The sequence below is a fragment of the Methyloceanibacter sp. genome (genome assembly GCF_050726195.1).
Classification (GTDB): Bacteria; Pseudomonadota; Alphaproteobacteria; order Rhizobiales; family Methyloligellaceae; genus Methyloceanibacter.
Genome location: NZ_JBOHJC010000007.1, coordinates 111669 through 152360, shown reverse-complemented (window position 1 = coordinate 152360; position 40692 = coordinate 111669). Strand labels below are relative to the sequence as shown.

Below are 40692 nucleotides of genomic sequence, written 5' to 3'. Positions count from 1 at the left end.
CTTTTTAAGGGACCTCTTTGACAGGTGTGGGTGAAACCGAGGCGGGCACTTGCGCGTTGACTCGGCGTCTCAGCGGAAGGAGACCTGCTATGCTCGGTTGGGCTTTGACGTTCCTCGTGATCGCGCTCATCGCTGGCCTTCTTGGCTTCGGCGGCGTCGCCGGCGCTTCGGCGGGAATTGCGCAGATCCTGTTCTTCATTTTCCTCGTGCTGCTCGCGATCTCGCTCGTCATGCACTTTATGAGGGGCGCAGCGCGTTAGTACCGCGCCTCGCATAAGAGAAACGGCCGGCGCGGATGTCTCCGGGCCGGCCGTTTCGTTGGAAGCGCGGGAGGAACTGCGCTTCAGCTACTGAGATCAGGCGAGATCGAAGCGATCGGCGTTCATCACCTTGGTCCACGCGGCCACGAAGTCCTTGACAAACTTTTCCTTCGAGTCCGAACACCCATAGACTTCCGCGAACGCGCGGAGCTGCGAGTGCGAACCGAAGATCAGGTCGACGGCAGTGCCGGTCCACTTGAGTTCGTTGGTCTTGCGGTCGCGACCCTCATACAGGTCGTCGCCAACCGCGTGCCATACCGTGTGCATGTCGAGCAGGTTGAGGAAGAAGTCGTTCGTCAATCTGTCCGGTGTCTTCGTGAAGACGCCGTGCTTCGAACTCTCGGCATTGGCGCCGAGAACGCGCAAGCCGCCGAGTAGGACCGTCATCTCCGGCCCCGTCAACCGCAACAGCGCGGCCCTGTCCACCAGCGCCTCTACAGGCGACATGAACTGAAGCTTGTTGCTGTTGATATAGTTGCGGAAGCCGTCGGCGCGCGGCTCAAGCGGCGCGAACGACTGAACATCGGTCTGCTCCTGCCATGCGTCCATGCGGCCCGGCGTGAAGGGGACCTTGACGTCGACGCCAGCATCCTTTGCGGCCTTTTCAACTGCTGCACTGCCGGCAAGGACGATGAGGTCGGCGAGCGATACGCTCTTGCCGAACTCCTTCCGGATCGCCTCGAGCTTAGCGAGGACTCTCGAAAGCCGGGCGGGCTCATTGACTTCCCAATCCTTCTGCGGCGCGAGGCGAATGCGCGCGCCGTTAGCCCCGCCGCGCTTGTCGGAGCCGCGGAATGTTGAGGCGGACGCCCAGGCGGTCGAAACCAGGTCGGACACCGAAACGCCAGAGGCGAGGATCTTCGCCTTGAGCTCGGCGATGTCCGTGTCGCTCACGAGATCGTGGTCCGCAGCCGGAATCGGGTCCTGCCAGATCAATATCTCCTTCGGCACGAGTGGGCCGAGGTAACGAACCCGCGGGCCCATGTCGCGATGTGTGAGCTTGAACCATGCGCGGGCAAACGCGTCCGCAAATTGGTCCGGATTCTCATAAAAGCGCCGCGAGATCTTCTCGTATGCCGGATCGAAGCGCAGCGAAAGATCCGTCGTCAGCATGGTCGACACATGCTTCTTCGACTTGTCGAAGGCGTCCGGAATGCTTGCTTCCGCATTTTTCGCCTTCCATTGCTTGGCGCCTGCCGGGCTCTCCGTCAGCTCCCACTCGTTCTCGAACAGGTTCTTGAAGAAGAGGTTGCTCCACTTGGTCGGCGTTTGCGTCCACGTGACTTCCGGACCGCCGGTTATTGCGTCGGCGCCGATCCCCGTGCCGTGCTTGCTCTTCCACCCGAGGCCCTGATCCTCGATGGCGCCGCTCTCCGGCTCCGGTCCGACCAGCGAGGGATCGCCGGCACCGTGCGTCTTGCCGAAGCTGTGGCCGCCGGCGATCAGCGCGACAGTCTCTTCGTCGTTCATCGCCATTCGGAAGAACGTCTCGCGGATGTCCCTGGCCGCAGCGATCGGATCCGGGTTACCGTTCGGCCCTTCCGGATTGACGTAGATGAGGCCCATCTGCACCGCCCCAAGCGGCTCCGCGAGCTGGCGTTCGCCGCTGTAGCGTTCGTCGCCTAGCCAGGTTCCCTCAGGACCCCAGAAGAGTTCTTCCGGCTCCCACACGTCGACACGACCGCCGGCGAAACCGAACGTCTTGAAGCCCATGGACTCGAGGGCGACATTGCCGGCGAGGATCATCAGGTCGGCCCAGGAAATCTTGCGGCCGTACTTCTGCTTGATAGGCCACAGCAGCCGCCGCGCCTTGTCGAGGTTCGCATTGTCCGGCCACGAGTTGAGCGGAGCGAAGCGCTGCTGACCAGCGCCGGCGCCGCCGCGGCCGTCGGTGATGCGGTAGGTTCCGGCGCTGTGCCAGGCTAGGCGGATCATCAGGCCACCGTAGTGCCCGAAGTCGGCCGGCCACCACTCCTGCGAGTCCGTCATCAAGTCATTGAGGTCCTTGATCACGGCGTCGAGATCGAGCGTCTTGAACTCCTTGGCATAGTCGAAGTCCTTGTCCATCGGATCGGACAAGTCGGAGTTGCGATGCAGCATTTCGAGGCTCAGAGCATCCGGCCACCAATCGCGGTTGGTCCGGCCTCTGAAGCTTGAGTGTTTGACCGGGCACTTCCCAGCGTCATCGACTTTTGCGTCCATTGTTCTTCTCCGATCGTGGACCTTCAGTAGCGTGAGGGGTGGCAAGCATGCGTGCGCCGCACAATAAGCGCAAATCGAATTTGCCTATCCTAGTGATAAGTAACGCTTATGGCTGCGAGCCGCGGAGCAGGCCGATCAACCGCCGAGGAAGCCTTGGAGCAGGCCTAAAGTCGCTTCGGGCTGCTCCTCTTGCGGCATGTGTCCGCAGCCCTCGACAATCTTCAATGTGGACTTGGGCAAGGTGCGGCGGAGCTTGATGCCCACGTCGAGCGGTACGATGCGGTCGTGGTCGCACCACATGATGAGTGTGGGTACCGCGATCGACCTATAGCGCCTGGAGATCTCCTCCAGATCCTCGGGCACGATCTGGCGCGCGCTATGGATGATGGCGTGCTTGCCGGCGGCGGTCCGAAGCGGCGCGGCGTAGACTTCGACCTCCTCGTCGCCGATCTTGCTGTTGTCGAAATAGGCGATCTGCAACGCAATTCGCGTCTGCACCGCCGGCGGCACCATGCGCACGCCGAGATGGGAAAACAACGGCATGTCGAGCATGCGGAAGAACACGGGGATGTTCTGCGGATAGGCGATCGAGTCGATCAGCACGAGCCTGGTGATGCGGTCCTTGAGGCGGTCGTCGAGCGCAAGCACCAGCGCCACGCCGCCGCCGAACGAGTGGCCGACGATCGTTAAATCGCGCAGGTCATGATCCTCGATGAACTGCGTGAGCAGCTCGGCCTGATCGAATACAGAGTAGCGGGTGTCGAATGGCTTGTCGGACTGGCCGAAGCCCTTGAGGTCGACGGCGATAACCCTATGGCCCGTGGCAAGCTCGGGCGCGATGCGCCGCCATGTGTAGGTGCTGGCGCCGAAGCCGTGGATGAGGAGCACCGGTGCGCCGGTGCCTTGCTCTTCGTAGAAGAGATTGACGGGCGCGTCTGGCGGTCCGAGCCGCGCGAACCACGGGTCCTGATCGATAGCGCCGGCCTCGGTCCCTAGGAGGACGAATGTGGCGACGGCGAGCGTGGCGGACGCCGCTTTTAGTCTGCTTAGCACCATTGACGCAAAGCCCGTCGTCCCTCGTTCCGGCGGCAAGTGGGCGCCTGAAATAAGCAAACTCTGAGGCCGCCACGTTGACGAATCAGTTGGCAACGCGGCGTTAACCCTAAAGTCTTTGTAGCCTGGTTCCCGCGCAGCCAGCAATCGGCCGGCAACCCGAGCCCTCGCGATGGCGTTTGCGTTCAGAGAATTAGCCATTCCCAAAGGTCTCATGCGGCAGCCCGGCGCTTTCCATTGACGCCCATAAATTCCCATGATATCCCATTCAAGCCCGTTCGGTGAGTGGGGTGGAGGAAGCAGGCAGCGCTTCCTTTGAGGCCACGGGGGGATCCAGCGCCACTTCCTCCACCCATTTTCCCAGGCGGGTGCCTGCGCCGAAGCGCCGTTCGTCCAGTCAATTCCGTCGGCTTCGATGCGCGAGAGGGGGAGATGGACCAGTTTGTGTCGACATTCACCAATAAGATCGACACCAAAGGCCGCGTCTCGGTCCCCGCATCCTTTCGGACAGTCCTCGCCAAAGACGGCCTCGACGGCATCTACTGTTATCCTTCGCTTGACGCGCCAGCGCTCGACGCCGGCGGTCAGCGCCTCATCGACAAGATCAATCGTCTGGTCGAGGACCTCGCGCCCTACTCCGATGAGCGCGATGAGCTTGCTACCGCCCTGTTCGGCACCAGCGAAATCCTCTCCATCGATCAAGACGGCCGTACGATTCTCCCGGAGCGTCTGCGCGAGCACGCAGGCATCACGAGTCACATCACTTTTGTCGGGCTCGGCGAAAAATTTCAGCTTTGGGAGCCGAAGCGCTTCGAAACTCATCTCGCGGAGTCGCGCAACAAAGTACGTGACCTTCGCAAGCTACTCGGCGCGGGGCGCCGCGATCGCGGCGGGCCAGAGGGAGCACGGGAATGATGGCGGGTCGCGGCAGCACGGCTGCCGCCGGCGGACCGGCCCGCCACATTCCCGTGATGCTCTCGGAGGTCCTGGCGGCGCTTCAGCCTAAGGACGGCGAGATCATCGTCGACGGCACGTTCGGCGCCGGCGGCTATGCGAAAGCGATCCTTGGAGCCGCCGACTGCAAACTCATCGCCATCGATCGCGACGCGGAGGCGTTCGCCTTGGGCGGCGCATTGGTGCAGCGCTATCCAGGCCGGGTCATGGCTGTGCTCGGCTGCTACAGCGACATGGAAGCGATCGCCGCGAGTGAAGGCTTCGCATCCGTCGACGGCGTGACGCTCGATCTCGGCGTCTCGTCGATGCAGCTCGACCGGGCCGAGCGCGGATTCTCCTTCGCCAAGGACGGCCCGCTCGATATGCGCATGGGTGCCGAGGGGCCTACGGCGAGCGACCTCATCAACGCGCTCGCCGAGGAGGAACTCGCTGAAATCATTTTCGTTCTTGGCGAGGAGCGGCGGGCACGCGCCATCGCCCGTGCCATCGTCAAGCGGCGCGGCGAAGCCCCGATCACCAGCACCGGCGAGCTCGCCGACATCGTCGTCGGCGTGATCGGCCGCAAGCGCGACGAGACCAAGCATCCCGCGACCCGGACCTTCCAGGCGCTCCGCCTTTATCTCAACGCGGAGCTCGATGAACTGGCGCGGGGCCTCTCCGCCGCCGAGCGCCTGTTGAAGGCTGGCGGCCGCCTCGTGGTGGTGACGTTTCATTCGCTGGAGGACCGCATCGCCAAGCGCTTCTTCGCCAGCCGCAGCGAGCCTGGACCCAAGGGCTCGCGGCATCTTCCCGAAGCGGCCGAGCAAACTCTTCCGCCAAGCTTCCAGCTTCTTAACCGGCGTCCGTTAGAACCGAGCAAGGAAGAGATTCGGCGGAACCCGCGGGCCCGCTCGGCCCGGCTCAGGGCGGGCGAGCGCACGGGGGCGGCCGCCCATCCGCTCGATCTTGGGACGCTCGGGGTGCCGCGGGTCGCGCAGCTCATGTAAAGGGGGGACGCGGGGTCTAGTTCGCGTTTGTATCATGTTGCGTTTCGTCAATATCTGCCTGGTCCTGGGCCTCGTCGCGCTCGCCTATGTCATCTATCAGGCGAAGTACGAGGCCCGCGCTCTCGACGAGAGGATCATCGTCCTCAAGATGGAGATCGAGGAAGAGCGCGAGGCGCTCGCCGTGCTGCGCGCCGAATGGGGTCTTCTCAATCGGCCCGAGCGCATCGAGCGGCTCGCCAAGAAATACCTCAAGCTTGCCCCGGCGCACCCTCAGCAGCTTGTCATTCTGGACGAGGTCACGTCGAGCAACCTTGAACAGAAGCCGGCGCTGCCTGTCGCTCCGACCCAGGCGGCTGCGTTGAAGCCTGCGACCAACTAGGGCGGACGGCCACCTTGCGCGACAACGACAGAGCAGACCCCGCCGAAGCGCGCGCCGCACGGGCCTACCACGCCCGCTGCCGCTATCGCTTCCGGCTTGCCTGTCTCGGCTTTGCCGTGGCCTTTGTCCTGATCGGCGGGCGCCTCGTGACCCTCGGCTTCGCCGGCGCCGAACGGGGGAGTGGTGGCCTCTATGACATCTCCACCACGGTCCACCGACCCGACATCCTCGACCGCCACGGCCGGCTGCTTGCCACCGACATCAGAGGCGCCACGCTCTACGCCGACCCCAAACGCGTCATCGATCGAGACGAGCTGGCCGAGCAGGTCGCGAGCGTGCTCCCCGACGTCAACGCCAGGAGCCTGCGCGAACGCATCAAGGCGGGCAGCCGCTTCGTCCGCATCAAGCGCGAGCTGACGCCGAAGCAGCAGGCGGAGATCTATGAGCTCGGTTTGCCGGGCCTCGGCTTCATCCAGGAGTACCGCCGCGTCTATCCTGTCGGCGCCACCGCGAGCCATGTCGTGGGCCTCGTTGATGTCGACAACCGCGGCCTCGCCGGCATCGAGAAGTTCGTCGACGACAATCCGCAGCTCACCATGGCGAGCCCGCAGACCGCGTCCGGCGAAGAGACCGTTACCTTGTCGCTCGACGTCGGCGTGCAGCACGTGCTGCGCGAGGAGCTCAAAGCTGCCATGGCCAACTATCGCGCCAAGGCCGCGGCCGGCGTCGTGATCGACCTGCACTCCGGCGAGGTGCTGGGACTCGTATCGCTCCCCGACTTCGACCCGAACCATCGCGAGCAGGCCCTCGACAAGGACCGTCTCAACCGCATCGGCTTCGGCGTCTACGAAATGGGCTCGGTGTTCAAGGTGTTTAGCGTGGCAGGTGTGCTCGACCTCGGACTGGCGTCGCTCAACACGAGCTATGACGCCTCGAGCCCCATCCGCTACGCCTCCTTCACCATCAGCGACTTCCACGGCAAGGGGCGCCCACTTACCGTGCCCGAGGTGTTCATCTACTCGTCGAACATCGGCGCCGCCAAGATGGCGCTCCAAATGGGCGTCGACCGCCACCGTGCCTTCCTCAAGAGGCTCGGCTTGCTGAGCCCGGTCACCACCGAGCTCGGGCCGAGCGCCATGCCGATCGTTCCGCAGCACTGGCAGAAGCTCAACACCATGACCATCGCCTTCGGTCACGGATTGTCGGTGACGCCGCTTCAGCTCGCCGCCGCCACGTTGCCGCTCGTCAACGGCGGGATCGGCGTGACGCCGACCTTTTTGCCGCGGTCGCGCGAGGATGCGCTCGCCACCAGTCCCCGCGTGCTCAAGGCCGAGACCAGCGCCGCCATGCTCAAGCTCATGCGCATGAATGTGGTGAAGGGCACCGGCAAGCGCGCCGAGGCCGCAGGCTACCGCGTCGGCGGCAAGACGGGCACGGCCGAGAAGGTGGTCGCCGGCCGCTACTCGAAGACAGCGCTGCTGACGAACTTTCTTGCCGCGTTTCCGACCGACGATCCGCAATATCTCGTGCTCGTCATGCTCGATGAGCCGCAGCGAGTCGCGGCCAGCAACAACCACGCCACCGCAGGCGTCAATGCGGCCCCGACCGTCGGCAAGATCGTGGCGCGGGTCGGGCCGATTCTTGGCGTGCCGCCGAAGCTCGAAGAGACCGAGCGCCGGTTTGACGCCAAGGTTACGGCCTCCTATTAGAAGGCTCGTCTCTTCGCGGGAACTAGCCAAGCCCTTGAATTTGTCGAGGGAAACCGCCCTTTTGGGGTCTAGTCGAACATGATTCTGGGTGAGCTTATCGGGCCCGAGGCGCCGCTGCGGGAGGAGTGGCGCGACCTGCCCATCGCCGGGCTTGCCGCCGACAGCCGGCAGGTGAAGCCCGGTTACCTGTTCGCGGCGCTGCCTGGAGTGAACACTGACGGTGCACGCTTCATCACCGATGCACGCGCGCGGGGTGCGTCGGCGATCTTGGTTCCAGAAGGCACGCTCCTCGCGGATCCCGAGATGCCGGTGATCGCCGATCCCGATCCGCGCCGGCGGCTTGCCTTGATCGCCGCGCGCTTCTTCGGTACGCAGCCGGAGACGGTTGTGGCCGTCACCGGCACCAACGGCAAGACCTCGGTGGCCTCGTTCGTGCGCCAGCTGTGGGCCGGGCAGGGGTTCCAAGCGGCGAGCCTCGGCACGGTCGGTCTCGTCGGTCCGCGCGGCACACAGGTGCTGAAGCACACCACGCCCGACCCTATCGAGCTGCATGCGCTTCTCGCCGCACTTGCCCGCGATGGCGTTACGCATCTCGCCTTCGAGGCGTCGAGCCACGGGCTGCAGCAGCGGCGTGTCGACGGCGTGCGCCTTTGCGCCGGTGCGTTCACCAACATCTCGCGCGATCACTTGGACTATCACGCGACCTTCGAGGACTACTTCACGCAGAAGCTCCGCCTATTCCGCAAGCTTCTGCCGCGCGGCGCCGCAGCAGTGGTCGATGTCGACGGCCAAGGCGGCATCCGCGTGGCCGAAGAGGCGAGCGCGGCCGGACTCCAACTCGTGACGGTCGGCCGCGCCGGCGAAGCCTTGCGGCTCGTCTCCGCCGAGATCATCGGTTTCGCCCAGTCGCTCGTGATCGAACACGGGGGTCGCGCGCACTCGGTGCGCCTGCCGCTGGTCGGCGAGTTTCAAGCCGCCAATGCACTGGTCGCCGCCGGCCTTTGTCTTGCCACCGGCGCGCGCGCCGAAGACGTGCTGCCTCTTCTTGCCGATCTGCGCGGCGCCCGCGGACGCCTCGATCTCGCTGGCACTGCGGAAGGCGGCGCGCCCATCTTCATCGATTACGCCCATACCCCCGACGCGCTTGCCAAGGCACTCAATGCACTCAGGCCTTACGTCGAGCGGCGCCTCCTGGTGGTGTTTGGCTGCGGCGGCGATCGCGACAGGGGCAAGCGGCCGGAGATGGGAGCGGCGGCCGTGGCCAAGGCGGACGTGGCCATCGTCACCGACGATAATCCGCGTAGCGAAGAACCCGCCGCAATCCGGCGCGAGATTCTCGCCGGCGCGCCCGGCGCCATCGAGATCGGTGACCGTGCCCTGGCCATCGCCGAGGCCGTCGCCATGCTGGGAAGAGGCGACGTCTTGCTGGTGGCGGGCAAGGGCCACGAGACCGGCCAGACCATCGGCACGACCGTCATCCCGTTTTCCGACCACGACGCGGTGTCCGCCGCCTTGGCACAAGAGGCGAAGATTGTCTGAACCGCTGTGGACTTTGCAGGAGGTCTCGGCCGCCACGGGCGGCAAGAGCCGTGGCGTGGCCGACAGTCCGGTTGCCGGCTTCTCCATCGACAGCCGCAGCCTCAAACCCGGCGAAGGCTTCATCGCCATTCGTGGCGAGCACCGCGACGGTCACGCCTTCGTTGCCGCCGCGCTCGAAGCGGGCGCTCCCTGCGCCGTCGTGGATGCGGCGTTCCCCGAAGGGGACGAGGAGCGCTTGGTGCGCGTCGCCGACACGTTCGCCGCCTTGAACGACCTCGGCCGCGCCGGCAGGGCGCGCGCGAAGCGCGCCGTCGTCATCGGTGTTACCGGCAGCGCCGGCAAGACCGGCACCAAGGAGGCGCTTCGGCTCGCTCTTGAGCCGAGCGGCACGGTGCATGCTTCTTCGAAGTCCTTCAACAATCATTGGGGCGTGCCGCTCACCCTTGCCAACATGCCTCGTTCGGTCGGCTTCGGTGTGTTCGAAATCGGCATGAATCACCCCGGTGAGGTCGACGTGCTGACCCGGTTGGTCCGCCCGCACATTGCCATCGTCACCACGGTCGAGCCGGTACATCTCGGCTTCTTCGCTTCCGTCGAGGAGATCGCCGACGCCAAGGCGGAAATCTTTCACGGCCTCGAGCCTGGCGGCACGGCGATCGTCAACCGCGACAATCCCCATCACAAACGCCTGGAGCGCCATGCCCGCGACCATGGCGCCAAGGTCGTCGGATTTGGCACGACGGCGGTGGCCGACGCCCGGCTGCTCACGGCGGAGCTCATGCCGGACGGCTCGAAGGTCACCGCTGACATTCTCGGTGAAACCGTGAGCTACCGCCTCGGCGCGCCCGGTGCGCATGTCGTGCAGAATTCGCTTGCCGTGCTCGCCGCCGTGAAGGTGGCCGGCGCCGACCTGAGGCCCGCTGCGGCGGCGCTCGCCAACCTCCACGCGCAGGCCGGCCGCGGCCAGCGCATCGTCATCGACGCCGAGGGCGGCCGCGTCGCCATTCTCGATGAGTCCTACAATGCGAACCCCGCGTCCATGCGGGCGGCGCTTGCTACCCTCGGCCTCACCCCGCGCAGTGAGTTCCGCCGCCGCGTGGCGGTGCTCGGCGACATGCTGGAGCTAGGGCCGGAGGGCCCGCGCCTGCACCGCGAACTCGCGGAGGCCGTTGACGGGGCCGGGGTAGATGTAGTTTTTGCCTGCGGCGAGCTGATGGGCTCGCTTTACGAGGGTTTGCCGGCAAGCCGCCGGGGGGCCTATGCCAAGACTGCCGAGGAGCTTGCGCCCGGCCTGCTTGAAGGCGTAGGCCCAGGGGACGTGATCATGGTCAAGGGGTCTTTGGGCAGCCGCATGGCCCCGCTCGTTGAGGTGCTGAAGCGCCGATTCGAGGCGGAAAGCCTGTCGGCCTGAGGGCCAGTTCGGGGGAGAGGGCGATGCTCTATTGGTTGGCCGAGCTTGCGCCGGAGCTGACGTTCCTCAACATCTTCCGCTACATCACGTTCCGGACCGGCGGGGCCGTGCTGACGGCACTGCTGTTCGTCTTCTTCTTCGGCCCGCGCGTGATCCGTTCCTTGCGCGTCCGCCAGGGCAAGGGCCAGCCGATCCGCAAGGAGGGGCCCGAGCGTCATCTCCTCCAGAAGCAAGGCACCCCGACCATGGGTGGCCTCATGATCCTCTCCGGCGTCACCGTCACGGTGCTGTTGTGGGGCAATCTGTCGAACCCATATGTGTGGGTCGTGCTGCTGCTCACCCTCGTCTATGGCGCCGTCGGGCTCTATGACGATTACCTCAAGGTGACTAAGCAGTCGGCGGAGGGCTTCCGCGGACGCATCAAGATCATCATCGAGACCGTCGCCGCCTTGGTCGCCACGACGGTCATCGCCTCGGTCGGTCAGGAGCCTTTGTCGACCTCTCTTGCCATCCCGTTCTTCAAGGGACTCATGATTCCCCTCGGCTGGTGGCTGTTCATTCCCTTCGGCACCTTCATCATTGTCGGCGCCGGCAATGCGGTGAACCTGACCGACGGCCTCGATGGGCTCGCCATCGTGCCGGTGATGATCGCCGCCGCCACCTTCGGTTTCATCTGCTATCTCGTCGGTAACGCGCTCTTTGCCGACTATCTCCAGATTCATTTCGTACCCGGCACCGGCGAGCTTGCCATCGTATGCGGCGCATTGGTGGGCGCGGGTCTCGGGTTTCTGTGGTTCAACGCGCCGCCCGCGCTCATCTTCATGGGCGACACCGGCTCGCTCGCCCTCGGCGGGGCGCTTGGCACCATCGCCGTCGCCACCAAGCATGAGCTGGTGCTCGCCATCGTCGGCGGCCTGTTCGTGCTGGAGGCCGTCTCGGTGATCGTCCAGGTCGCCTCGTTCAAGTTTTTCGGCAAGCGCGTGTTCCGCATGGCGCCGCTGCATCACCATTTCGAACAAAAGGGCTGGCCTGAATCCACGGTGGTCATCCGCTTCTGGATTATTGCCGTGGTCCTTGCTCTTGCCGGCCTCGCCACCCTGAAATTGCGCTAAGTTGCTAGCATCATGATTCCCGTGACCATCTTCGCCGGCTGCGACGTTGCAGTGGTGGGCGCAGGGATGAGCGGCCTTGCCGTCGCGCGCTCGCTTGAAGAGGGCGGCGCCCGAGCCGTTGTGTGGGATGACAAAGAATCGGCGCGCGCCGAGGCTGAAGCCGCCGGGCTCACGGTCGCCGACCTTAGCGCCGCCGACTTCAAGCGCTTCGCCGCGCTCGTACTCGCGCCGGGCATTCCCCTGACGCACCCCGCGCCGCATTGGAGCGTTGTCGCGGCGCGGCGCGCAGGCGTGGAGGTCATCGGCGATATCGAGCTGCTGTTCCGCGAGCGCGCCCAGCAGAAGTCCAAGAGCGAGGTCGTCGTCATCACCGGCACCAACGGCAAGTCGACGACAACGGCGCTCACGGCCCATCTGCTCGGTTCGGCAGGGAGACGCGCGGCGCTCGGCGGCAATATCGGCAAGGCGGTGCTCGACCTTGAGCCGTTCGCCGACGGTCTCACCTACGTGCTCGAGCTATCCTCGTTCCAGATCGACCTCACGCCCTCCTTGGCGCCAGACGCCGCGGCGCTTCTCAACATCACCCCCGACCATCTCGATCGTCACGGTACGCTGCAGGACTACGCGCGCATCAAGGCGCAAGTGTTCGGCAATCTCGGTCCTGAGGCGACGGCGGTCATCGGCGTCGACGATGAGCCCTGCCGCGCCATCGCCGAGAGCTTGCGCGGTATCTTCGCGGTGAAGCGCATCGCCGTCGGCCGCGCGGTGCAGAACGGCGTATGGGCGTCAGACGGTGTGCTGCTCGAGATGGAGGGGGGCCGAGAGATGGGACGCACCGATCTTGCCGGCATCGGCTCGCTCCGCGGCGCGCATAATTGGCAGAACGCCGCGGCGGCCTACGCGCTCGCCCGCTCGCAAGGGCTGGATGCGCCCGCGATCCAGCAGGGCCTCAACAGCTTCGCCGGCCTCGCCCATCGCATGGAGCAGGTGGCGCGGCGCGGCAATGTGCTGTTTGTCAATGATTCCAAGGCGACCAACGCGGATGCTGCCGGCAAGGCCCTGGCAAGCTTCGATGACATATACTGGATCGTCGGTGGCCGGGCGAAGGAGGGGGGATTGTCGGGGCTCGAGCCGTTCTTTCCCAAGATCGCGCGCGCCTACCTGATCGGCGAGGCGGCGGACGCCTTCGCGCGCCAGCTCGGCGGCGCGGTCGATCACGTCCACTGCGGCACGCTCGATCGAGCGGTCGCTGCGGCGGCGGCCGACGCCGCCCGGTCGCGGGCGAAAGAACCGGTTGTGCTATTGTCGCCCGCCTGTGCGTCCTATGATCAGTTCGACAACTTCACCAAGCGCGGCGATGCCTTCCGCGACATCGTCATGCGCCTCGATGGCGCGCAAAGCGTGAGCCGGCAAGGACGGGCGGCATGAGGATCACTCGCGCCGACAAAAGCGTCCTCTCCGACTGGTGGTTCACCGTCGACCGCCTGATGTTCTTCAGCCTCGTGCTGCTCATGGGCGCAGGTCTCGTGCTGTCGCTCGCGGCTAGCCCGCCCATCGCCGAGAAGCACGATCTCGAACACTTCTATTTCGTGCGCCGCCATGCGGGGCTGCTTCTGCCGGCCTTGGCCATCATGTTCGCCGCGTCGACTCTGACGCCGAAGCAGATCAGGCGGACAAGCCTCGTCATCCTTCTCGTCGGCATCGCGTTGATGATCCTGATCCTGTTCTTGGGACCCGAGATCAAGGGCGCCAAGCGCTGGCTTCAGCTGGGCGCCTTTTCGCTCCAGCCGTCGGAGTTCGTGAAGCCTGCCTTCGTCGTGCTCACGGCGTGGCTGTTCAACGAGAGTCAGAAGCGCAAAGACGTGCCGGGTCTTGAGCTCGCCATCCTCGTCTATGCGATCTTTGCGCTGCTGCTCGTGCTCCAGCCCGATTTCGGCCAGACCCTGCTCGTCACGCTCGTGTGGGGCGCGCTGTTCTATATGGCAGGCATCAACATGGTGTGGATTTTGGTTCTCGTCGGCGTTGCCATCGCCGGGCTGGTCACCGCCTACTATCTGATGCCCCACGTCGCCTCGCGGATAGACCGCTTCCTCGATCCCGCCTCCGGGGACACGTATCAGTCGGACCGCTCGCTCGATTCCTTCTTGCATGGCGGCTGGTTCGGGCGCGGGCCGGGCGAGGGGACCGTCAAGGACGTCCTGCCCGATTCCCATTCCGACTTCATCTTTGCCGTGGCGGCGGAAGAGTATGGGTTAATCGCCTGCCTGTTTTTGCTGACTCTGTTCGCCTTCATCGTGCTGCGCGGGCTATCTAAGGCCTCGCAAGAGCCTGACGGGTATATTCGGCATGCCGTGGCGGGGCTCGTTATGCTGTTCGGCCTGCAAACCTTGATCAACATGGCCGTCAATGTCGGCCTGCTCCCGGCCAAGGGCATGACCCTGCCGTTCATCTCTTATGGCGGCTCATCGCTGCTCGCCATGGCGCTGACCATGGGCTTCGCGCTGGGCCTCACCCGCAAGCGGCCGATGGCGGGACGGCTCAAGCACCCGGCGCGCGCCGAGCACGAGGCGGAAGCGGCAGGCGCAAGGGGTCAGACGGCGTGACGACGCGCACCATTCTTCTCGCCGCCGGCGGCACGGGGGGCCACCTCTTCCCGGCTGCGGCGTTGGCCCAGGAGCTGGCGCGGCGGGGCTACGCGGTCGAGCTCGCCACCGACGAGCGCGCCGAGCAGTATGGCTCCGATTTCCCCGCCCGCGCCGTGTACCGCATTCCCTCGGCGACCTTCACCAGCCGTTCGCCCCTTGCCGTGATGAAAACCCTCGGTCGTCTCGGCACCGGGTTCCTCCGGGCGCGCCGGTTGCTCGAAATGGTGCAGCCCCTCGCCGTCATCGGCTTCGGCGGCTATCCGACCTTGCCGCCGATCATGGCGGCGCGCTCGCTCGGCATCCCCACCATGATCCACGAGCAGAACGCGGTGATGGGTCGCGCCAACCGTCTCCTGTCGCGCTTCGCCGATGGCGTCGCACTCTCCTTCTCGCCGACGAAGAACCTCCGTAAGAGCGCCGAGGCGAGGGCGCAGGTCACCGGCAACCCCGTCCGCGACGCCGTGGCCGCCTATCGCAAGGTGGCCTACGTGCCGCCGGAGCCGGCCGGGCGGCTGCTTCTGCTCGTGTTCGGCGGGAGCCAGGGCGCGCATTTCTTCGCCGAGTCCGTGCCGCGGGCGCTGGAGCAAATGCCTTCGCCTTTGCGTTGGCGCCTCACCGTGGTGCAGCAGGTGCGCGCCGAAGACCTCACCGACTTGCGCGAGGCTTATAAGGAGGCGAACATCGCCGCGCATCTGGCGCCGTTCTTCCGCGACATGCCCGAGCGGATCGCCAACGCCCATCTCGTGATTGCCCGCGCCGGGGCGTCGACTGTGGCGGAACTCACGGCGATCGGCCGTCCAGCGCTCCTGGTGCCGCTGCCACATGCTCTTGACAACGACCAGCTCGAAAACGCTACTCGCCTGGAGCAAGCGGGCGGCGGCTGGTGCATGCGCCAATCGGACTTGACACCGGACCGCCTGGCCAACGAACTCGCCCGGTTGCTCGGCGCGCCGGACCTTCTCGCCAAGACGGCGGCGAAGTCCAAGGCCATGGGCAATATCGATGCGGTGAAGAAGCTCGCCGACCTCGCCGAGGAGCTGGCGGGACCCGTAGAGTAAGGCGTCAATATGCATCTGCCACCGCCGGAGACGACAGGCCTGTTCCACATCGTGGGCATCGGCGGCATCGGCATGAGCGCCATCGCCGAGGTGATGCACACTCGCGGCTACCGCGTGCAAGGCAGCGATCTCAAAGACGGCCCCAATCTCGAGCGCTTGCGCGGCCACGGCATCACGTGCCTCATCGGCCACGACCCGGCCAATATCGCCGACGCAAACTTTCTTGTGATCTCCAGCGCCGTGAAGTCCGGCAATCCCGAGTTCGAGGCGGCCAAGGAACGCGGTATTCCCATCATTCGCCGTGCCGAGATGCTGGCCGAGCTGATGCGCCCATGCGCCACCGTGTCCGTCACCGGCACCCACGGCAAAACCACCACCACCTCGCTCGTCGCCGATTTGCTCTACGGCGCCGGGCTTGATCCGACGGTGCTCACCGGCGGCATCATCAATGCGTGGGGCACCAATGCGCGCATCGGCAAGGGCGAGTGGATGGTGGTCGAGGCCGACGAGTCCGACGGGACCTTCCTCAAGCTCCCGACCCAGATTGGCGTCGTCACCAATATCGATCCGGAGCACATGGACTACTGGGCGTCGGAGGAGACGCTGCATCAGGCTTTCCGCCAGTTCATCGACGCGATTCCCTTCTACGGCCTTGCCGTCGCCTGTATCGATCATCCCGTCGTGCGCGAACTACTGGCTAAGCTCGGCGGCGCGGCCAATGGACGGCGCACCTTGACCTACGGCGTTGCCCGCGACGCCGATATCAGGCTCGTCAACGTGCGCCCCGATTACAACAGCATCACCTTCGATGCCGATCTCGGCCCTGCCGTCAAAGGCGGCGCGCGCAAGCTCGAGGATCTCACCCTGCCGGCACTCGGTCACTACAATGCGCTCAACGCTCTCGGCGCGCTGGCGGCGGCGACGGAAGCCGGAGTGAGCGACGAGGTAATCCGGGCCACCTTCGCCGCATTCTCCGGCGTGAAGCGACGCTTCTCCCGCGCCGGCGAATGGCAGGGTGTCGCCGTCTACGACGATTACGCCCACCATCCGGTCGAGATCGCCGCCGTCTTGCGCGCTGCGCGCATGGCCGGCAAGGGGCGCATCATCGCCGTGATGCAGCCGCACCGCTATTCTCGGCTCCAGGCCTTGTTCAATGAGTTCTCCGCCTGCCTCGACGACGCCGATATTGTCGTGGTGACGCCCGTCTATTCGGCGGGCGAAGCGCCGATTCCCGGTATTGACCGTGACGAGCTCGCCTCAGGGCTCCGCCGCCACGGCCACCCGCACGTGCTGACAATAGACGACGAGGAATCGCTGACTTCGACTGTTGCCGCTGTCGCCAAGCCTGGCGATCTCGTGGTCGGCCTTGGCGCCGGCACCATCACCGACTGGATCAATGCGCTGCCCGCCCGCCTCAAGCAGCTTGGAGGGGCGGCGTGAACGGAGCTGGCCTGCGCGCGCGGCTGACAGTGGCGCTGCCTGAGTTGCGCGGCCGTCTCACGGCGGAGGCGCCGCTGAAAGACTACACCTGGTTCAGGGTCGGCGGCCCTGCGGAAGTGTTGTACTCGCCCGCCGACGAAGCCGACCTCGCTTATTTCATGAAAACTCTCCCCGCCGACGTGCCCGTCACCATGATCGGTCTCGGCTCGAATTTGCTCGTGCGCGACGGCGGCGTCGAGGGCGTGGTCATCCGCTTGGGCCGCGGCTTCGGCGACATCAAGATCGAGGACGGATCTCGCCTGAGAGTTGGCACCGCCGTGCCCGACGTGAAGGTGGCCCGCGCCGCGGCCGACGCCGGCATCGCCGGGCTCTCATTCTATCGCGGCATCCCCGGCGGCGTCGGCGGCGCGCTCCGCATGAACGGCGGCGCCCATGGCCGCGAGACCTGCGAGGTGCTGGTCGAGGCCCGCGCCGTCGATCGCCAAGGCAACGTGCATGTCGTCCCCGTCGCCGACTTTCATTACGCCTACCGCCATTGCGGCGCGCCGGAGGATTACATCTTCACCGAGGCTCTGCTTCAGGGCGAACCTGGCGACCCCGAAAGGATCCTCGCAGAGATGGACGAGATCGCCGCCTACCGCGAAGAGGTGCAGCCGATCAAGAGCCGCACCGGCGGGTCGACCTTCAAGAACCCGCCGGGCAAGAAGTCGTGGCAGCTCATCGATGCCGCCGGCTGCCGCGGGCTTGCGATCGGCGACGCCAAAGTCTCGGAGATGCACTGCAACTTCCTCATCAACGAGGGCAACGCCTCCGCCGCGGATATCGAGACCCTGGGCGAGACCGTCCGCGCGCGGGTCAAGGAGACCAGCGGCGTCGATCTCGAATGGGAGATCAAGCGCCTCGGCACGCCTCGTTGAGTCTAGTCCTGCTCGACGCGTTCGAGCACGCCCTGTCCGTCGTCGTTGAGATCCTCGATGGTCACCTGGCGCGCCGTCTGGTCGGGACCGATCTCGAAGGTGACGGAATACGGCATGCCGGGCGTTTCCGCTTCAGGGTAGTAGATGAAAAGGTCCCGGTCGAAATGGGAGAGCGGGAACGACCTCTCGCCGTCCGGTCCGAGCCTCAGTTGCAGCCCGCCATTTCCTTCGACCACCTCGGCGTTGCCGAGATAGTCGTTGGCGTAGGTTCCCGCGTAGGCGGCAAATGGCAGCGCCGGCGAGGGCGAAGCCGGCGGCGTGCCGTAGAGCTTCTGGGCCGCCTCCAGAACCGGTCCGAACATCGAGCCGTAGATCGCGTTCCACTTGGCAATCCAGTCGTCGGTCACGTCGCCCTTGAACACGAGATCGAAGTAGACGTCGCACAGCCCATCAGGGACCCCGGTCGGGAACGCGTTCGACAGAACTACGACGCCGAGCTGCGTTTCGGGAAGCAAACACACGACCGTCCGTGCGCCCTGGCTGAAGGCCCCGGCATGGCCCCACTGCGTGCCGTATCGCGTGTAACCGAGGTTCCAGCCGAGGCCATAGAATGACGGGCCGCCGCTCACGGGGTTGTCGCCGCGATCGATGAGTGGCGCATGCGAGGGCGCTAGTGCCTCTTCCTTGATGAGCTGCTTGCCGTCAAACTTGCCGTTGCCGAGCACGAGCCGCATCCATTGCGCGAGATCGCGCACATTCGAGCTGATGCCTCCTGCCAGCGACTGTGGATCGGGATTGCGCTTGACGAGCGGCGTCCATTTCCCGCGATACTTCGCGTGCAGCTCGGCACGATTTGCGTGCTTGAGGAAATCTTCATGGCGCGAGCTGGTTGAATCCATGCCGAGCGGCGCGAACAGCTTTTCCTTGGTAACGTCTTCCCACGACTTGCCCGTCGGCTTGGCTGCCGCCACCGCGCCCTCGGTCAGTCCGAAATTGCTGTAGGCGTAGCCCGCGCGGAAGCTCGACGTCGGCTTCAAAAGATGCAAGCGGGAGAGGATCGTGTTGCGATCAAAACCGAGCCCTTCCAGGTCGTTGCCGGCATTGCCCGAAAGCCCGCTGCGATGGGCGAAGAGATCGGTAACCGTGACCTGCTCGGTCGGATAGGGTTGCGCCAGCCTGAAGGCAGGATCGAGATCGCTGATGCGCGAATCCCAGCCGACGAGACCTTCGCTGACGAGCGCCGCCACCACGGTCGAAGAGACCGGCTTGGACAGCGAGGCAAGCTGGAACACGGTGTCGGCATCGACCGTGCCGGGCTTCCCTTCCTCGCGCAGCCCGAAGCCGCCGGTATAGACCACCTCGTCCTGGTAGACGATGGCGATCGACAGGGCCGGCACGCCCCCATTCGCCACCTGCTCTTGCGCGATCTCCTCGAGCTTCGGCAGCGCCGCGAGCACCTTCTCCTTGGTCGTCGTCTCGGCGAAGGACGCGGTCGAAATTAACGGCGCAACGAGGGCCAAGATGAGTGCGCGAAGCCAAATACCAAAATGCATGACTGTCCCTCCGTGCCGATCGGGCGGCCGGGCAGGCTAGCAGGCGTGGAAACCCGCGAATAGAGCTTCCGCTTGACGTGACATCAAATGATGTCCGCGCGGATTCCTAAATCGGTCCGATTCAGCTACAGCAACCGGACCACGGCATTGAAACCACGAGGGACACGAATATGGCCCAGGAAAAGCACGTCGCCGTCTTGATGGGAGGGCTGTCGTCGGAGCGCGAGGTTTCGTTGCGCTCGGGCGCCGCCTGCGCCAAGGCCCTCGAAGGGGAAGGCTATAAGGTCACGCAAGTGGATGTCGGCCGTGACGTTGCCGCCCGTCTCGCCGAAATCGCGCCCGACGTTTGCTTCAACGCGTTGCACGGGCGCTACGGCGAGGACGGCTGCATCCAGGGCCTGCTCGAGACCTTGGGCATTCCCTACACCCATTCGGGCGTGCTCGCCTCGGCACTCGCCATGCACAAGGAGCGCGCCAAGGCGGTGCTGCGCGTGGCCGGCGTACCTGTGGCCGAGAGCCGCGTCGTGTCCCGGGCCGAGGCCGCCCGCGCTCACGTCATGCCGCCGCCTTACGTCATCAAGCCGCCGACCGAGGGCTCGTCCGTCGGCGTCTATATCGTGCGCCACGACCAGGCCCACCCGCCCCAAGAGCTGACCGCGGCCGATTGGGCCCTTGGCGAGGAGCTCATGGTCGAGCGGTTCATCCCGGGACGAGAGCTGACCTGCGCGGTCATGGGCGAGGAGGCCCTGGGGGTCATTGAGATCCGCCCGGCTGAAGGCCTCGCCTTCTACGACTATGAGTCGAAATACGCTCCGGGGGGGTCAATTCATGTCCTCCCGGCCCCGCTTAAACCAAATGTTTACCAATTGGTACAGAAGCTGTCGGTAGCGGCTCATAGGGCACTGGGCTGCCGTGGGGTCAGTCGATCCGACTTCCGCCTCGACGACCGGCCAGAAGGCACGGGGGAACTGATCTGCCTTGAGGTCAATGCCCAGCCTGGCATGACGTCCACGTCGCTTGTGCCCGAGCTTGCAGCCTATGGCGGCCGCTCGTTCGGCGAGCTTGTCCGCTGGATCGTGGAGGATGCGTCGTGCAATCGCTAGGCCCGGCAAGGGGTCACGCCAGGAAAAGGGGGTCGCAAGCGGCCCTGCTTGCGCGCGGTATCGCCATGCCGCGGCAGTCCTCCCGTGGCTTGCCGGTGCTGTCGGGGGCGCGTGCGCTCGTTAGCCGAAGCCCGAGAAGCGTGCGGCTCGGCCGGTTAGGCCGCGACCGCGTGCGCGGCAAATGGCTGCTGCTCAGCCTGTTTTTCCTTGTGAGCGCGGTCGTCTATGGCGCCATCATCGGCGGCCAGACCGGTCGCGTCTTCAATGCCCTGGTGCATGGGGTCGAGCGTCTCGCCGTTGCCGCCGGCTTCGGCGTGAAGCGGGTCACGGTCGAGGGTCAGCGCCACGCCACCGACGCCGCCATCACCGCCGCGCTCGCCGCCGGTCCCGACACCATGATGCTCGGCTTCAATACCGACTCAGCCAAGGAGCGGCTGGAGTCGGTGCCCTGGATCCGCCACGCCCAAGTCATGCGCCTCCTGCCCTCGACCCTCCAGGTCGTAATCGAGGAGCGCAGCCCTTACGCCGTTTGGCAATACAAGGGCGAGACCTTCGTCGTCGACGATGATGGCGTCGTGCTCGCCCCAGCGCTGCCGCAAGCCTATCCGCACCTGCCCCTCGTTGTTGGCGAGGGCGCCGGCAAGCATGCCGCCGCGCTGTACCAGGAGCTCGAAACTTACGGCGAGCTGAAGCAGAAGATGCTCGCGGCTCTCAGAGTCGGCGATCGCCGCTGGACGCTGAAGCTGCGTTCCGGACTCGAGATCATGTTGCCCGACGACAATATCGCCGTGGCGCTCGAGTCCCTCACGAAATTCGAACAAGAGCATCGCGTGCTCGAACGAGATTTGGCGGCAATCGATCTGCGCCTGCTAGACCGCATCACCGTGCGTCTGCGCGAGGCCGCGATCGCCATGCCGGACGTTGGCGCGCCGCGCGATGTGCCGACCGCGAGCACCGGCGCCACTAAAGGCAAGACATAAGACGAAGGTTTGAGGGCAGGGGGAATGACCTACACGACCACGATCAGGAGCAAGCGTCAGCGCATCGTCACCGCTCTCGACATCGGTACGAGCAAGGTGTGCTGCCTGATCGGCAAGACCTCGCCTGCACCCGATTGGTTCGAGGGCAAGGGCGACGCCGTGCAATTCGAGGTGCTCGGCTTCGATCACACCCGCGCCGAAGGCCTGAAGGCCGGCATGGTCACCCATCTCGACAGCGCCGAGCACTGCATCCGCGCCGCGGTCGATGCCGCCGAGCGCATGGCGGGCGTCACCGTCGAGGACGTGCATGTCTCGGTGACCTGCGGCCGCCTCAAGAGCGAGAGCTTCTCGGCCAGCGTCGCCCTGCCGGCCGGCGCCGTGCGCGACGAGGATGTACAGCGCCTCCTCGCCGGCGGGCGTCAATACGCCGCCCGTGACAAGCGCGCCGTGCTGCACGCTTTGCCGACCGGCTATCGCCTCGATGAGAATAGCGGGATCAGCGAGCCCCAAGGCATGTGCGGCGAGCGGCTGGCCGTCGACATCCACACCGTGACCGCCGACGAAGTCGCCATGCGCAACCTCATGCTGTGCGTCGAGCGCTGCCACCTCGGGGTGGCGGGCCTGGTCGCCGCGCCCTATGCGAGCGCGCTCTCCGTCATTACCCAGGATGAAGCCAAGCTCGGCGTGGCATGCATCGATTTCGGCGCCGGCACTACCACCATCTCGGTGATTGCCGACGGACATTTCATCCACACCGACGCGATTGCGCTTGGTGGCAATGCCATCACCACCGATATCGCCCGCACCTTGGCCGCGCCCATCGACCATGCCGAGCGCCTGAAGACGTTGCACGGCGCCGCCTTCGCTACGCTCTCCGACGAGCGCGAGATCATCACCTACCCATGTGTCGGCGGCGTGGCCCAGGGCAGCCTCAATCAGATCACCAAGGCGCAGCTCGCCTGCATCATCCGGCCCCGCATCGAGGAGATCCTCGATCTGATGCGACGCCGCCTCGCATCGAGCGGTCTCGCCGCCGAAGTCGCGCAACACCTGGTGTTGACGGGCGGCGGCAGCCAGCTGACCGGTCTGCCGGAACTCGCTTCGAACATGTTTGGACGCCCGGCGCGGCTTGGCCGCCCGCGGGCCATGAATGGTTTGCCGCCGGTGGCGACCGCGCCGGATTTTTCCGCCGCGATCGGCCTACTCCTGCATTGGGCGCGCGGCGACGACAGGCTCGGTGCCCGCACCGAGCAACGGTTCTTGCGTACGGGGACAGGCTACTTCGCCAAGGTCGGCGAGTGGATCATGGAGAACTTTTAGACGGACATTGGCCCGGGGCCGGCGCGCGTGCGGGGAGCGCCAGACGGGCCGTAGCAAGGGACAATCGCTTAGATTGAAAAGCCGCCATGACAATCAACCTTAGAGTTCCAGATCTGACCGAACTCAAGCCGCGCATAACCGTGTTTGGTGTGGGCGGCGCCGGCGGCAACGCCGTCAACAACATGATCGAACGTGGCCTGAAGGGGGTCGAGTTCGTCGTCGCCAACACCGACGCGCAAGCTCTGATGAGCTCGACCGCCGAGCGCCGCATTCAGATGGGCGCGAACGTCACCGAAGGCCTCGGCGCCGGCTCCAAGCCGGAGATCGGCGCGGCCGCGGCCGAGGAGGCCATGGCCGACATCAAGGCCCATCTCGTCGGCTGCCATATGGTGTTCATCACCGCCGGCATGGGCGGCGGCACCGGCACCGGCGCGGCACCGGTCATCGCCCGCGCTTCGCGCGAGGAGGGCATCCTCACTGTCGGCGTCGTCACTAAGCCGTTCCAATTTGAAGGGTCGCGTCGCTACCGCGCGGCCGAGATCGGCATCGAGGAACTGCAGAAATACGTCGATACGCTGCTCATCATTCCGAACCAGAACCTGTTCCGCGTCGCCAACGAGAAGACGACTTTCACCGACGCCTTCTCGATGGCCGACGACGTGCTACGGTCCGGCGTGTCCTGCATAACCGATCTCATGGTCAAGGAAGGCCTGATCAATCTCGACTTCGCCGATGTGCGGGCCATCATGGCCGGCATGGGCAAGGCGATGATGGGCACCGGCGAATCGGCCGGCGATCGGCGCGCCATCGAGGCGGCCGAGGCTGCGATTGCTAATCCTCTGCTTGACGATGTGTGCATGAAGGGCGCGACCGGACTTCTGGTGTCGATCACCGGCGGCAGCGACCTCACTCTCTACGAGGTTGACGAAGCCGCGAGCCGCGTTCGCGCCGAGGCTGATGGCGAGGCCAATATCATCGTCGGCGCCACCTATGACGACGAGCTTGACGGGCGCATCCGCGTGTCGGTGGTCGCGACCGGCATCGGGCTCGCTCCGGGCGAGATGCAACAGGCTCCGGCCGCGCCGGTGCAGGCTGCTCAGCCGGATCGAGGCCGGTTGAGCGAGCGCCTGGCTGGGCTTGCCGCCCTGCCGAGTGCTGGACCCGAGGAGCCGCCCGTCGATCTCGACCAAAGCCTGGTCGTTCCCGCCAATGATGCGTCGGCGGAGTCGGCGGTGTGGCGCGCCGCAAACAACGTGACGATCGAAAAACGGCCTGCCCAGGTGACTGGGATCGCCTTGCCGCGCGCGTCCGCGCCACAGGCGCAAGGCCAGCGGACGGCCTTCCAACCGGCGCCCCCCAGCGCCATCAAGCGGCCCGTGCGGCGCATGCCGAATGTCGAGGAACTTCCCATCGTCGCCCAGAAAGCGCTCAAGGCGCAGAATGGGGAGGCTCCATCCGTCGGCCTCGCGGCTCAGAAGCGCAAGATTGGCTTCCTGGAGCGCCTTGCCAATGTCGGCCGTGGCCGCAGCAAGGACCAGGATGCCGAGATGCCGGCGAAGCTCGAGCCCGAGTTCGGCCAGCGGCGCGTGGCGCCCGAAATGCCCCGGCCCGAAGCGCCCCGGGTTGAAACCCCGGCGCCGAGAGCCGTGCGGATCGAGCGGCCGAGCGTCGAGGGCCTTAACGCCGCGCCGCGGCGGGTCGAACCCCAGCCTCGGCTCGCCAAGGCGGAGGTCGCGGCCTCTCAGGCAGAATCATACGACGAGGACGATCTGGAGATTCCCGCGTTTTTGCGCAGGCGTGCGAACTGAGGATCGGCCAGGCGTTAACCAAACCGCCTGGCCGAGCCCGACAAAGGCGACAAAAATGTTGTTAAAGCAGTGTGTTAGGAGTGCTTGCGGCCCGTAATACAGTGAAAGAAACCGTGATTTGTCGCCCCTGAGTCCGAAGGTTAAGGTTCTTACTAGATTGATCGGCAGAACCAAAAAGGCACATCAGGGCCGGAGTACACGGTCATAAGTGCCAGGGAACGCTGATCGATGGGGGGCTCGGGGTCTTCTCCCGAGCTAAGTAGGGAACCATAAAAGACGGCGCGGGGGCCGACGGGGGCCATGAGGGGTTTCATAGGGGCACGCCAGACTACGCTTGCCAGCGAGATTTCACTGACAGGCACGGGGGTCCACAGCGGAGCGCCAGTTTCTATCGTTCTTTGTCCCGCTGACGGCGATACCGGGATCCGCTTCCTGATTTCCAACGGTGATGCAGACGGTACTGAGATCGCTGCCGACCAGCAGTGGGTCACCGGCGTCACCTTGTGCACCATCCTTGGCGACGGCAATGGGGCCTCGATCGCGACCGTGGAGCATCTGCTCGCGGCTCTGCGCGGCCTCGGCGTCGACAATGCCCTGATTGAGATCGACAGCGCCGAAGTGCCGATCATGGACGGCAGTGCCGCCCGGTTCGTCGAGGCGATCGACGAGGTCGGCCTGACCGAGCTCGAGGCGCCGCGCCGCTTCCTGAAGATCTTGAAGCCGATCCGTATCGAGGACGGTGGAGCGGTTGGCGAATTGACCCCCCATAACGGCTTTCGTCTCGACGTGGAGATCGACTTCGACACGCCGTTGATCGGCACCCAGAGGATCGAGATTGACATCAATCCCGGCTCGTTCCGCCGCGAACTGGCCCGTGCCCGCACTTTCGGTTTCATGAAGGATGTCGAGCGGCTGTGGGCCGCCGGCCTGGCCCTCGGCGCCTCGCTCGAGAACACCGTTGCCATCGGCGACGATCGCATCATCAATCGCGAAGGCTTGCGCTTCTCCGACGAGTTCGTGCGCCACAAGGCGCTCGACGCGGTCGGCGATCTTGCGCTCGCGGGCGCGCCGATTCTCGGCGCCTACCGCTCCCTGCGGGGCGGGCATCGATTGAATGCGCTCGTGCTCAAGGCGCTGTTCGCCGACGCCGAGGCTTGGACCATGGTCGAGGCCCCGCGCTATCGCGAGGTGCGGCATGCCGAGCTTAGCCACCGCCTCGCCGCAGCGAATTTCGCCGCCGAGCGGAGCTAGGCGAAGCCCTCAGCAGAAACAGCTGTTTGTGCGGGCAGGTCTCTTGCCAAGCCCGTGCGCGGGGATCTGCCGCCCGGGCAAAAAAACACCATAATCCACGGGTTGGGTGCTAAGAGCCTGTGTTGGCGCTTGTCCAAGGGGGGATTTGCGCCGAAAAGACGGGCATCAGGGGCGTTCTTTGAGGGGTAGCATGGCCGGTCCGGGAAAGCCGCTTGGCGCGCCGACGCGTCCTGAGCCCGCGGGCCGCTGCCGGCTTGCCTGCCTCGTCGGTCTCGCGCTCGCCACCTCCCTCCTTGCCGGTTGCGGCTCGCTGTTCGGCAGCAAGCCCGAGATCGTGAACAACGATCCGCCCAACGTCATCTACGGCAAGGCGGAGGCGCTGATCGACAAGGGCGATTACAAGGAAGCGGCCCGCGAATACGAGCAGGTCGACATCAACCATCCCTATTCGCAGGAAGCACGCCGGGCCATCGTCATGGCGGCCTATGCGTACTACAAAGCCGGCCAGTACGACGACGCAGTGTCCGCCGCCGACCGCTACCTGACCCTCCATCCCGGCACGAAGGAATCGGACCTCGCCCAGAACGTCATCGGCATGTCCTATTACGACCAGATCCTCGATCCGAAGCGCGATCAGACCTACGCCCGCCGATCGCTCTCCGCCTATGACACCCTGCTCCAGCGCTATCCCGATTCGCGCTATGCGCCCGAGGCGACCAACCGGGCGCGCATCCTGCGCGACCTCCTGGCGGCGAGCGAGATGCAGGTCGGCCGCTATTATCTGCGCAAGAACAACTTTCTTGCGGCTATCAATCGCTTCCGCACCGTGGTCACCGATTACCAGACCACCGAGCAGGTGGAAGAGGCCTTGATGCGCTTGACCGAGGCTTATATGGCCTTAGGCATCGTCAACGAGGCCCAGACGGCGGCTGCCGTGCTTGGCCACAACTTTCCGGACAGTCAGTGGTACAAGCACGCCTACAGTCTCTTAGGGAAGCGTGGGCTGGCGCCGCAAGAGCACGAAGGCTCGTGGATCACCAGAACCTGGAGAGGCGGCGGCCAAGCCTGAGGCGCGCGCCATGCTAGCCGCTCTGTCGATCCGCGATATCGTTCTGATCGACAAGCTCGATCTCGAATTCGGCCAAGGCTTGTCCGTGCTCACCGGCGAAACTGGCGCCGGCAAGTCGATCCTGCTCGACGCGTTCTCCCTTGCCGTCGGCGCCCGCGGTGACGCCTCTCTAGTGCGGCGCGGTGCGGGGCAGGGCCAGGTGACGGCGACCTTCGAGTTGGCCACCGGCCACCCCGTGCTCGCGCTCCTGACCGGCAACGGCATTCCCGTGGAGGATGTGTTGATCCTGCGCAGAGTACAGGGTGTGGACGGCCGGAGCCGCGCCTTCATCAACGACACTGGCGTGAGCGTGCAGCTCCTCCGGCAGGTGGGCCAGGCGCTGGTGGAGATCCACGGCCAGCACGACGAACGGGCGCTGATCGACCCAAGCGGCCACCGCGACCTGGTGGACGCCTTCGGCGGCCTGAGCGCCGGCGCCGCCCGCGTCGCCGCTGCCTACCAGGTATGGCTGGAGGCCGATGCCGCTCGTGCCCGCCATGAGAGCGAGATCGCCGCCACCCGCGCCAATGCCGACTACGTCGCCCACGCACTCGAAGAGCTTCGGACGCTGGCGCCGGAGCCGGGCGAGGAAGAGGCGCTGGCCGCACGCCGCCAGCTGATGATGAACGCCGAGAAGATCGCCGCCGAGCTGTCAGAGGCCCTGGTTGCGCTCCAAGGCGAGGGCACGGCCGGCGCCAGGCTCGCAGCGGCGCTCCGCCGGATCGAACGCCAGGCGGTAGCCGGAGGGCCTTTGCTGAGCCAGGTCGGCGAGGCGCTGGAGCGCGTGCTCGTCGAGACCGACGCCGCCCGCGCCAAGATCGACGACGCGCTATCGCTGACCGCCTTCGAGCCGGGCGACCTTGAGCGGGCCGAGGAGCGGCTGTTCGCGCTCCGCGCGCTCGCCCGCAAACATCGGGTGCAAGTGGACGATCTGCCGGCGCTCGCCCAGCGCCTCGAAGCCGAGCTCCAAACACTCGATACCAGCGAGGGGCGGGCGGCGGAGCTGGCCAAGGCAGCGGAAGCCGCGCGCAAGGCCTATGAGACGGCGGCGCGCGACTTGAGCAAAGCGCGCCACGACGCCGCCGGGCGGCTCGACCAGGAGGTGGCGCAAGAGCTTACGCCCCTGAAGCTCGACAAAGCGCAGTTCATCACCCATATCGACACCGTAAATCTCGCCGAGGGCGGCCCCTCCGGCATCGACCGTGTGGCCTTCTGGGTGAGGACCAACCCCGGCACCGAGCCCGGTCCCTTGATGAAGGTCGCCTCCGGCGGCGAGCTCGCCCGCTTCATTCTCGCGCTGAAAGTCGTGCTCGCGTCCCGCGGCTCTGCGCCGACTCTGATCTTTGACGAGGCCGACGCCGGCGTCGGCGGCGCCACGGCGGCGGCAGTCGGCGAGCGTCTGGCTGGGCTCGCGGCGAACGTCCAGGTGCTCGCCGTGACCCATGCGCCGCAGGTGGCGGCGCTCGCCCATGGGCACTTGATGATCGCCAAAGAGGCGGTCGCCGGCCCCCACGGCGAGGCCATGGCGACCCACGTCGCGGTGCTCGAAGGCGCTCACCGCCGGGAGGAGATCGCCCGCATGCTTGCGGGGCAGACCATCACCGACGAGGCCCGCGCCGCGGCCGAGCGGCTGATGAGCCGTACCGCGTAACGTTTTGAAACCATGAGCAAGAAAAAGTCGAAGCAGGACGCTTCACCCTTGGCGGCGAAGCCGGTCGCGGACCTGAGCGAGGTGGAGGCTACACAGGAGCTTGCGCGGCTCGCCGCCGCGATCGCCCACCACGACGCCCTGTATTATCGCAAGGACGAGCCGGAGGTCTCCGACGCCGAGTACGACGCGCTCCGCGCGCGCAACGACGCCATCGAGGCGCGCTTCCCCCATCTCGTCCGCGACGATAGCCCGTCGCTCAAAGTCGGCGCCGCGCCGGTGGAGGCCTTCGGCAAGGTCGTGCACCGCGTGCCCATGCTGTCCATCGACAATGCCTTTACCGAGGAGAAGGTCGCGGGTTTTCTCAAAAGCGCCCGCGCTTTTCTCAATCTTTCGCCTGCTGATGCCGTGGAGGTGACCGTTGAGCCCAAGATCGACGGCCTATCGATTGCGCTTCGCTACGAAGAGGGACGCCTCGTGCAGGGCGCAACGCGCGGTGACGGCTACCAAGGGGAAGACGTCACCCAGAATGTCAGCACCATCGGCGACATTCCGAGGTTGATTCGCGCCAAGGATTTTCCGACGCCCTTCGAGCTGCGGGGCGAGATCTACATGCGGCATGCCGATTTCGCGCAGCTGAATGCCGAGCAAGCGGCGCGCGGCGACAAAGTGTTCGCCAATCCGCGCAACGCCGCGGCAGGGTTCGTGCGGCAACTCGATCCGGGCGTTACGGCGCGCCGTCCTCTTCGCTTCTTCGCCTATGGCTGGGGCGAGGTTGCGCGTCTCCCGGCCGATACGCAGTGGGGCATGTACGAGGTGCTGAATGCGTGGGGCTTTCCGGTAAACCCGCTGATGAAGCTCACGAGCAGCATCGAGGAGATGCTTGAAACCTATCGTGAGATCGAAAGCGGACGCGCCGGGCTCGGCTACGATATTGACGGCATCGTCTACAAGATCAACCGGTTCGACCTGCAAAACCGTCTCGGCTTCCGCACCCGTACGCCCCGCTGGGCGCTCGCCCACAAATTTCCCGCCGAGAAGGCGACCACCGTGTTGCGCGACATCGAGATCCAGGTCGGCCGTACCGGCGCGTTGACCCCCGTCGGCAAGCTCGAGCCGGTCACGGTCGGCGGCGTGGTGGTACAGAACGCCACCCTACACAACGAGGATGAGATCGCGCGCAAGGACGTGCGCATCGGCGACACGGTGATCGTGCAGCGGGCCGGCGACGTCATCCCGCAAATTCTCGGCGCGGTTCAAGAGAAGCGGCCTAAGAACGCGAAACGATTCGTATTTCCTGAAACCTGCCCCGCCTGCGGTAGCCACGCCTCGCGCGAGATCAACCCCAACACCGGCAAGGAGGACGCGGTGCGCCGCTGCACCGGCGGGCTGATCTGCCCGGCGCAACGCGTGGAGCGGCTGAAGCATTTCGTCTCGCGCAACGCCTTCGACATCGAAGGGCTTGGCGAGAAGCGCATCCAGGAACTCTACGACGACAACATCATTCAATCGCCGCCGCAAATCTTCACGCTCGCCGCTGAGAACAAGAAACGGCCGTCCAAGCTCGCGGACCGGGAAGGGTGGGGCGAACTGTCGGCGCAGAAGCTATTCGACGCCATCGAGGCGCGGCGCAACGTGCGGCTCGACCGCTTCATCTACGCGCTCGGCATCCGCCATGTGGGCGAGACCACGGCGCGGCTGCTGGCCCGGACCTACGGCACGGCCGACGCCTTCCTCAGGGCGATGCGCGCCGCCGTGAAGAGCCGCGACAGCGAGGCCTTCGCCGACCTCGACAATATCGAAGGCATCGGCCCGACGGTGGCGGCGGCCATCGCCGACTTCTTCGCCGAACCGCACAACGTCGAGGTGGTTCAGGATCTCCTGAAAGAGGTGAAGCCGCAAGCCTTGGAGGCGGTGGACCACGCCTCACCCATTTCCGGCAAAACCGTGGTGTTCACCGGCACCTTGGAGCAGATGACCCGCTCGGAGGCCAAGGCCCGCGCCGAGCGCCTCGGCGCCAAGGTGGCGGGCTCGGTGTCCAAGAACACCGACTATGTGGTGGCGGGGCCCGGCGCCGGCTCGAAGCTTAAGAACGCCAAGGACCTGGGCGTCCAGGTCCTCACCGAGGACGAGTGGCTCAAGCTGATCGAGGACGCCTAAACGAGTGTAGAGAACGGCAGGGAGTTAGTTGTCATGGAAGACCACTCAGCCCATGCCATGCCGAAGCCGGGCGCGAGCAATGAGCGCGCGCTGAAGATTTCGGCCTGGCTTACGGGCATCTATTTTCTCATCGAGCTCGCCATCGGCCTCTACTCAGGTTCGATCGCGGTCATCTCCGATGCCTTCCATACATTCTCCGCGGTCGGCGGCGTGGTTCTCGCCTTCGTCGCCGCCCGCATCGCCCGCCGTCCCGCTGACCTCGACCGCACCTTCGGCCATTATCGCGCCGAGATCATCGGCGCCTTGCTGAACGGCGTCTTTCTCGCCGGCATGGCGATTCTTGTGCTGGTCATGGGGGCGATGCGCTTGCGGCACCCCATCGAGCTGCCGACGACACCGATGTTGATCGCGGCGGGGGGCGGCATCGTCACCGAGGTGATTTCGCTGAGACTGCTTTACGGCGGCCAGAAAGGCGACCTCAACCTGCGCGGCGCCTTCTGGCACGTCATGCAGACCTTCGTCGGCAGTATCCTCATCATCATCGCCGCCGCCGTGATCTACTTCACGGGGTTCTTTGCCATCGACCCTCTGCTCGGCATGGCGTTCGGCGTGGTGCTGCTGGCGGCCTCGTGGGGGATCATCCGCGATTCGCTCTTCATTTTGATGGAGGGGGCGCCGAAGGGGATCGACCTGCCGGCAGTCGCGCGCGCGCTGGCTGACTTGCCGCACGTGACCGGTGTGCATCATGTTCACGCCTGGACGCTGACCTCCGACAAGCATGTCTTCTCCGCCCATCTGCGCACCGACGCGCCGGAGAAAGAGGCGCAGATTCTTGCCGAGGCCCATGGCCTGCTGCGCGAGCGGTTCGGGTTCTACTTCTCGACGATCCAGGTCGAGACCAAATGCCTCGATGAGGATCACGCCCGCGATCTCGATATCTCCGCCTTGTTGCGCCTGCCGATGCCGGCAACGACGAAATGAGCCTACCCGATCGGCGCGGTGGCGTGGCGGAGCCAGGGCCGGTCGTCGCTCAGTAAAAGCGGCTCGAGCTCGCGCCGCACCCGCGCATGGTAGGCGTTGAGCCAGTCGAGCTCCCACTTCACGAACTGCTTCGGATCGATCAGGCGGCGGTCGAACGGCACCAAGGTCAAAGTCTCGAAGCCCATCATCTTTCGCTCGCCGCCTTCGATCTTCTCGAGCGGCGTGACCAGGATCAGATTCTCGAGCCTGATGCCGTATTCGCCCTCGCGGTAATAGCCAGGCTCGTTGGACAGGATCATGCCGGGCTCGAGCTCGACCGTGCCGAGCCGCGACAGGCGCTGCGGCCCCTCATGGACCGAAAGATAGCTGCCGACGCCGTGCCCCGTGCCGTGGTCGAAGTCGAGCCCCGCCTCCCACAGCGGCCGCCGCGCGAACGGATCGAGGTCCTGGCCGCGCGTGCCCTTGGGGAAGCGCGCCGTGGCGATGGCGATATGGGCCTTGAGCACGGTCCCGTAATGCCGCCGCATCTCTGCGGTCGGCTTGCCGATGGCCACCGTGCGGGTCACGTCGGTGGTGCCGTCGACATATTGGCCGCCGGAGTCGATGAGATAGAGCGAACCTTTGTCCAGGGTCCGCTTCGAGGCGTTGGTCGGCCGGTAATGCACCACGGCGCCGTTCGGACCTGAGGCCGAGATGGTGTCGAAGCTGATGTCCTTGAGTTGGCCCGACTCGCGCCGGAACTCCTCGAGCTTCATCGCCGCCGACACTTCGTCCACGCGCCCTGACTCGCCCATCTCGTCGAGCCAGGAAAGGAACCGAGACATGGCCGCGCCGTCGCGCAGGTGGACCGCGCGGGCCCCGTCGATCTCCGCCTTGGTCTTCGTCGCCTTGGGCAGGACGCAAGGGTCGTCGCCGGGCACGAATTTGACGCCGTCCGCCTCGAGCGCGCGGGCGAAGCGCATCGACGCCGATTCGGGATCGAGACGCACCCGCCGTTTCTCCGCGGCGAGCGCCTTGAGCCGCTCGTCGAGCTCCTCCGGCTTGGCGAGATCGACATGCGCCTTCAGGATGCCGCGGATATTGTCGCCGACCTTGGCCGGATCGATGAACAGGGTGGGACGCCCGGTGGCCGGCACGATGGCGAAGGCGAGCGCCACCGGCGTGTGCTTGATGTCGCCGCCGCGAATGTTGAATAGCCAGCACACCGAGTCCGGCGCGGTGAGCAGCACCGCGTCCTGCTGGTCCTCGGTGAGCTTCGCCTGAACCTCGGCGATCTTCTGTTGAACGCTCCGCCCGGTGAACTCGACCGGCTGGAGGAAGATGGGCGATGCGGACGGCTTCGGCCGCTCTTGCCCCCACTGCGCATCGATGGGGTTGTCGGCAACCGGCACGAGCTTGATGCCGGCCGGCGCCAAAGCCTTGGTGAGGCGCTCGATCTCCTTGATGGTGTGCAGCGCCGGGTCGTAGCCCACCGAATTGCCGCGGGTAAGCGTGTCGATCAGCCAGCTCGACGGCTTGGCCTCGGGAACCTGCAACACCTCGAACACGTCGAGATCGACCTGCTTGCGCGCCTGGAGCACGTAGCGCCCGTCGACGAACAGGGCGCAACCCTTGTCGGTGATAATGGCGACCCCGGCCGAGCCGGTGAACCCGGTGAGCCAGGCGAGCCGCTCCTCCGACGGCGGCAGGAACTCGTTCTGGTGCTGATCGCTATGGGGAACGAGGAAGCCCTTGAGCCGCCGCGACTTCAATTCCCGCTGGAGCGCCTTGACCCGGTCGCTGCTTGCGGCGGAGCTGGTGCGCCCGGCCTCTTCGAAACTCTGATACATGCCGCACCTTGTAAGCCGAAGCGTTGCCCGCGATCAATCGCACAAAGCCCTTGCGCTGCGACGCGTTAGCACCAGGGTGGCCCATCCGTCGAGAATGATCCGCGTTTTCATGGCGAAACCGTGGGTGCAATAACAGGCCGCCACGCCCCCGGCCTGGCTGGCGGTAAGGCCTGATAGGATCGCCACGCCGCCTGGGGTCATGTGCCGCGCGAATTCTGGCGCGAGTGCGCGCAAGGGACGCTCAACCAGATTGGCGAGGATCAGATCGGCCGTTGCCCGCCTCAGGCGGGGATGGGCGAAGCCCGGCGCCTCGATGACCCGCACCGTCGGCCGGGCGCAGTTCTTCCCGGCGTTGTCCGCGGCAACGGCCACGGCGATTGGATCGTTGTCGCTCGCTAATACGCTCCGCTTGAGCGCATTGGCGGCGGCGATGGCCAACACGCCTGTGCCGGTGCCGATATCGACAATGGTCCGGGGGCGCCGGCGCTTCAGCTCATCGTCGATCGCGAGCAGGCAGCCACGCGTGCTGGCATGATGGGCGGTGCCGAACGCTTGGCCTGCGTCGATCTCGATCACGAAGCGATGTCGTGGCGCGCGGGCCCGGTCGTGACTGCCATGGACGAAGAACCGCCCGGCCCGCACCGGCCCGCGCTTCCCTTGCGAGACCGTCACCCAGTCCTGGTCGGACACTTCCTCGATACGCAGGGTGACCGGCTCGCCTTCGGCCGCGACGTCGATGAGGGTCGCGAGAGCGTTGCGCGCGGGTGGGTACCCGTACAGAGCGGAAATTTCGAACTGGCCGTTGCCGAGCTCGAAATGACTGACGGAGAGCGCAAGCGGCTCCTCCGCCGCGTCGAGCGCGCGGGCGATGCGCCCCGCCGCCGGCGCGCCGGCTTCGATGATCGCTTGGTGAACCATTGCTCCATTCATGATTTGGAAGAGCCTGTCACGTCATCGAAGGTCCGGTGTCGAGCAGCTGCCTGCGCGCGCAAATGCATTCTGACGCAAGGGGACAGCCCGGAGGAAGACACCAACTGAAAGATTGCGTTAACTGCGTCGGCAGCTTTGGTCTCAACTGCAGATTGATGCTAACCGGCACTTGTCTAGATTCCCCTCCTCAAGCCAACGCGGCCACAGCCCTTGTGGCAGGAGGCGAGCATGGCACAATTCAACGCTTCGACCACCATCACTGCCGACGATTTCGACTCGGTCAACCCCTCGGTCGAATATGCGGCGGATGACGTAGCACTGACGATCGCTGCCGGCGTCTTCCGCGGCTCGGGCTTCTCCTGCGTCGACAGCAACTTCGCAAATAGCACGCTGATCAACAACGGCACCATTTTCTCTTCGGGGTTTGCCGGCGTGGCCTTCGACAGTACCAATGCCGTCATCACCAACAATGCCTCCGGCACCATCTCCGCCCTGATCGGCATCAATCTCGAGAGTGTCGGCGCCACCGTCACTAATCATGGCCGGATCTTCGGTCATGAGGACACGGGTGTCATATTCAGCACGAGCTCCGACCAAGTCGTACTGACCAACACCGGAGAGATTTTCGGCCACGTCCAGGGCATCCTCGATTTTTCCCCGATAACCGGCGGCACCATCGTCAATTCCGGCTTGATTCACTCCGATCAGTGGGGCGTGGCGATTGATACCGACACTGGGCTGATCACGGTAATAACGAACGCTGCCGGCGGCATCATCGAGGGGGACACAGCGGCAATCTTCACGGAATCGCGCGGCAGGCTCTCGCTCGACAATCGCGGCACGATCGATGGCGATATCAATTGCAACGCCGGCGTCGGCAACGTCAACGACACGGTGATCAATCGCGGCAAGATCCTGGGCCAAGTGTTTCTTGGCGACGGCGACGACATCTTCAACGGCGCAACCGGAACCTCCGGCAGAGTTTTCGGCGAGGACGGCAACGACACGCTGATCGGCGGTAAGGGCAATGATACGCTGGATGGCGGCGCCGGCATGGACATGATCAGGGGTGGGCGCGGCAAGGATTCGCTCTTCGGCGGTACCGAGGCCGACATCTTCGATTTCAATTCGATCAAGGACTCGGCGAAAGGCAGCAAGCGCGACGTCATCAATGACCTCCTGCGCGGGACGGATACCATCGACCTGGAAGGCATCGACGCCAAGACGGGCGTCTCCGGCAACCAGAAGTTCACATGGATCGCCAAGCAGGACTTCCACGACAAGAAGGGCGAGCTGCGCTACGAGGACAAAGGCAACAAGGTCATCGTGCAGGGCGACGTCGACGGCGACGGCAAGGCCGACTTCGAGATTCTCGTCAAGGTGGGCGCGCTCAACCAGAACGACTTTCTGCTTTAGGCGGCAATCACCGCCTGGCCCGTGCGGCTGCCGCGTCGAGCGTTGGTCGCGGAGTTCACGCGAATATCGTTCATGCTCAGTCGAGCGGCATTGGCGGCAAGAGGCTAAGCAGCCGCACGAGATCGCGCTGATTGGCGGTCTCGGTCTTGCGCAGGATGCTCCCGAGCTGCGTCCGAAGGGTATTTTCCGAAACGCTCCGCCTCATGCCGATCTCGGCAAACGTGCAGCCTGAGAGCAGCGCCAGGGTAACCTCGGCTTCAGCCGGCGTCATCCCAAACATAAGCCTCAGCGTCGACGGGCCTATGTGGGGGCGCGCGGCGGCGGCCCTGATGGTGACAAGCGCGTGTCCACCTTCCTCGGCGAACCGCCGTGGCAGAGACGCTACCAGGCCGAACAAGCGCGTGTTGCCACGCCCTCTCAACACGATTCCGCCTCCGGCCCCGCCCCACGCGGCATCCTGAATCAAGCCTGCAAGGCGTCGGCTCTCCTCCGGGTAGGGCGTGGACAGCCCATGCGAGCTGAGAAGAATGTTGCCGGCCGCAGCCATTCCCTCCGCGGCGGCATTGGCGAAAAGGATTCGGCCTACCGCATCGCAGACGATGGCGCCGAACGCGAGCGCATCGAGGGCCGCGAGCCCCACGTCGGACGCCTCCGAAAGATTCAATCTTTCCTTCAGCTGCAGCGCGCGCTGGAGATGCGGCAAGAGCGACTCCAGGCGCGCCGTATCACTCGGCTCGAACGGGCGACCGCGGGTCTGGCGGTGAACGCCGAGCACGCCGATCCGCCCACGCCCGAGGGGGACAAGGCCGCCGACCGCGTCGACGGTGTCGTACGTCCTGGCGTAGTCGAAATAGAACTCGCTGTTCATGAAGCGGCGGTGCGGCACGAGCTCCGAACCCATGGCGGCCTTGAGCGACAGCCTGCGATCGATCGCCGCCGCCCCCCACAGATCGACCTCTTTGAAATAGGCGACGTAGCGGCTCATCGCATCGGCCGGCAGGCCGTGGGTCGCGCCTTGGGTGATGCGCCCTGCATCGCCGATCCAGAAGAAGGCGGTCTGCCGGTCGAGCGCCTTGGCGAAAGGCGCGGCAAACCCCGGCCAGGACTCGGGATCGAGGGCGGCTTCGTAGATATCGGCGATGAGATCGGCGCGTTGCTGCGCTGCCATCGAGAGGGCCCCGGGGGCTTGCCCGATCGGGCGGCCTCAGAGGTCAGCCCGGGTCTTCGAAGCCGCGAGGCAAGAATACTCCCACCGCATCATTGGTTCCAGTGATGACACCGGGCCCCGTCAGGAGCGAGGTACGTGCCTACTGGACGGCGTTCCACCGAAGGAGTCCGCGATGGGCGGCACCGTAACCACCGACATCTTCCAGGGGGCAAATCCAGGCCTCAGCTTCACACTTCCCGGGGAAACCTGGATCATTGGTTTCGGGATCCAAGTAGTGTCGCAGCAGACTAACGGGGTCTTCAGCGATCAGATCGGGAGCGCGCTGATCAACAACGGCAATATCTACGGCTATTTCTCCGGGGTCAGTTTTCTCGGCTCGGGCGGCGCGATCACAAACAATGCCGGCCACAACATTGTCGGCGGCGGCGCTGGAATTTTTCTGGGCGCCAACGGCGAGACCGTCACCAATCTCGGCACCGTCATGGGCACTGGGGGCTACGGCGTCCAGTTTGGCTTTAATTCAAATGACGTGGTGCTCAACAATAGCGGCGAAGTTTACGGACTGGATGGCGGGGTCTATGCGGGCTCCAGCTCCGAGGGCGGCATAATCCTCAATTCGGGGCTCATCAGATCGGATTTCGACGGCATTCGCGTCGATACCGCTGCAGGACTGTCGACGACCATCGACAACTTCGCCGCAGGCACGATCACAGGCTTCTCCCTCGCCATCCACACCATTAGCGGAGCGATCTCGCTGAACAATAGCGGCACTGTGCAGGGTGCGATTCTCTACCAAGCCCCCAATGCCAACGACACTGTTCGCAATTCAGGGAAAATCAATGGCGAGCTGTTCCTCGGCCAGGGCAACGATACCTTCAATGGCGCCGGCGGGACGTCGGGCGAAGTCAATGGCGAGGCGGGCAACGACACGCTGATCGGCGGCAATAGCGGCGATACGCTAAATGGCGACTCCGGCAACGACACCATCAGGGGCGGCCGCGGCAAGGATTCCCTGTTCGGCGGCCCTGACGCCGACATCTTCGACTTCAACTCCATCAAGGACTCGCTGCCCGGCTCGAAGCGCGACGTCATCCAGGACTTCCAGCGCGGCTCCGATACCATCGACCTAGAGGGAATCGACGCCAAGACGGGCGTCTCCGGCAATCAGAAATTCAACTGGATCGGTAAGAGCGACTTCCACGACAAGAAGGGCGAGCTCCGCTACGAGGACAAGGGCGCGACCGTCATCGTCCAGGGCGACACGAATGGCGACGGCAAGGCCGACTTCGAGATTCTCGTCAAGGTCGCCGCGCTCGGCAAAGGCGACTTCCTGCTTTAGGCGGGAGTTGCTCCTTGGCAGGCGACAGCTCCGCAGGCGCGCAAACAAAGTTCAAGACTACCCATTTGGGTAGTTCGCTCGGCCGTTCCCCCGCCTACAGTTCGTTCGACTTTCCACCACGTCGGAGGAGAGTTGGGAGCAGACGAGCGTCGGCGAGGCAGTTTGTCCGCTCCCCCGGGCTTGTTCTGCTCTCAAGCAGCAAAATTTCGTTTATCTCAGCCCGGAGACCCTTCATGCATGCACCATCCGTTGCCCTCGCTATCGCCGCGCTTGTGGCGACTGCCGTAATCCCATTGAAATCACTAGCCGAAGATCAGCCGAAGATGAGCGCGGCCGAAATCGCCGAGGGTCAATCCAAGGCCGGTGTCGCCAATGCCCTCGTTATCCTTGGCCGCTCCGCCAAGGATTCCGACATGCTCATGGTTGCCGCGAAATTGCTGGCCGATATCGACGCGCCTGTCGCCGATCCGTCAGGAAAATCCACCGACGGAAAGCCGGCGTATTACGATGTCGATGCCATCGTCGTCGAAGCCGACGGCTACAGCGCCAATCGCAGTGCCGCCAAACCCGCCTCGCGCAATTACCAAGGCTTCTGCCATTACGAGTATCTCTGCAACAGCCTGAGCTGTAGCTATGTCTGGGTCTGCTAATCCCCAACGGGTTTCGGCAGCGGACTGACAGAGCGTCGAGCGGGTCGTGTGAGGCAAGAGCGCGTCCCGACCCGCTCGACCTTGCTTCTTGCGGCTATTGCGTCTGGGTCTGGGTGTCCCGGGCGGGTTCGCCAAACGGCCTGGCGAAACAGACTTGCACCGCCGCCTCGTGGACGCATGGCGCGCCGGCCGGCGAGCCGCAGATCGACGCGAGCTTGGTCTGGGAGACGCAGGTCCCTTCCGGCCCGCGCCAGCCCGGTCCGCCTTTGCAGCCGCACCCTTTGCAGCTACAGCCCTCCTGGGCGAGGGTGGCCGTCACCACGGCGAGCGACGCGAAGGAAAGCGAAAAAAGTACTAGAAAACCGGCGACTAGGGCACGCATGTCCATCTCCCTCTGGAACGACGGGACCCGTGTACACGTTTTGTTCTCATCGCTCAAGTGCCGGGTTCCGAAGCACGCGTGGCTTCTTGGTAGGTTTTCGCTGCGATGGTCTAATGAGCCATGGCCGACGACGCCGACAGCCTTGTGCCTTGAGCATCTCCGTGCGATCCGCGGTGACGTCAGCGATATCAAAGCGGAAATGCAGGACGTGAAAATGCGCGTCAGCTCAATCGAACTGAGCATCGGCCTTCTTAACGGGCGCGTGGACCGTATGGAAGCGCGGCTTTCCCGCCATCGAGCCTAGGCTGGAATTGACCAAAGCCTGACGCACAGGGGCGCCTATCACACCCGCTCGACGAACGTGTCCACCACCTTCTTGCGCCCCGCCTTCTCGAAATCGACGGTGAGCTTGTTGCCGTCGACCTGCGCCACCCGGCCATAGCCGAACTTCTGGTGGAACACTCGCTCGCCCACATCGAGGCCGGCGCCTTCCGCCGTGCTCGCGGCGACCAAGGTGCCTTCGATGGTCAGCGGCTCGCGCCGCGGCGCAGAAGGCGCGCCACTCTTGGGGCGATTGCGCTGCGCGCGCTGCCAGCCCGGCGTCTCGTAGAAGCCGGACGCGAATAAATTCTCCGCGCTATCGAACCGGCTCGGCCCATAGCCGCGCAAGCCCTTGTCCTCGGCCACCGTCACGTGGTCGACCGGAAGTTCATCGATGAAGCGCGACGGCAGCGCCGTCTGCCACATGCCGTGATTGCGCCGGTTCTGGGCGAAGGTAATCTTTACGCGCTTGCGCGCCCGGGTGATGCCGACATGAGCGAGGCGGCGCTCCTCTTCGAGCCCTGAGCGGCCCGACTCATCGAGGCTCCGCTGATGGGGCAGGAGGCCTTCGTCCCAGCCGGGCAGGAACACCGTGTCGAATTCGAGCCCCTTGGCCGAGTGCAGGGTCATGAGATTGACCCGGTCGGTGCCTTCCTCGGTCTGCGCGTCCATCACCAAGGACACGTGCTCCATGAATCCGGCGAGCGTGTCGAACTCGTCCATGAAGCGGATCAGCTCTTTCAGGTTCTCGAGCTTCGACTGCGCCTGCGGCGAGCGTTCCGCCTGCCACATGCCGGTATAGCCGGACTCATCGAGGATCAACTCGGCGAGCTTGGTATGGCGCATGGTGTCGATCGACACGCGCCAGCGGTCGAAATCGGCGACGAGGTCGGCGAGCGCCTTGCGCGGCTTCGGCTTCAGCTCCTCGGTCTCGACGATGAGCCGCGCCGCCTGCATCAGCGGCACACCATTGGCGCGCGCAAGCTGATGCAGCGACTTCAACGTGGCCTCGCCCAAGCC

The 40692-nt window shown here is 65.2% G+C and carries 33 protein-coding genes (1 of these 33 cut by a window edge); 25 read left to right on the top strand and 8 right to left on the bottom strand.

The genetic code is table 11. The features are described from left to right. Positions 1–89 precede the first annotated feature (89 nt). The gene (locus tag ACRECX_RS07110; protein WP_431558129.1) at positions 90–260 is read left to right on the top strand and encodes a DUF1328 domain-containing protein; all 171 of its coding nucleotides are present in this window, start codon (positions 90–92) and stop codon (positions 258–260) included. 96 nt (positions 261–356) lie between these two features. On the opposite strand, the gene katG is transcribed toward ACRECX_RS07110, so the two are convergent. Both katG and ACRECX_RS07100 read right to left on the bottom strand, forming a co-directional pair. Then, complete coding sequence (gene katG, locus ACRECX_RS07105) at positions 357–2522, bottom strand: catalase/peroxidase HPI (protein ID WP_431558128.1); 2166 nt, start codon at positions 2520–2522, stop codon at positions 357–359. Positions 2523–2657: 135 nt separating this feature from the next. After that, a complete protein-coding gene (locus ACRECX_RS07100; protein ID WP_431558127.1) occupies positions 2658–3578 on the bottom strand; it encodes an alpha/beta fold hydrolase in 921 nt (306 codons plus the stop codon). 429 nt (positions 3579–4007) lie between these two features. Here ACRECX_RS07100 and mraZ point away from each other — a divergent pair, with 429 nt between their 5' ends. The 12 genes from mraZ (at position 4008) to murB (ending at position 17725) form a co-directional block, all read left to right on the top strand. Continuing rightward, on the top strand, positions 4008–4490 hold the full coding sequence (gene mraZ / locus ACRECX_RS07095; protein WP_431558126.1) for a division/cell wall cluster transcriptional repressor MraZ: 483 nt from the start codon (positions 4008–4010) through the stop codon (positions 4488–4490). Beyond that, the gene (gene rsmH, locus ACRECX_RS07090; RefSeq protein ID WP_431558132.1) at positions 4490–5515 is read left to right on the top strand and encodes a 16S rRNA (cytosine(1402)-N(4))-methyltransferase RsmH; all 1026 of its coding nucleotides are present in this window, start codon (positions 4490–4492) and stop codon (positions 5513–5515) included. The genes mraZ and rsmH overlap by 1 nt, the downstream gene beginning before the upstream one ends. A 34-nt stretch (positions 5516–5549) precedes the next feature. Next, positions 5550–5894, top strand: a complete 345-nt coding sequence (ftsL, locus tag ACRECX_RS07085) for a cell division protein FtsL (protein WP_431558125.1) — start codon at positions 5550–5552, stop codon at positions 5892–5894. Positions 5895–5908: 14 nt separating this feature from the next. Then, positions 5909–7603, top strand: a complete 1695-nt coding sequence (locus tag ACRECX_RS07080) for a peptidoglycan D,D-transpeptidase FtsI family protein (RefSeq protein ID WP_431558124.1) — start codon at positions 5909–5911, stop codon at positions 7601–7603. A gap of 78 nt (positions 7604–7681) precedes the next feature. Further along, entirely contained in the window at positions 7682–9142 is a 1461-nt protein-coding gene (locus tag ACRECX_RS07075; RefSeq protein ID WP_431558123.1) for a UDP-N-acetylmuramoyl-L-alanyl-D-glutamate--2,6-diaminopimelate ligase, read from the top strand. Continuing rightward, positions 9135–10553 carry a UDP-N-acetylmuramoylalanyl-D-glutamyl-2,6-diaminopimelate--D-alanyl-D-alanine ligase gene (locus ACRECX_RS07070; RefSeq protein WP_431558122.1) on the top strand — a complete coding sequence of 473 codons (1419 nt, stop codon included), beginning with the start codon at positions 9135–9137 and terminating at the stop codon, positions 10551–10553. Before ACRECX_RS07075 ends, ACRECX_RS07070 begins: the two co-directional genes overlap by 8 nt. A 23-nt stretch (positions 10554–10576) precedes the next feature. Then, on the top strand, positions 10577–11665 hold the full coding sequence (gene mraY / locus ACRECX_RS07065; protein ID WP_431558121.1) for a phospho-N-acetylmuramoyl-pentapeptide-transferase: 1089 nt from the start codon (positions 10577–10579) through the stop codon (positions 11663–11665). A 12-nt stretch (positions 11666–11677) separates the two neighbouring features. Further along, positions 11678–13093, top strand: coding sequence for a UDP-N-acetylmuramoyl-L-alanine--D-glutamate ligase (gene murD, locus ACRECX_RS07060; RefSeq protein WP_431558120.1), 1416 nt, complete (start codon positions 11678–11680; stop codon positions 13091–13093). Further along, positions 13090–14268, top strand: coding sequence for a putative lipid II flippase FtsW (ftsW, locus tag ACRECX_RS07055; RefSeq protein ID WP_431558119.1), 1179 nt, complete (start codon positions 13090–13092; stop codon positions 14266–14268). Before murD ends, ftsW begins: the two co-directional genes overlap by 4 nt. After that, on the top strand, positions 14265–15368 hold the full coding sequence (murG, locus tag ACRECX_RS07050; RefSeq protein ID WP_431558118.1) for an undecaprenyldiphospho-muramoylpentapeptide beta-N-acetylglucosaminyltransferase: 1104 nt from the start codon (positions 14265–14267) through the stop codon (positions 15366–15368). The genes ftsW and murG overlap by 4 nt, the downstream gene beginning before the upstream one ends. 9 nt (positions 15369–15377) lie before the next feature. Then, positions 15378–16808, top strand: coding sequence for a UDP-N-acetylmuramate--L-alanine ligase (gene murC, locus ACRECX_RS07045; RefSeq protein WP_431558117.1), 1431 nt, complete (start codon positions 15378–15380; stop codon positions 16806–16808). Further along, a complete protein-coding gene (murB, locus tag ACRECX_RS07040) occupies positions 16805–17725 on the top strand; it encodes a UDP-N-acetylmuramate dehydrogenase (RefSeq protein ID WP_431558116.1) in 921 nt (306 codons plus the stop codon). Before murC ends, murB begins: the two co-directional genes overlap by 4 nt. A gap of 2 nt (positions 17726–17727) precedes the next feature. Here the strand turns inward: murB and ACRECX_RS07035 are convergent, their stop codons facing one another. After that, a complete protein-coding gene (locus ACRECX_RS07035; RefSeq protein ID WP_431558115.1) occupies positions 17728–19278 on the bottom strand; it encodes a serine hydrolase in 1551 nt (516 codons plus the stop codon). A 170-nt stretch (positions 19279–19448) separates the two neighbouring features. On the opposite strand from ACRECX_RS07035, the gene ACRECX_RS07030 reads away from it, so the two are divergent. From ACRECX_RS07030 to ACRECX_RS06990, 9 genes are all read left to right on the top strand, one after another. Continuing rightward, positions 19449–20381, top strand: coding sequence for a D-alanine--D-alanine ligase (locus ACRECX_RS07030; RefSeq protein ID WP_431558114.1), 933 nt, complete (start codon positions 19449–19451; stop codon positions 20379–20381). Between the two features lie 65 nt (positions 20382–20446). Then, positions 20447–21361, top strand: a complete 915-nt coding sequence (locus ACRECX_RS07025; RefSeq protein WP_431558113.1) for a cell division protein FtsQ/DivIB — start codon at positions 20447–20449, stop codon at positions 21359–21361. Between the two features lie 24 nt (positions 21362–21385). Continuing rightward, positions 21386–22681 carry a cell division protein FtsA gene (gene ftsA, locus ACRECX_RS07020; protein WP_431558112.1) on the top strand — a complete coding sequence of 432 codons (1296 nt, stop codon included), beginning with the start codon at positions 21386–21388 and terminating at the stop codon, positions 22679–22681. Between the two features lie 86 nt (positions 22682–22767). Next, on the top strand, positions 22768–24489 hold the full coding sequence (gene ftsZ, locus ACRECX_RS07015; RefSeq protein ID WP_431558111.1) for a cell division protein FtsZ: 1722 nt from the start codon (positions 22768–22770) through the stop codon (positions 24487–24489). 300 nt (positions 24490–24789) lie between these two features. Then, positions 24790–25740 carry a UDP-3-O-acyl-N-acetylglucosamine deacetylase gene (lpxC, locus tag ACRECX_RS07010; protein WP_431558110.1) on the top strand — a complete coding sequence of 317 codons (951 nt, stop codon included), beginning with the start codon at positions 24790–24792 and terminating at the stop codon, positions 25738–25740. Between the two features lie 190 nt (positions 25741–25930). Continuing rightward, entirely contained in the window at positions 25931–26809 is an 879-nt protein-coding gene (locus ACRECX_RS07005) for an outer membrane protein assembly factor BamD (RefSeq protein WP_431558109.1), read from the top strand. A gap of 10 nt (positions 26810–26819) precedes the next feature. Continuing rightward, a complete protein-coding gene (recN, locus tag ACRECX_RS07000) occupies positions 26820–28499 on the top strand; it encodes a DNA repair protein RecN (protein ID WP_431558108.1) in 1680 nt (559 codons plus the stop codon). A 12-nt stretch (positions 28500–28511) separates the two neighbouring features. Next, the gene (gene ligA, locus ACRECX_RS06995) at positions 28512–30656 is read left to right on the top strand and encodes an NAD-dependent DNA ligase LigA (protein ID WP_431558107.1); all 2145 of its coding nucleotides are present in this window, start codon (positions 28512–28514) and stop codon (positions 30654–30656) included. A gap of 33 nt (positions 30657–30689) precedes the next feature. Continuing rightward, positions 30690–31637 (top strand): cation diffusion facilitator family transporter, encoded by a 948-nt coding sequence (locus ACRECX_RS06990; RefSeq protein WP_431558106.1) that lies wholly within the window; start codon positions 30690–30692, stop codon positions 31635–31637. A gap of 2 nt (positions 31638–31639) precedes the next feature. On the opposite strand, the gene ACRECX_RS06985 is transcribed toward ACRECX_RS06990, so the two are convergent. Both ACRECX_RS06985 and ACRECX_RS06980 read right to left on the bottom strand, forming a co-directional pair. Next, a complete protein-coding gene (locus ACRECX_RS06985) occupies positions 31640–33466 on the bottom strand; it encodes an aminopeptidase P family protein (protein ID WP_431558105.1) in 1827 nt (608 codons plus the stop codon). 33 nt (positions 33467–33499) lie between these two features. Then, positions 33500–34384 carry a 50S ribosomal protein L11 methyltransferase gene (locus ACRECX_RS06980; RefSeq protein WP_431558104.1) on the bottom strand — a complete coding sequence of 295 codons (885 nt, stop codon included), beginning with the start codon at positions 34382–34384 and terminating at the stop codon, positions 33500–33502. 240 nt (positions 34385–34624) lie between these two features. On the opposite strand from ACRECX_RS06980, the gene ACRECX_RS06975 reads away from it, so the two are divergent. Further along, a complete protein-coding gene (locus ACRECX_RS06975) occupies positions 34625–35812 on the top strand; it encodes a calcium-binding protein (RefSeq protein ID WP_431558103.1) in 1188 nt (395 codons plus the stop codon). A gap of 76 nt (positions 35813–35888) precedes the next feature. Here the strand turns inward: ACRECX_RS06975 and ACRECX_RS06970 are convergent, their stop codons facing one another. After that, the gene (locus tag ACRECX_RS06970) at positions 35889–36980 is read right to left on the bottom strand and encodes a helix-turn-helix transcriptional regulator (RefSeq protein WP_431558102.1); all 1092 of its coding nucleotides are present in this window, start codon (positions 36978–36980) and stop codon (positions 35889–35891) included. 172 nt (positions 36981–37152) lie between these two features. Here ACRECX_RS06970 and ACRECX_RS06965 point away from each other — a divergent pair, with 172 nt between their 5' ends. Both ACRECX_RS06965 and ACRECX_RS06960 read left to right on the top strand, forming a co-directional pair. Continuing rightward, entirely contained in the window at positions 37153–38319 is a 1167-nt protein-coding gene (locus ACRECX_RS06965; RefSeq protein WP_431558101.1) for a calcium-binding protein, read from the top strand. A gap of 323 nt (positions 38320–38642) precedes the next feature. Further along, entirely contained in the window at positions 38643–38969 is a 327-nt protein-coding gene (locus ACRECX_RS06960) for a hypothetical protein (RefSeq protein ID WP_431558100.1), read from the top strand. 94 nt (positions 38970–39063) lie between these two features. Here ACRECX_RS06960 and ACRECX_RS06955 read toward each other — a convergent pair whose 3' ends face one another. Together ACRECX_RS06955 and ACRECX_RS06950 are read right to left on the bottom strand one after the other, a co-directional pair. Then, positions 39064–39351, bottom strand: coding sequence for a hypothetical protein (locus ACRECX_RS06955; protein ID WP_431558099.1), 288 nt, complete (start codon positions 39349–39351; stop codon positions 39064–39066). 342 nt (positions 39352–39693) lie between these two features. After that, a protein-coding gene (locus ACRECX_RS06950) for an ATP-dependent helicase (RefSeq protein ID WP_431558098.1) crosses the window boundary here: on the bottom strand, positions 39694–40692 show its 3' end. The gene runs 1359 nt beyond the window's last position; only the last 999 of its 2358 coding nucleotides appear in the window; its start codon lies beyond the right edge, outside the window — the gene reads right to left on this strand; it ends in the stop codon at positions 39694–39696.

Excerpts from the sequence above, each read along its gene's own strand:
- ACRECX_RS06970 (WP_431558102.1), bottom strand. The coding sequence starts at position 36,980 with ATGGCAGCGCAGCAACGCGCCGATCTCATCGCCGATATCTACGAAGCC.
- mraZ (WP_431558126.1), top strand. The coding sequence starts at position 4,008 with ATGGACCAGTTTGTGTCGACATTCACCAATAAGATCGACACCAAAGGC.
- ligA (WP_431558107.1), top strand. The coding sequence starts at position 28,512 with ATGAGCAAGAAAAAGTCGAAGCAGGACGCTTCACCCTTGGCGGCGAAG.
- ftsZ (WP_431558111.1), top strand. The coding sequence starts at position 22,768 with ATGACAATCAACCTTAGAGTTCCAGATCTGACCGAACTCAAGCCGCGC.
- ACRECX_RS06965 (WP_431558101.1), top strand. The coding sequence starts at position 37,153 with ATGGGCGGCACCGTAACCACCGACATCTTCCAGGGGGCAAATCCAGGC.
- mraY (WP_431558121.1), top strand. The coding sequence starts at position 10,577 with ATGCTCTATTGGTTGGCCGAGCTTGCGCCGGAGCTGACGTTCCTCAAC.
- ACRECX_RS06985 (WP_431558105.1), bottom strand. The coding sequence starts at position 33,466 with ATGTATCAGAGTTTCGAAGAGGCCGGGCGCACCAGCTCCGCCGCAAGC.
- ACRECX_RS07030 (WP_431558114.1), top strand. The coding sequence starts at position 19,449 with ATGGCCCAGGAAAAGCACGTCGCCGTCTTGATGGGAGGGCTGTCGTCG.
- ACRECX_RS06990 (WP_431558106.1), top strand. The coding sequence starts at position 30,690 with ATGGAAGACCACTCAGCCCATGCCATGCCGAAGCCGGGCGCGAGCAAT.
- ACRECX_RS06955 (WP_431558099.1), bottom strand. The coding sequence starts at position 39,351 with ATGCGTGCCCTAGTCGCCGGTTTTCTAGTACTTTTTTCGCTTTCCTTC.
- murC (WP_431558117.1), top strand. The coding sequence starts at position 15,378 with ATGCATCTGCCACCGCCGGAGACGACAGGCCTGTTCCACATCGTGGGC.
- ACRECX_RS07110 (WP_431558129.1), top strand. The coding sequence starts at position 90 with ATGCTCGGTTGGGCTTTGACGTTCCTCGTGATCGCGCTCATCGCTGGC.
- ACRECX_RS07005 (WP_431558109.1), top strand. The coding sequence starts at position 25,931 with ATGGCCGGTCCGGGAAAGCCGCTTGGCGCGCCGACGCGTCCTGAGCCC.
- murD (WP_431558120.1), top strand. The coding sequence starts at position 11,678 with ATGATTCCCGTGACCATCTTCGCCGGCTGCGACGTTGCAGTGGTGGGC.
- ACRECX_RS06980 (WP_431558104.1), bottom strand. The coding sequence starts at position 34,384 with ATGGTTCACCAAGCGATCATCGAAGCCGGCGCGCCGGCGGCGGGGCGC.
- ACRECX_RS07075 (WP_431558123.1), top strand. The coding sequence starts at position 7,682 with ATGATTCTGGGTGAGCTTATCGGGCCCGAGGCGCCGCTGCGGGAGGAG.
- ACRECX_RS07100 (WP_431558127.1), bottom strand. The coding sequence starts at position 3,578 with ATGGTGCTAAGCAGACTAAAAGCGGCGTCCGCCACGCTCGCCGTCGCC.
- ftsA (WP_431558112.1), top strand. The coding sequence starts at position 21,386 with ATGACCTACACGACCACGATCAGGAGCAAGCGTCAGCGCATCGTCACC.
- recN (WP_431558108.1), top strand. The coding sequence starts at position 26,820 with ATGCTAGCCGCTCTGTCGATCCGCGATATCGTTCTGATCGACAAGCTC.
- ACRECX_RS07035 (WP_431558115.1), bottom strand. The coding sequence starts at position 19,278 with ATGCATTTTGGTATTTGGCTTCGCGCACTCATCTTGGCCCTCGTTGCG.
- ftsW (WP_431558119.1), top strand. The coding sequence starts at position 13,090 with ATGAGGATCACTCGCGCCGACAAAAGCGTCCTCTCCGACTGGTGGTTC.
- ACRECX_RS06975 (WP_431558103.1), top strand. The coding sequence starts at position 34,625 with ATGGCACAATTCAACGCTTCGACCACCATCACTGCCGACGATTTCGAC.
- lpxC (WP_431558110.1), top strand. The coding sequence starts at position 24,790 with ATGAGGGGTTTCATAGGGGCACGCCAGACTACGCTTGCCAGCGAGATT.
- katG (WP_431558128.1), bottom strand. The coding sequence starts at position 2,522 with ATGGACGCAAAAGTCGATGACGCTGGGAAGTGCCCGGTCAAACACTCA.
- ftsL (WP_431558125.1), top strand. The coding sequence starts at position 5,550 with ATGTTGCGTTTCGTCAATATCTGCCTGGTCCTGGGCCTCGTCGCGCTC.
- rsmH (WP_431558132.1), top strand. The coding sequence starts at position 4,490 with ATGGCGGGTCGCGGCAGCACGGCTGCCGCCGGCGGACCGGCCCGCCAC.
- ACRECX_RS07025 (WP_431558113.1), top strand. The coding sequence starts at position 20,447 with ATGCCGCGGCAGTCCTCCCGTGGCTTGCCGGTGCTGTCGGGGGCGCGT.
- ACRECX_RS06960 (WP_431558100.1), top strand. The coding sequence starts at position 38,643 with ATGAGCGCGGCCGAAATCGCCGAGGGTCAATCCAAGGCCGGTGTCGCC.